The following is a 55401-nucleotide window of genomic DNA, read 5'->3' on the forward strand; positions in this document are numbered from 1 at the left end:
TACGCGGCGGGCGTTTCGATCGGCTGCCGCCGACCGAGTCACTTTTCTTTTGCTGGCCCAAAAGATCCCACGGGACTAGCTTCGCGTCGAAAGTAACCCAAAGAAAATGGCCTGATAACGCCCGCAGCATCGTGTTGGGATAAGCCCGAACGTTTGAGGCGCGTCGTTGTGGGACAACCTCCGAGGGTACACAGCGGGTACTGCAAAGCGCTGCGCAACGCGCCCGAATCGCTGAGGACTTAAGGCGGGGCCTCGCTGCGCATCGGCTTTAGCCCCGCACATTGCGAACTGGGTACCGGGCCTGGCGGTTGTCTGTGGGAGCGCACCCTGTGCGCGACCGTCACGCTGCGGTGTGCCGCTCCGTAGGCTTGTCGCGCACAGGGTGCGCTCCCACAGTTTTTTTCTCCCTCTCCCTTTTGGGGAGAGCTCTGGGGTGAGGGGGGCTCGTGGCGGCGTTGCAATCGAAGCCGTTTATCAGGCTTGGGCTTTTGCCGATATTTTCTGGTCTTGACCTCAATTTGCCCTGCGCCAAAGCCCCATGCGTGGCAGACTTGCTGCATCGCCACATGCGTCCCTTTCCATGCCTGTCGCTCCGATCGTGTTGCCTCCTTTGCCACGCCTGCCTGCGGCGGTGCCGCGTTCGGGTGTGTCGGCGGATGCGCGGCGGGCGCTGCGGCAGCTGCTGGGTGATGTGGATCGCGCGCTGGCGACGGCGTTTCGCGATGGTGCGGATGCGGCGGCGCTGGCCCAGCGGCGCGGGGAGTCGGTGCAGCGGATCGTGGTGCATGTGTGGTCGGCCTGCCTCGGCGACGTGAGCGATGCTGCGTTGTTTGCGGTTGGCGGGTTTGGCCGCGGCTTGCTGTTTCCGCATTCGGACGTCGATCTGCTGGCGCTGGTCGGGCCGTCCGAACCGGCACGACTGCGCGCGCTGGAGCAGTGCTTCGCTACCCTGTGGGACATCGGCCTGAAAGTAGGTCACGCGGTGCGCGATCTGCCGCAATGCCGCGTACTTGCCCAGCAAGACGCCAGCGTGTTCACCAGCCTGCTCGATGCGCGCCGGCTGGTCGGTGATCCCTCGATGGAGGAAGGGCTCAAGGCGATCGTCAACGATCCTGCCTTGTGGCCGCCGGCCGAGTATCTCGCGGTGCGCCTGGCCGAGCGCGATGCACGCCACGCGCGCTACAACGACACGGCGTACAACCTGGAACCCAATCTGAAGGATGGCCCCGGTGGCTTGCGCACGCTCGATGCGTTGCGCTGGCTTGGGCGTCGTCTCGCGCATGCGGACGACTTCGACGACATGGTTGAAGAAGGCCTGCTCGATCCCGCTGAAAAGGACACGCTGGAACAATCCGAGGCCACGCTGCGTCGCTATCGCTACGCGCTGCATCTGGAAGCGGGTCGTGCCGAGGAACGCCTGCTGTTCGACTATCAGCGTGCCTTGGCGGCGCGGCTGGGTTTCCAGGACGAGCACGAGAAGAACCTCGGCGTTGAACAGTTCATGCAGGGCTACTATCGCGCCGCCAGTCAGGTGGAGCGTCTGGGCGTGCAGATTGCCGAGCGCTTCGAGGAAATGCTGGAACCGCTCGCGCCGCCGCAAGCGGTAGGCGAGGATTTCGTGCGCTACGGCAAGCGACTTGCCGTGCGCGATCCGGACCTGTTCATGCGTCGGCCGGCAGCGCTGGTCGATGCATTCATCGCGCGATTGGGCGAGCCGGGCATCACCGGCTTCACCGCCGACACCATGCGTCGCATGCATCAGGCATCGGCCGCGCTGGATCGCGAGCTCGCCGACGATCCGGAGGTGCTGGCAGCGTTCCTGCGCCTGCTGCGCCTGGGGGCGCCGGCGGTCGAGGCGATGTGGCGGATGAATCGCCATGGTCTGCTGGCGGCGATTCTTCCGGCCTTTGGCAAAGTCTTTGGGCGCATGCAGTACGACCTGTTCCACGTCTACACCGTCGACGAACACACGCTGCGCGTGCTGCGCAATATGGCGCGGTTTGCCGACGCGGATGCGGTGAACGATTTCCCCATCGCCTGCAAGATCTGGCCAGGTTTGCCCAAGCCGGAACTGATGCTGCTGGCGGGGCTGTTCCACGACATTGCCAAGGGGCGCGGTGGCGATCATTCGGTGCTTGGCGAAGAGGAAGCGCTGGCCTTCGGTCGACGACTGGGTTTGCCGGAGGACGATACGCAGCTCATCGCATGGCTGGTGCGCTGGCATCTGTTGATGAGCACCACGGCGCAGCGACAGGACATTACCGATCCCGACGTCGTGCATCGTTTTGCCGAGACGGTGGACACGCCCGAGCGGCTGGACTATCTCTACCTGCTGACCATCGCCGACATCATTGGCACCAGCCCCAAGTTGTGGAATGGCTGGAAGGATCGTCTGCTGGCGGATCTCTATACATCTACGCGCTACGCGCTGCGCAGCGAAGACGAGCTGCCGTCCGATGCCGCCGCGCGTGTGCGCGCCTGCAGCGAGCAGGCCCTGGCGCTGCTGGAACAGGAAGGCTTTACGGCGGACGCCTGCCAGCGTGTATGGCGCGGCTTCCCGGAATCGAGCTTCCTGCGCCACCGACCCGAACAGATTGCCTGGCAGACCTCGGCGATCCTGCGCGCCAAGGGCGCAACGCCGCTGGTCGAGGTGCATCCGAAATCCGTGCGTGGCACCACCGAGTTGTTCGTTTACGTACCCGATCGCGATGGCTTGTTTGCCGCCGTCACGGCCATGCTCGATCGCCTGCATCTATCCGTGATGGAGGCGCGCATTCTCAGCTCGCCCACCGGCATGGCGCTGGATACCTTCCTGTTGCTCGAAGCGGACACGCAGCAGCCGGCCACGCCGGAGCGTGCCGACGAGCTCAAGCAGCGCCTGCATCGCGCCTTGTCGCAGCCGGGTCATGTGCACCAGCCGTCGCGCCGCAGCATGTCGCGGCACCTGAAGCATTTCCAGGCGGCGCCGAAGATTGCCTTCAGCACCGTCAACGGCCGCACACGCCTGGCCCTGGTGTGCAGCGATCGCCCCGGCCTGCTCGCGGCGGTGGCGCAGGGCATGATGGATGCCGGTGTGCGCGTGCACGACGCGCGCATTGCCACCTTCGGCGAGCGCGTGGAGGATTTTTTCCTTATCACCGACCGTCACGACGCGCCCTTGAGCATCGAGTTGCAGGATCGATTGCTGCATGCCTTGCTCGAACGGCTCGGGCCCGCCAAGGAAAAACGCGCCTGAGGCGGCGACGTGGCATCGACTCGCGGCGCACGCCTTTTCTTGTCAGAATCGCTTGTCCCTTGCGGCACCTTGCGTTGCCGCTCACTCCCGACCCCTTTGCCGTGACTGCCATGCAACCCATTGAAACCCTGATCAACGACGCCTTCGAACGCCGCAACGAACTGACCCAGGCCGAGATCGACACCCATCTGCGTCCCGCCGTGGAGCAGGTCATCGACCTGCTGGAAGCGGGCGAGCGCCGCGTCGCCGAGCCCGATGGCCATGGCGGCTGGACGGTCAATCAGTGGATCAAGAAAGGCGTGCTGCTGTATTTCCGCATCAACGGCAATCGAGTGGTCGATGGTGGCCCGGCCATGGCCTTCGACAAGGTGCCGCTGCGCTTTGCGCATGGCAACGATCAGGAATTGGAAGGGCTGGGCGCGCGCGTGGTGCCTGGCGCGTTGGTGCGTCGTGGCGCCCACGTGGCGAAGGACGCGGTACTGATGCCGAGCTACGTGAATATCGGCGCCTATGTCGGCGCCGGCAGCATGGTCGACACCTGGGCCACGGTCGGTTCGTGCGCGCAGATTGGCGCCGGCGTGCATCTATCCGGCGGCGTAGGCATCGGTGGCGTGCTGGAACCACTGCAGGCCAATCCGACCATCATCGAAGACAACTGCTTCATTGGCGCGCGTTCGGAAGTGGTCGAAGGCGTGATCGTGGAGAAGGGCAGCGTGATCGGCATGGGCGTGTTCCTCGGCCAGTCCACGCGCATCTACAACCGCGCCACCGGTGAAGTGAGCTACGGCCGCGTGCCGGCCGGCAGCGTGGTGGTGGCAGGCAGCCTGCCGGCGAAGGATGGTTCGCACAGCTTGTACGCCGCCATCATCGTCAAGCAGGTGGACGAGAAGACGCGCAGCAAGACCGGCATCAACGAGCTGCTGCGGAGCGCCGAATGAGCGTGACCCTGTATGGCCTTAGCACCTGCGATACCTGCCGCAAGGCGCGCAACTGGCTCGATCGCTTCGAGGTGGCATACACCTTCGTCGATTACCGCGCCCATCCGGTGCCGGCGGCCACGCTCAAAAGCTGGGCGCAGCAGCTCGGCGGCTGGGAGAAACTGGTGAACAAGGCGTCTACCACCTGGCGCACGCTGCTGCCGCAGCGCAAGAATCCCAGCAGCGATCCGGAGTGGACGCTGCTGCTCAAGGAATATCCCGCGCTTGTGCGCCGTCCGGTGGTGCTGCAGGAAGACGGTTCGGTCAGCGTGGGGTTCACCGACAACGGCTTCAAGAAACTGTTCGGGCGCTGAGGTCGCGATCGCCATGGTGGTGCGCCTGTCACGGATCCTGCTGCTCGCCGCCATCGCGCTCTGGCTCAGCCTGGTGGCGTTCGGCAACCTCACCGATTACGGCAGCAATTGGCCGTTCGTACGGCATGTGCTGGCGATGGACACGATCTTCCCAGGCGCGGGCATCCATTACCGCGCCATCACCTCGCCGCTGTTGCAGCACCTTGCCTACGGCCTGATCATCGCCACGGAAACGCTGGCCGCCGCGCTGTGCTGGCTGGGCGTGTGGCGGCTGTGGCGTACGCGCGCGGCGCCGGCTGTGGTATTCCATCGCGCCAAGCGTATGAGTGTGCTCGGCCTCACCATCGGCATCATGTTGTGGCTGGGCGGCTTCATCGCCGTGGGCGGCGAATGGTTCGGCATGTGGATGTCCACGCAGTGGAATGGACTGGAGAGCGCGTTCCGCTTCGTGGCGGTGTTGCTGCTGGCGCTGGTCTATCTGGGGCAGCGCGATGGCGAGCTCGACGAATGAGTCACATGGAGGCGGCATGACAGCCCGTCGCGCACGGCACTACCGTAGCAATCTTCGGATCGAGCGTGACAATGCGGCGCTGTATGAGCATCTGTCCGAGCTAGCCTCCGACCAGCGTCTGCGGCGGGCCTATCGACGGATTGCCGACGGCGAACGAGCCAACGCAACGTTCTGGGAAGAACAGCTCAAACACATGGGCGTCGAAGTGCCGCCGGTGCGGCTCGGCGTTCGCGTCAAGGTGCTGACCTGGTTTGCGCGACGCTTCGGCACTGAGTTTGTGATGCCCACGGTGGTACGGCTCGAACACGCCGATCATCTGCCGACTCCGGTCGACCGCGAAGGACACCGCGACCATTTCCTTGAGCCACACACGCCGTCGATGCGCAGCGGCCGTCATCGCACGCAAAGCGGAAACACTTTGCGCGCGGCCGTGCTGGGCGCGAACGATGGACTCGTTTCCAACGGCAGTCTGGTGATGGGCATGGCGGGCGCAGCCGCCGGCAACCACGCGATCCTGCTCGCCGGTTTCGCCGGGCTGGTGGCCGGTGCATGTTCGATGGCGCTGGGCGAATGGCTGTCGGTCAACAGTTCGCGCGAGTTCTATCAGGCGCAGATCGCGGCGCGCGCCGAGCGTCTCGCCGTATCGCCGGAAGACGGCAAGCGCAGCCTCGCCAGCCTCTATCGCCAGAAGGGCATGGACGCGAAAACGGCGGACGAACTGGCCGAACAGATCGCCGAACGTCCGCGCAATGCGCTCGATACCCTGGTGCGCGAAGACCTCGGCATCGATCCGGACGAACTCGGTGGCTCGGCATACGGCGCAGCCATTTCCTCGTTCTGCCTGTTCGCCCTGGGTGCGCTGTTTCCGGTGGCACCCTACCTGTTTCTGAAAGACCATACGGCCTTCGTCGCCAGCATCGCCTCGACCATCGTGGGGCTGGTGCTGATCGGCATGGGCACGGCGCTGTTCACCGGGCGGAGCATGGTGTTTTCCATTGCCAGGCAGTTTGGTATCACGTTGGCGGCCGCCGGCATCACCTATGTGGTAGGTCATGCCTTGGGAACGGTGTTGGCGGGCTAAGTGGCACAGTAGTTCACGGTTTGCATGATTTGAGGCAAAGCATGTCCAAGGTTCTCGATTTAGCCGTTGATCTCATCCGCCGCCCTTCGGTGACGCCGCACGATGCCGGCTGCCAGGCAGTGATCGGCGAACGCCTGGAGGCTGCAGGCTTCCAGGTGCAGCACCTGCGCTTTGGCGAAGTCGACAATCTGTGGGCTACGCATGGCAAGGGCGGTCCGCTGCTGATGTTCCTGGGCCACACCGATGTGGTGCCTACCGGACCGGTCGAGGGATGGGCGAGCGATCCGTTTGAGCCGGCGATACGCGATGGCCTTCTATACGGCCGTGGCGCGGCGGATATGAAAGGTTCGGTGGCGGCGATGGTGGTGGCGCTGGAAGCCTTCGTGGCCTCGCATCCCGCTCACAGCGGTCGAGTTGGTTTGCTGTTGACCAGCGACGAGGAAGGGCCGACCAATCTCGACGGCGTGCGTCGCGTGGCCGAGCATTTTCGTGCCACGGGCGAGCGCGTCGACTGGTGCGTGGTGGGTGAGCCGTCGTCGAAACAGCAGCTCGGCGACCTGATACGCGTGGGGCGCCGCGGTTCGCTTTCCGGCACGCTGGTCGTGCGTGGCATCCAGGGGCATGTGGCTTACCCGGAGAAGGCGCGCAATCCCATCCATGCGTTTGCTCCCGCACTGGCAGCACTGGCGGCGGAGCGTTGGGACGAAGGCAACCGGGACTTCCCGCCTACTTCGTTCCAGGTATCCAACCTCAATGCGGGTACGGGCGCCAACAACGTGATCCCCGGCACGCTCACGGCCTTGATCAACTTCCGCTACAGCACAGCCAGTCGCGCCGCGGATCTGCGCACGCGCACCGAAGCCATCCTCGACAAGCACGGCGTGGATTGGCAGATCGAATGGTCGCTGTCGGGCGAACCGTTTCTCACGCCGCCGGGCGGCGCGGTGCGCGATGCGGTGATTTCGGTATGCCGTGAGTTGTGTGGCATCGCACCGGAGGAGAGCACGGGCGGCGGTACCTCCGATGGCCGCTTCATTGCGCCGCTGGGCGCCGAAGTAGTGGAGCTGGGGCCGGTGAACGCCACCATTCACAAGGTGGACGAATGCGTGTCGGTGGCTGATCTGGAGAAGCTGCCGTCGCTCTACGAGGCGATCTGCGAACGCCTCTTGCGTTGACCCTGGCTTCCAGCATGGCGCATTGAAAAAGCCGCCCTGAGGCGACTTTTTCGCGTTTAAGACTTGGTGGGCACCAGTGTCAGCGTGTGCTGGTCAGGCCCCGGCAGCAACGGTGTCGGCCGACCGTTGACCCAATCCTCCTCGCCTGCACCGTGATACGGCGACAGCGGGTTGTCGCTCTGGCCGCCGGGCATGTGGAGGATGCTCTGCGCTTCATGGCCGGGCATGGCATCGAGACGCTCGGAGGCGCCAAAGCCGGGCGAGACGACCCGCGGCATATTGTGATCGCCAGCCACAGGCTCGTCGGGCATGTCCAGGTAGCGGCCGAGGAAGCCGGGCAGGGCGCGCGACAGCGGATGGCGGATGGCCGTTCGGTTGTATTCGCCCCAGGTGCGCGCCGCCAGGCCGCCGGGCTGCTTACCAAGCTCGTCGACCACGTCGTGCGCAGCGGCGTTGAGCAGGGCGTTCCAGTTGTCGTAGGCCGGATCGAGCAGGTTGGCGGGACGGTCGCGCAGCAGGGTCCACACGGCTGCCTCGGTGTCGACCAGACCGGGCCAGGCGAAGTCCTCGTGCCTGGCCTTCACCTGGGCGACGAACGGCGCCAGCACTTTTTCCTTCACCTTGTCGCGGAACGCGCGCACCAGGCGATAGTCGACGCTGTCCGTCGCGGCGCGGCCCGCCCAGCTGGCCGTGAGCTGGCGCAGCTGTTCCAGCCCGGGGTCATGCGTGCCCGCCAGCGTGTCCTGCAGCAGACGCTGCCAGCGCGTGAGCAACACGGCGCGGTTGTCCAGTTGCACATCGAGCATATTGCCCGGGGTGAAGCTGTTGCGCGCACGCAGGTCGTCGCGGATCTGCTGCGCACGCGCGCCCAGGTCGTGGCCGCCGTTGCCAAGCAGTTCGAGTTCGGCGCCGTCGACGGTGCGGTTGTTGGCGGTCCACAGGCGGCCATCGGCGGGATCTTCAACGCGCGGATACTGCGAGGCCTCGGCGCAGCCCAGCCAGCCCGTATCGGCGTTCGACCAGTCGGCAGGGAGTTGCGCATCGTAGCCCTTGCGCAGCGGAATGCAGGTGCCGGTGACGGTCCAGCCGATATGGCCGGCGCTGTCGCCCACCAGCAGGTTCTGCGGCGGCATGCCCATGCCGGGGGCGAGATCGAGCGCGGCATGCGCACTGTCGATGTGCTCCAGCTGCATCACGCCCAGGTTGTAGCCGCGCGGACGATCGCCGATCCAGGCCAGCGCCAGCGGCGTGCCGTCGATGTCCTTGCCCATGACCGGACCCCAGCGCGTCGCTTCCACTTTCAGCGTCTGGTCGGGCGCGTCCTTGATATGGATGACTTCGTCGTGGGTTTCGAGCGCGGCCCAGCCTTCGGGCACCTTGTAGCGCGTGGCGTCGTTGGGATCGCGCTGCACGCGCACCCAGTCCGCCCAGTCGCCGTAGCTGTTGGTGAAACCCCAGGCCACCTGGCCGTTCGAGCCGACCACCAGCGCGGGCGTACCCGGCAGCGACACGCCGTTGGCATCGCGCTGGCCGCCCGGCGCCGTGGCATCGGGATAGCGCAGGCGCACGCGGTACCAGATATTGGGCACGCGCAGCGTCAGATGCATGTCGTTTGCCACGATGGCGGCGCCCGATTCGGTGAGGCTGCCTGCGACGGCGAAGTTGTTGCTGCCCGGTCGCGCGGCATCCAGCGCGGGGAGCAAGGCGGCGGTCAGAGCCGTCTTGTCGCCGGTGGTGGACGGTGCGGCCTTGCGCAGGTCGAACACGTCCGCGCCGGGAATCACCGGCGGATGCGAGAGGTCACCCTGCAATGGTGCTTCCCAATCCGGATCGGGCGACAGCAGGAAATCGGCTACTGGCGCGGGCAAGGCATCGCGCAGCTCGGCCATGTGCAATTCGCGATCGTTGCGGCCGTCGCCATTGAGATCCAGATACATCGCGGCAATCACCAGAAAGCTGTCCTCTGGGCGCCAAGCCTGCGGCTTCGCGTTGAGCAGCAGGTATTCCCACGGCTTGACGTGCAGGTGCGCGAGGCCGGCGTTCACGCCGGCGGCATACAGATCCAGCGTGCGCTTCTGCTCGGGCGGCAACGCGGCATAGGCGGCCTGCGCCACGCTGCGCAGGCGATGGCGACGATGATTGAGGTCGGTATCGAGCGCCTTGGCGCCCACCAGTTCCGACAGCTCGCCTGCGGGCAGGCGACGCATCAGATCCATCGCGAAAAACCGCTCCTGTCCGTGCACATAACCCATGGCATAGGTGACGTCGTCACGACTCTTGCCTTGCAGCGTAGTGGTGCCGAGCGCATCGCGCGTGATGGCCACGGCGTCGCCCAAGCCGTTGATCTGCACCTCCCCGTCGAGTTGCGCGCGGCTGCCGGCCAGCAGGAACCAGGCGGCGATGAAGACGCCCAGTGCCAGCACCAACAAGGTGCCAAGCAGGTAACGGAGCCAGCGGAAACGGCGGGGTTGATTCATGGCGCGAGTGACTCGATGCGTTGGAAGAAAACCGCCAGCGTGCGCGGTCAGGGCGTGGTTGACGAGAACACCGCGAAAATGCCGGCATACGGCTTCACCATGAACGTGGGCGCGCCGGCATAGCCTTCACCTTCCACGTAGAACTGCGAAATGGTGCCGTCCAGGTAAAGCGCATCGCGGCAGCCGAGTTCTTCCTTGAACAGCCGCGCGAAGGTATGGAAATTCACCGGCGCCTCGCTCACCGCAAACACCACGTGGTGCGGCGTTTTTGCGCACACGCCGCTACGCCACTTGAGGCTGTTGGAGTCGTCGATGAACTGCTCGTTGAGCTTGCCGTCGATCACCAGCATGGGGCCGGACTGGCTGGCCCATTGCGCGGGCTTGCCGGCCGCCTTGAACGCCGCGCTGGTCTGCACGGCAGCGTGGCCGTCGGCATAGATGGCGAACACGCCATTGGGCAGCAACGAGAAATTGCCCGATGCCGGGTTGCCGTGCGCGAGGTTCAACGGCACGGCGGTCTTGCCGTTCTCCACATACAGGCCCAGTGGCGCAAACTGGCGGTCGTAGATGCCGGCGTTGGCGGCAAACAGCATGCGGCGGCTGTGCGTCATGCCCCATTGGCGCAGCGCGTTGATGGTGCCGAACGGCTCGCCGCTTTCCGGGTCCTTCCAGTGCAGGCTCAGCGATTCGCGTTTCAGGTCGATACTGACTACGCGGAAGTTCTGGTTGTCGAACACCGTCTCCCTGCTGGCCACGGCCTGCGCCTGGCGATCGCAGCCGGCCACCAGCGCCAGTGCCAGCAGCAGCCAGCACAGTGAGGGGCGCAGACGGGATGACGGACAGCCTGGAGCGGTGGACATGTCCTGATGGTCGCCGCCCGGGCCGGGCCGGCGCAAGCCCATGCAGATGCATCGGCAGAAATTTTGTCGCAGCGATTGCCTGACGGGTGGGCGACTGCCCGCACGAATCGAGCAGCGGCAACGGGTGCGTGACTATACTGGCTGCTTTCCTCCCCAGCACTGCAGCGTACCGATGCCTTACACCCCCATCGTGGCGACCCTCGGCTATGTGTTGTCGCCGGATCGTCGGCAAGTCCTGATGATTCACCGCAATTCGCGCCCGGACGACATGCACCTGGGCAAGTACAACGGCCTGGGCGGCAAGATGGAGCCGGGCGAAGACATTGCTGCCTGCATGCACCGCGAAATCCTCGAAGAGGCCGGCATCACCTGTGAGTCGATGTCGCTGCGCGGCACGCTCAATTGGCCGGGCTTTGGCAAGCAGGGTGAGGATTGGCTGGGCTTTATCTTCATCATCGATGGATTCAGCGGGACGCCGCTGACTTCTAATCCCGAGGGCACGCTGGAGTGGGTGGCGGTGGACCGGCTGATGGAACTGCCGATGTGGGAGGGGGATCGCCATTTCCTGCCGCTGGTGTTTGACGAGGATCCTCGGCCGTTTCATGGGGTGATGCCGTACAAGGATGGCCGCATGCAGTCGTGGTCGTACTCGCGGTTTTGATTGGGGTGGTGATCGTGCGCATCGGGTAGCGCCAACGCCCGCTTTCGTTGTGCGGGTCTTTTGTAGGGGCGCACTTGTGCGCGACCAGCCGACGGAGCGGTACACCGCAGCTCTGCGGTCGCGCACAAGTGCGCTCCTACAAGGAGGGCGCAGGTCCGTGGATGGCGGATCAATCTTGCCGGTCGGCTCGTCTGTGGGAGCGGCGGACGGAAAGAGAGATGCCGAAGGCGATGCAAAGCGAGGCCCTGCTTTAAGTCCTCAGCGATTCGGGCGCGTTGCGCAGCGCTTTGAACTACCCGCTGTGTACCCTCGGAGGTTGTCCCATCAGACGCACCTCAACCGCTCGGGCTTATCCCAACACGATGCTGCGGGCGTTTTAGGCCATTCTCTTTGGGTTACTTTCGACGCGAAGCTAGTCCCGTGGGATCTCTTGGGCCAGCAAGAGAAAAGTGACTCGAGCGGCGGCAGCCGTTCGAAACGCCCGCCGCGTCCCACAGGGACTAGCTTTGCGTCGTAGGCGGCACCCTGGCCGCAAGGTGACAATCAGAAGCCAAGGATCTGAATGGTCAGCCATGCGACGGTTGAAAAGCGCCTCCGGCCCACGCCGGGATGACGATTCCTTTCGCGCCGCGCGTCAGTAAGCGGCACAACAACCCACCCTCACCCCATCCGCCTCACCGCCACCACCGCATTCAACCCCCCAAACGCAAACGAATTGCTGATCGCCGCATTCACCTTGCGCTCGCGCGCCACATTCGGCACATAGTCCAGATCGCAGGCGGGATCAGGTTCGAGGTAATTGATGGTGGGCGCCACGATGCCATCGTGGATCGCGCCGATGGCGGCGATCAATTCCAGTGCACCGCCCGCGCCCAGCGCATGGCCATGCATGGACTTGGTGGATGACACCAGCATTTCGCGCGCATGCGCGCCGAACACGCGATGGATGGCGCGCGTCTCGGTGCTGTCGTTGGCCACCGTGCCGGTGCCATGGGCGTTGACGTAGTCGACGTCTTCGGGCGCCAGGCCGCCATCGCGCAGCGCCATGCTCATTGCGGCGGCGGCGCCGATGTCCGATGGTGCGGCGATATCGCCGGCGTCCGAACTCATGCCGGTGCCGGCCAGCTCGCAGATGATTTCCGCGCCGCGTTTCTGCGCCGACTCCAGCGTCTCGATCACATACATCGCCGCACCTTCGCCCAGCACCAGGCCGCGGCGGCCCTTGCTGAAGGGGCGGCAGGTATCGGGGGCGAGCACGCGCATGGCTTCCCAGGCGCGCAGTGTGCCGAGCGTGATGCAGGCCTCGGTGCCACCGACCACGGCCGCATCGACGATGCCGGATCGGATCATCATCGCCGCCTGCGCAAACGCATGGTTGGAAGATGCACACGCGCTCGCCACCACGAATGCCGGGCCGGTGATGCCGTGCACCATGCTCACCTGGCTGGCGGGCGCGTTCATCATCATGCGTACGATGCTTAGCGGGTGGAAGCGGCCCTGGTGTTCGCCATACAGGCGTTCATAGAGATCGTCGCGGGTGGTCTCGCCACCGGCACCGGTGCCGATGACGACGGCCGCGCGCGAGCCGACTTCGCCCTCGAAGCTTATGCCCGACTGGCGGATCGCTTCGTTGGCTGCGATCAACGCGTATTCGCTGAACGTATCGAGCAGCGCGCGACGGCCTTCGTCAAAAAAGTTGGCGGGGTCGTAATTCGCCACTTCGGCCGCGATGCCGCCATTGCGCAGCTGGCCCACTTCGATGTGGTGGATCGGGCCGATGCCGGACCGACCCTCAGTCATCGCCTTCCACACGGAAGGTGCGTCGTGGCCGAGCGCGCAGATCGCGCCCATGCCGGTTATCACGATGCGGCGCATGAATTATTCGCTGGTCTTCTGGGCGAGCTGGCGCTCGATGGCTTCCACTAGCTGTCCGACGGTGCCGCCGTCGAAGTCGGTGTCTTCGTTGGGCAGGTTGATGTTGAAGTGTTCTTCGATATCAAAGATCACTTCGATGGCATCCAGTGAGGCGATACCCAGGTCCTTCAGGGTGGACTCCGGCTTGATCGTGTCGAGCTCGATCTTGGCCTGCTTGGCGATGATGTCGAAGGTTTCCTGCTGAACGTTGCTCATGTGTGCTTTCCTGGGGTCCATGGCGCCGGGTCACACGGCATCCGCCGGATGCCGTTTCACAAGCCTGACGAACCGCCAGGACAAAGTCCAGAACGCCACCGCATGGAACGGCTGTCCTCATGCTCCGCCGGGTTGCCTTTCACCAGCCTTTTAAGCGGGAAATCGTGGGCAGGGCGGGGCGGGAGTCGTATCCTATGGCCTTGTGACTCGTGGGACTGTCGCGTGCGGTACCTCAATCAGCTCGAGCCGGACGCACTGGTCGCCCGGTTCGCCGAACATCCCCCCATCGATTTCAGTGTGATGCAGGTCGCGGACACGCCGGCCTTCGTAGCGCCGTTCGACCTGCTCACCACCGCCGATGACGAGGCCCGCGCCAAGGTGACCGGCGCGCCCGGCTATCGCTGGTGGGGGCGTCTGCTGCGCTGGCGCACGGCCTTCGTGGGAACCACGGTGTCCGAATATGCGCTGTTTCCGCGCGATGCCCAGCCCGATGCACTGGCTAAGGCCTTGCGCGACCAGCTGGGTCGGCGCCAGCGCCTGATGATCGTGAAGGACATACCGCAGGCCTCGCCCTTGTTCGACGCCGCCACGGGCGACTGGTGCAAGCGTTTCGCCGATGCCTGCGACGCCGCCGGTTTCATCCTGCTGGAAGGGCAGGCGCTGGCTTATGTGACCATCGATTTCCAGGGCGAGGACGATTACCTCGCCCGCCTGTCGTCGAGTCGACGCAAAGACATCCGCCGCAAACTGCGCAAGCGCGATGATGTGGCGGTGACTTCGCTGCCATGCGGGGATGCGGCGTTCATCGATGACACGCTGATTGACGCCTATTACGCGCTTTACGAAAACGTCTACGCGCAGAGTGAAGTCCATTTCGACAAGCTCAGCCGCGAGTTTTTCGCCGCCGTGTTGCGCGATGCCACCAATGGCGGCGTGGTGTTTGTCTATCGCCACCAGGACGAGATGATCGGCTGGAATCTGTGCTTTGTGGTGGAGGGCAAGCTGATCGACAAGTACGTGGGTTTTGCCTATCCGCAGGCGCGGGAGCAGAACCTGTATTTCACCAGCTGGTTCCACAATCTCGCTTACGCTCGCGAACACCATCTCACCCACTATGTGGCAGGCTGGACCGATCCGCAGATCAAGGCCTATCTGGGTGCACAATTCACCCTGACGCGGCACGCGATCTATCTGCGCAATCCGCTGCTGCGGCTGGCCGCGCGCCGCTTAGGCAAATTCTTCGAGAGCGATAGCCAATGGGCAGCGCATGAACCGGCGTGAACCACTGATCCTGGATTTCGACAGTTCGGTCGGGCAGATCCCGGGCGCGACTACGCTGGCGCTCACCGACTGGCAGGAAGCGATCCGCTTTGGCTGCACGCTGCGCACGTTTCACCGGCTGCGCGACTATCTCGACACGCGTCTGCCGGAAAACTACGGCACCGTGCTGATGGGCTCGGGCGACTATCACCATCTCACCTGGCCGCTGGTGCAGCGTCAGCGCGCCCGCGGTCCGTTCCAGCTGGTGGTGTTCGACAACCATCCGGACAATATGCGTTTCCCCTGGGGCATCCATTGCGGATCGTGGGTGCGTCGGGTGGCCATGCTGCCGTTCGTCACGCACGTGCACGTGGTGGGGATTACCTCCGGCGACATCGGCGCCAGGCACGCCTGGGAAAACTATTTGCGTCCGCTGCAGGCCGGCAAGCTCAGTTATTGGTGCATGGACGTGAACGTGGACTGGGCGGCGAAGCTTGGGCTCAGCGATGCCTTCCATCGCTTCGATGATCCCGACGCGCTGACCTGCGCGTTCGTGCAGCAATTGAAGCAGGCACCGCAGCCCACGTATCTGTCCATCGACAAGGATGCGTTCAGCGTCGATACGGCGCGCACCAACTGGGACCAGGGCCTGCTGGAAGAATCGCACGCCATGGCGATCATCGAAGCGCTGCGTGGACGCATCGTGGCCAGCGACATCAACGGCGAAGTCTCGGCTTATCAGTACCGCACGTGGTGGAAGCGCTTGTTGAGCGGCATGGATGGCCAGGAGCCGGTGCCGCAGGCCGAGCTGGATGCCTGGCAGGCGCAGCAGCGGGCGTTCAATGCGCGACTGTTGGTAGCCATCGCCGAAAGCAGCGTGTAAAGCATTGGATTGAAGATCGGCGCCGCATTCACGCCGGCACGGCGTTGAACGGGCAAGGATGCCGCAGGCGTATCGAGAGCCGGCTCGTTCCGGCAACGTTCGAGGCGATGCCATCGTATGACCGAGCACTTTCCCGCCAGTCGTCGCGCGTTGATCTTTCTTGGCGTCACCTTCGCCATCACCTGGTTGGCCTGGGGCGCACTGGTCGCGCTGGCGCAGGCGCAGGCCACCAGCTATGGCACATGGCCCTTCATGACCTTGTATGTGCTGGGCGGCTTGGGCCCGACCATTGCCGCCTATGTCGCCGTGTGGTGCACGCGCCATGAATCGCCGCTGCGCGAGTTCAATCAGCGGGTTTTGCGTTGGCGGGTGCGGCCCGTGTGGTATCTGGTGGCGCTGGGTTTACCGGTCGCGCTGGGCTTGTTCGCGATCGGCGTCGCCGTGGCCTTGAAGCCCGCGCTGGCGTCGCTCGTCAGCATTCGATCGTGGTATCAGTTTCCGCTCTACCTGCTGCTGACCATCATCGGCGGCGGCCTGGAGGAGCTGGGCTGGCGGGGCATCACGCAGGAGGAGTGGGCACGGACCATCGGTGCCGCTCGTGCGGCCCTGCTGATCGGGCCGATCTGGGCGGTTTGGCATCTGCCGCTGTTCTTCCTGCCGGGCGTGGCGCAATACCACGCGGGCTTCGCGCTGTTCCTGGTGGGTGTGATGGGCAATGCGCTGCTGTTTGGCTGGCTATACACCCGCACGCGCAGCATTTTGTTGTGCGTGTTGATGCACGCCGCGTCCAATGCGGCGGTGATGATGGGGGTGAGCATTCCTTCCGGCATGGGCATGTCGGTGGTTGGTCCGTGCCTGAGCCTTGGTGTGGGTGCGCTGTTGTTTCTGTCCACGGGACAGCGATTGGAAAGTCATGAACGACCGACGCGTTGAACGTGGTGTTCAGGCCGTCGCGCGTTCCAGCTCGACGCAAATGGCTTCAAACGTCGCGTCATCCAGCCAGGGGCTGTTGGTGATGGTGAGCGAGCGCGCGGCAAAGGCACGCGCATTGGGCAGCTCGGCATCGGCGACGATGTCGCGCAGGTAGCCGTAGTCGGGCAGGGCGTGGATAAAAAGCCGGCTGACGCCGAGGCCGGCCGTCCACAGCGTCTTCAGCGCCGCATCGCGCCTGGCCTGGTCGGGCAAGGTGAGCAGCAGGAAGGGCCACACGCCTTGCTGGCCCTGCGCATCGTCGAACACGGTAATGCCGGGTATGCGCCGCAGACGTTCCACCCGACGCAAGGCCTGTATGCGCGTGGCATCGAGAAAGGCCGGAAGTCGGGGCAGCGCACGCGCACCCACCGACTGCCGCCAGTCGCTCACGGTGTGCATCGGAATATCGGGGCCAAAATCGTCGCCGACCGCTGCCACCGGGTCGTTGGCCGCCAATGCTTTTCGCAATGGACGTCCATACGCCCAAGCCAACAGCGACGGGCGATAGGCCAACGCGTAGCCGATCAGTTCGAGCGCACGCTGCCAGTCCATTTTTGTGTCGGCGTGAATATTGGCCTGGTGGCTGGCAGCAAACGCCGCGCGCAAGACAGGATCGCGCGTCAACAGCAGGCCGCCTTCGAACAGGGTGAGTCCCTTGCCGACGGCGAGGCTGAAGAAGCCGGCATCGCCCAGCAGGCCGACGCTGAGGCCGTTCTGCTTTGCGCCCAGCGCCTGCGCGGCGTCTTCCAGTACGTAGGCGCCCACGCGATGGGCTACGTCGAGCACCGCATTGACGTCGGCTACGCGACCGGCCAGATGCGTCGGCACGATGGCCAGCGTCTTGGCGCTGCCCAATGCGCAAAGCTGGGCGACATCCATATCGAAGTGATTCGGCGCGAGGTCGCACAGGCGCAGCTTGAGGCCTGCACGATGAATGGCCAGCGCCACCAGCGGACACGTCCACGCGGGGACGATCACTTCGTCGCGCTGCGGACGCAGGCCATGCATGGCCTTGAGCGCCACCACCATGGCCGCCGTGCCCGAGCATTCGAGCTGCAGCTGTTCGACGCCCAGCCACGCAGCGACCTGGTCCGCGAACGGCGCACGGCCCGGCCACAGATCGCTCAGCTGTAGCGGCAGGCCGGCGGTGGGCGGTAGCTCGCGGGACATGGGGGATGTCTGGTCAGTCGCCGGCCACGACGCCGAGCGCGCCCTTCGCTTCGGTCGGCGCATCGCCTTCCGGATGCGCGCCACTTTCCGCGAACGCCAGGCAGATGATGCCGGCCACGATGGCGACGGCGCCGATGATGCGAGAGGCGGTCAGCGGCTCATGGAACAGCCACACGGAGAACAGCATCACGCTCACCACTTCCAGGTGCGTGACGGCGAACGCAGGGCCGATCGGCGCGTGCTTGAGCAGGGTCATCCAGGTGAAGAAGTTGCCGACGTAGCCGATCACCGCGACATAGATCCACGGATGGCCAAACACACGCAAGATCCACGCCCAGTTCGCCTCGGGCGGAAACGCATGGTCGCCGGCGTATTTGAAACTCAGCTGCACCAGCGTGTCGAACAACACCAGGATGGTGAAGCCGATGGCGTAGAAACGGGCTAGCTTCATCGACATTTCTCAGCCTCCGGCCATGCCGACAATGGCTACGCCCGCGGTCACCAGCAGCATGCCGGTCACGCGTAGCGGCGTCAGCTTTTCTTTGAACAGGATCCGGCCGGCGATCATCACCACCACGATGTTGATCGAACCCAGCAGCACGCCTTCGGACAAATCGACCAGCGACAGGAAGGCGATCCAGACCAGGAATTCGGCCACGTAGGAGAGCACGCCGATCCAGATCCACGGACGCGCCGCCATGTACTTCCAACGCGCAACGCCATCACCGGCTCGCGGATCGCCGGCCGCTGCCTTGAAGGACAGCTGGCCGACGGTATCGAGCGTGACGTTGAGCAGCCACAACGCGACAACCAGGGGACTCATGGCGAGTCCTCAGGCCGCAGCGCGCGCGACGGGTTCGTAGGTGGCGGCGATCTGGCGGAAGAACTCCGCCGAGCGGTCGGTCAGCAGGCGACGTTCCCGGTCCACCGTGATCATGTGGTAGCTGTCCTTGAGCCACAGCGTCTCCACCGGGCCGGACACGCCGCGCTGCACGAGATAGGCGTTCTCGATGCTGGCGATGTCGTCTTCGGTGGCGTGGGCGATCAGGCAGGGCGCCGCCACCTTGGGCAGGTCGCGCTTTACCACCGCAGCCATGTTGTACATCTCGCCCAGCGACGGCCACGGGTTGCCGGGCAGGCCGGCGGCGGCACTGTCGCCGCTCAGCATGGCGCTGCTGATCTGCGCGCGCAGGCGCTCGTCGCGGATGCCGTACGGTTCACCCTCGTGCACCATGCGGTGTTTGCCGATGCCCAGGCGGTGCAGCAGGGGCAGCAGGAAGGAGAACTTGCCGATCCACGGAATGGCCCAGCCGTCATAGCGGAAGGTGGCGCCGTAGACGCCCACGCCCTTGACCCATTCCGGACGCTCGGCGGCCAGCTTGAGCGCCAGCACGGCGCCCATCGACAGGCCGGCCACGAACAGGTGATCCACCTCGTGGCGGAACTTGTCGGCGGCAGCTTCCACGCTGGCGTACCAGTCGCGCCAGCCGGTCTTCAGCAGGTCGTCGACGTCGCCGCAATGACCGGCCAGCTGCATGCCATACACCGTGTAACCGGCGCGATTGAGGCCCTTGCCGAGCAGGCGCATCTCGGTCGGGGTGCCGGTCAGGCCATGAATGAGCAGCACACCGCTGCGACCGCCTTCATAGCGGAACTCGACGTCTTGAATCACTGGGGAGCTCCGCAGCAGCCAATCGGGGAAGTCCGGGGCATGCGCCACGCGGAAAGATGACAGTAAATCATGGGGTCAGTCTGACCACCGACCCTTTCCAAGAACTTTCGACCCCGGCGGCCCCAGGCGGGGCCGGATGCGAGTCCAGGCAGGGCCTGCCGGCGCTCAGCGGCCGAAGTGGCCCTGGGTGCCGCCCACGGAGATGCTCATGCCGCCGGTCGGGTGTTCGCAGCTGCCGAAGGCCTGGCTGAGCGTGACGCCGCCGCCGGTGTAGTTGCCGCTGAAGTGGTTGCCGGCAACCACGCCCGTGGTGACCGAGCCATGCACCTGCGGCTGGTTGTAGGTGGCGTCGTCGCAGGTCACGGCCGGCGCAACGCCGACGGCCGCCTGGGTGTCGCCCATCGCGCCGCTGGTGTCGCCGTAATAGGTCCCCGGCGGATCCTTGGTGTAGCTGCCGTTCTGGTTGGCGGCCTGCGCGGTGGCGTTGCCGTTGGACTTGGTCGCCTGGCCCGTGCTGTTGGCCACCGTGGTGGCCGGCGGTGGCGGCGGTGCCGCGCTGGCGCTGGCGGCGGGAAGATTGGCCGGCAGCTTCAGGTTCAGCGACTGGTCGGCGCTCTGTGCCCAGGCCGTTGCCGCCAGCAGGCTGGCGGCGGCGAAAACGGTGGTGCGGACGATCTTCATGGAAAAACTCCGGGGACGTGAGGCCTATAACGCGCCACCGTCGCCGGTGTGGACACGTCCCCCTTTGGACGACGCGTGGCGACGGGAGTTCCCGCCGCCACGCGGGGTTGCTCAGGGCTTGTACGGCGTAAAGCTGCCGATCGCCTTCAACTGCGGATCGATCGCCTTGGGGTCGCCGACCAGGATGATGCTCTGTTTCTCCGGCGCAAAGTACTTGCGCCCCATCGCCTGCACCTGCTCGGCGGTGACCTTGCCGGTGTCGGTGACGTACGTGGTCATGAATGAGGGCGGCATGCCGCTCACCCAATAGCGCGCCAGCGTATTGGCCAGGGCCGACTGGATCTGGTTGCGCAGCAGGTAGATGCCCGCGATGAGGCGCTTGGCGCGCATCAGTTCTTCCGGGCTGGCCGGCTCGGTGCCCATGCCTTGGTAGAGCCTGGACAGTTCGCCCAGCGTGGCGCCGGTGACTTCGTTGCGCACATCCACCACGGCGAGCGTGTTGCCGCCGTTGCGGCGCACGTCCAGCGTGGAATAGGGGCTGTACGAATAACCCTTGTCCTCGCGGATGTCCTGCGTGATGCGGCTGCTGAAGCCGCCGCCGAGCACGGTGTTGGCCACGGTGAGCGGGATGAAGTCCGCATCGCGCAGGGGGACCGTGGGCTGGCCAAAGCGGATATTGGTCTGCACCGCGCCAGCACGCGCCACCAGCAACTTTTGCGCGGGCACATCGGTGGGCACCTGGGCCACATTGGCGGGCGCGGGTCCTTGTGCCTTCCAGCTGCCGAACTGCTGCTCGACCGTCTTGAGCACCTCGTCCGCATCGACCTTGCCGACCACCACCAGCAGCGCGCGCTCCGGCCGCATGCGTTGATCGTGCAACGCGTGCAGCGATTCGGACGTGACGGCCTGGATGCTTGCCTCGGTGAGTTCGTCGCGCGCATACGGGTGATCGCCGTATACCGCGTGATTGAACGCGCGCATCGACTGCCAGTCCGGGTCGGCTTCGTTCACCTTCAGCGACTGCAGCGCATTGGTCTTCTCCAGTGCGACTTCCTTGGCGGGGAAGCTGGGATGCAGCGCCGTGTCGGCGACCAGTTCGAGCAGTTCGTCCGAGTGACTTGCCAGCGCGCTGGCGCTGACGCCGATGGAATCGCGTCCCGCGCTTGCACCGTAGTCGCCGCCGATGGCTTGCAGCTTTTCGGCGATCTGCCTGGAACTGAGTTTGTCGGTACCTTCGTTGAACAAGGCGGCCATCAGCTCGGCCTGGGCAGGATGTTTCGCATCGTCGTACGACGTGCCGCCCAGCACCGCCAGCTGCACGTTCACCTTGGGCAAGCCGTTGCGCGGAATCACCCACACGGTGAGGCCATTGGGCAGGGTGCGCTGCGTGATCTGCGGAACGGGCAGCGGTCGCTCGGGACCGTAGGGCGGCAGTTCCCTGGGCATGGGCGCTTCGGTCGCATGCGCGGCCATGGCGAAGCCGAGGGCGGCAGCGAGCAGGGATGCTTTCAGAGTCGTCGTGATCATGACCTTCGCTCTCCTCAGTGCTTGGCCGGCTTGGCGCCGGCATCCTTGGCATGGGCCGTCACCGGGCGGCGGATGATCACGCTGCGATTGGCGTCCGTGAGATAGGTCTGCGCCACGCGGCGTACGTCGTCGGACGTCACCTGGTTGATCCAGCCGGGCACTTGATTCACCACGTTGGCATCGCCCCACAGCGTTTGCAGTTTGGCCAGCGTGTCGGCGCGGGAGAGGAAATCCTCCATGCCGCCGTACCAGTCCGAGAGCATCTTGGTTTTCACGCGCGCCAGCGTGGCGTCGTCGACACCGTCGTGGGCGACCTTGGCGATTTCCTCGTTGAGCGCAGCCAGCACCTGGTCGGGCTGGGCGTTGGGCTTGTAGATGGCAAACAGGCCGAACAAAGTGGGGCCCGCGTAATCGGTGCCGCTGCCCAGCGCGAAGTTCACGCCACCCTGGATTTGCAGCAGTTGTTCGCGTCCCTTCACCAGGCCCTGGTAGAAGCGCGAAGCGTCATCGCCCACCAGCAGTTGGGCCAGCACCAGCATCGGCATCTGGTCCTTGCTGCCGCGATCGGGTGCTTTCCAGCCGACGGCAATCGCCGGCGCCTTCGCCAACGCGTCGGTCTGTTCGAGGTGCCGACCTTTGTTGTTCAGCGGTTCGGAAACGTCGGTGCCGGCCGGGAGTGGCCGGGCCGGAATCGCGCCGAAATATTTCTGCGCCAGCGCGAAGGCCTGCTCGGGCGTGACGTCGCCGGAGATGCCGAGCACCGCATTGGCGGGCTGGTAGAAGGTGTCGTGAAAAGCCTTTACGTCGGCGATGCTGGCGTGGTCGAGATCCTCGAACGAGCCGTAACCGTCGTGCTTGTTGGCCCATTTGTCGAAGGCCAGCGCGTCCAGGTCGGTCCAGAAGAACAAACCATAAGGCTGGTTCTTCACGTTGACGCGGATTTCTTCCTTCACCACGTTGCGCTGGTTGTCGAGATTCTTTTCGCTGAAATCCAGCGTCTTCATGCGGTCCGCTTCAATCCACAGCAGTGGTTCCAGGGCGGAGATGGGCGCGGAGGCAATGTAGTTGGTGTAGTCGGCGCGGGTGGATCCGTTGAAGACGCCACCGCCGCCCTGGATCACCCGATCGAACGTGCCCTTGGGTGCATTGGGCGTGCCTTCGAACATCAGGTGTTCGAACAGATGCGCAAAGCCGGTGCGGTTCTGCGGCTCCAGCCGCATGCCCACGTGGTAGACCGTGCTGATGCCTACGGTGGGGGAGCTGTGATCTTCGGAAACGACAACGGTGAGGCCGTTGTCCAGTTTCTTCACGGCCACCGGCACCTGCCAGTGGTCGGTATCCGCGGCGTGAGCCGTTACTGCGAACAACAGGCCGGCGATGAGCGCCGGCAGTCGTGACGTGCGCATGGACCATCCTTGTGCTGCGGCGGGAGCACATTGGATACGGCGCAGGCGGGGCATCCGTCAACAGGAAGGATGGTCTAGGGCCGGCAAACAACACTGTGGGAGCGCACCCTGTGCGCGACGGGGGCCTGAGGCAGGCCAGTCGCGCACAGGGTGCGCTCCCACAGGGGTATGGAAGGAAGGGATGGAAGGGCTGGATCAGCCCGTCGTCTCGATCCGCTCCACCCGGCGCAGGCCCTGCGGCAGCAGGCCGCCGCGGGTGGCGCGGTTGCCGCCGTACTCGACCAGGTTCGACCATTTCAGCGTGAGCTTGCGCTGGCCGGCATAGAGCGTCACTTCGCCCTTGCCTTCAGTGACCACGGCGACGCCGACGACCTTCACGCCTGCACTCAGCTTGGCCTTGGGCACGTCGATCAGCTTGTTGCCCTTGCCCTTGTCGAGCTCCGGCAACTCGGCCACCGAGAACATCAGCAAGTGGCCTTCGGTGGTGACGACGACGATGCGGTCGCGTGCCGGATCGGCGCTGACCTGCGGCGCCAGCACCTTGGCGCCATCGCCCAGCGTGATGATCTGCTTGCCCGCCTTGTTGCGGCCGGTGAGCGCCTCGAAGCGCGTCACGAAGCCGTAGCCGTGGTCGGTGGCCAGGATCAGGCGCGTGTCGTTGTCGCCGGCGGCAAGTGCGTCAAAGCTGGCGCCCGAGGGCGGACTGAAGCGGCCGGTGACCGGCTCGCCGTTGCCGCGCGCCGAGGGCAGCGTGTGCGCTGCCATGGAATAGCTGCGGCCGGTGGAGTCGATCACCGCGACCTGCTGCGTGGTGCGCGCCTTGACCGTGGCGAGCAGGCTGTCGCCTTCGCGATAGTTGAGGCCGTCCGCATCGACGTCGTGGCCCTTGGCGGCGCGGATCCAGCCCTTGGCGCTGAGCACCACGGTGACCGGTTCGCTGGCGACCAGCGCGCTTTCATCGAGCGCCTGCGCGGCATTGCGCTGCACCAGCGGCGAGCGGCGGTCGTCGCCGAACTTGGCGGCGTCGGCGCGCAATTCTTCCTTGATCAGGCCCTTGAGCTTGGCCGGCGATTTCAGCAGCACGTTGATGCGTGCGCGTTCTTCCTCGAGCTGATCGCGCTCGGCATTGATCTTCATTTCCTCGAGGCGCGCCAGCTGGCGCAGCTTGGTCTCGAGGATGTAGTCAGTCTGTTCGTCGCTGAGGCCGAAGCGCGCCATCAGCACGGGCTTGGGCTCGTCCTCGGTGCGGACGATGCGGATCACTTCGTCCAGGTTGAGGTAGGCGATGCGCAAACCTTCCAACAGGTGCAGGCGACGCTCCACCTTGGCCAGGCGATGGTTGAGGCGGCGGGTCACCGTATCGGTGCGGAAATGCAGCCACTCACTGAGGATCCGCTTGAGATCCTTCACCTGCGGACGGCCGTCCAGACCGATCATGTTGAGGTTGATGCGGAAGCTCTTCTCCATGTCCGTGGTGGCGAACAGGTGCTGCATCACCTCGGCGGCGTCGATGCGGTTGGAGCGCGGCACCACCACCAGGCGGATCGGGTTCTCATGATCGGATTCGTCGCGCAGGTCTTCGACCATCGGCAGCTTCTTCGCGCGCATCTGCGCGGCGATCTGCTCGAGGATCTTGGACGGGCTCACCTGATGCGGCAGCGCGGTGATGACGATGTTGCCTTCGTCCAGGTGGTACACGGCGCGCGCGCGCACCGAGCCGACGCCGTTCTGGTACATCGCCAGCAGTTCGTTGCGCGGCGTGATGATTTCCGCTTCGGTCGGATAGTCCGGACCCTGGATGTGCTCGCACAGGTCGGCGACGGTGGCGTCCGGATCATCCAGCAGACGGATGCATGCGCTCACTACTTCGCGCAGGTTGTGCGGCGGAATATCGGTGGCCATGCCCACGGCGATGCCCATCGATCCGTTGAGCAGCACATGCGGCACGCGCGAGGGCAGCCAGCTGGGTTCTTCCAGCGTGCCGTCGAAGTTGGGCACCCAATCCACCGTGCCCTGGCCAAGTTCGCCCAGCAAGGCCTCGGCGATCGGGCTCAGGCGCGACTCGGTGTAGCGCATGGCAGCGAAGCTTTTCGGATCGTCCGGCGAGCCGAAGTTGCCCTGGCCGTCGACCAGCGGGTAGCGGTACGAGAACGGCTGGGCCATCAGCACCATCGCCTCGTAGCACGAGGTGTCGCCGTGCGGATGGAACTTGCCGATCACGTCGCCGATGGTGCGCGCGGACTTCTTGGGCTTGGAGGAGGCGGCCAGGCCGAGCTCGCTCATGGCATAGACGATGCGGCGCTGCACCGGCTTCAGGCCGTCGCCCACGAAGGGCAGGGCGCGGTCCAGCACCACGTACATGGAATAGTCGAGGTAAGCCCGCTCGGCGTATTCCTTGAGCGGGATCTGTTCGAAATTGGCTTGCAAATTCATGGGTTTGCGTCGTTGGGCTGCGCGCAGAGGGCGCGCTTAACCGGACGATGGTGCCAGAAAGGGGGACCGGCCGGCGAGGGGTGATGGCGCCAGCCCTGTGGGAGCGCACCCTGTGCGCGACAGGCGGCGGAGCGGTGAAGCCGGGTGGTTGGGGCGCGAAAGCCGACCATTGAGGATGGGTGGGGCGTGGCAGTCGCGCACAGGGTGCGCTCCCACAGGAGAGGCGGTCTGGGCCTGCTTTTAGTTCTGGATACGGGTGGTCTTCACACCCAGCTTGCGCAACTGCTCCTGCAAGCTGTCAGGCCCTGCCAGGTGGCCAGCACCCACGGCGACAAAACTCACCCCCGGCTGCTGCATGCGCTCAGCGATGGTCTTGGCCCAGGCCTGGTTACGCTCGACGATCAGCGTTTGGTAGAGCATCGGGCTGTCCTTGCGCAGGTCTTCGTCCTCGATCTTGGCGATCGCGTCGGTGTCGCCGTTGCGCCAGGCATCGATCAGCTCGTGCAGCTTGACCGGGCCGTCGGCCACGTCCTTGAAGGACTGGCGCAGGAATTCCAGCTGCATCGCCTCGGGCAGGTCAGCCAGCATGCGGATCTGCTTTTCCGCGGTTTCCAGCCCGTCGATGGGTTTGCCGGCCTGCTGCATGCGTGTCTTGAGCAGTTTGTCCACGCCTTGGTTCGGGTCGAGTCCGGCCTGCATTAGTGGCGCCATGGTGAGCTCGAGCGCAGCCAGCCACGGGCGCATTCGTTCCAGCACGGCGATACCGCCGGGCAGCTTGGCTGCTTCTGCGGCCTTCTCCAGTTCGCCGCGATCCTTCTCGTCGAGTTTGCTGGACAGCGATTCGCTCAGGTCGACGCCGTGCTGCATCAGCAGAGCCTGCATGGACGCCGAATCGTCGTCGACCACCTCGATGCTCAGGCGCTGGCTCTCGTCCAGCGCCTTGTCCAAGGCGGGCGACTGCCAGTTGGTGTCCGAGGGCAGCAGGTGCACGGTGCCGAAGAGGTAGACCGTGGCGTGCTCGTTCTTGGCCACCCACAGGCCGGGCTGGGCCACCGCGACTGTGACGAGCAACAGGTTGAGGGCCAGGGCGGCCGCGTATCGACGAAACAGTTTCAAGGGGAAATCCCGGATCAGGAGCGGACCACGTGTCGTAGCGGGCCATGACCATCCGGCCCGCTGATATGCGCACTATCGTGCTCGAAGTGGCTTGCTGCAAGCATTCTCAGCGCGGCACACGGTATCCGCCAGGCACGCCGTGCGGGCTGAGGGTGAGCTGCCACAGCTGGTCGCGGCGGCTGCGGAACACGGCGGCCGAGACGGACAGGTAGAAGCGCCACATGCGGCGGAAGCGATCGTCGTAGTTGGCGGCCAGCTGCGGCCACGCCGCATCGAAGTTGGCCCGCCACGCCGACAACGTGAGGTCGTAGTCGCTGCCGAAGTTGTGCCAGTCCTCCACCACGAACAGATTCTGCAGCGCCTCGGCCACCTGGCTGGCGGCGGGGATCATCGAGTTGGGGAAGATGTATTTCTCGATCCACGGGTCCGGCCGGCTGGGCGAACCGTTGCTGCCGATGGAATGCAGCACGAACAGGCCGTCGTCGTGCAGGCAGCGTCGCGCGATCTCGAAATAGGTGCGGTAGTTGAGCGCGCCCACGTGTTCGAACATGCCGATCGAAAAGACCGCGTCGAACGGTTCGTTGATCTCGCGATAATCCTGCAGGCGGATATCGATCGGCAGGCCTTTGCACAGCTCACGCGCGTATGCCGCCTGTTCCTTGGAAACGGTGACGCCCACGCCCTGTACGCCGTAGCGTTCGGCGGCAAACTTCAGCGCCTCGCCCCAGCCGCAGCCGATGTCCAGCACGCGCTGCCCGGGTTGCAGGCGCAGCTTGCGGCAGATCAGGTCGAGCTTGGCTTCCTGCGCATCATCGAGATTGTTCGCCTGCGCCCAGTAGCCGCACGAATACACCAGCCGCTTGCCGAGCATGGCCTGGAACAAATCGTTGCCCAGGTCGTAATGCACGCGGCCAATATCGAACGCATGGTCGCCGCGCTGCAGGTTGACGAAACGCGCCTTGAGATGCGCGAGCAGCGTGTCCAGCGACTTCAGCTCGGTGTCCAGCTGCGCGCCGAGTACCCGGGTGAACAGGCCGGGCAGGTCTTCGCTGTCCCACCAGCCGTCCATATAGCTTTCGCCAAGGCCCAGCGATCCGTGCGAAAACACGCGTGCGTAGAGCCGTTCGTCGTGCACCCGCATGTCGGTAGGGCGCGAACCATCGAGAAGAATGCCGGCGTGTTCGAGCAACCTGGCGGCGCGTACCTTCAATGAATCCTGACTCATGCGGTCCTCGTATGCCATGGTGACGAGAAGGGCAGGATGGCGCCGCCTGATCAGCGGGAGTGCGGCGTCCTGCCTAGTATCCCAAAGCTTGCAGGAGCAATTGCAAAGACTGCGTCGACGCCGCTTTCGCGAACCGTTTGCAGCAGCGCCTGCGATTGCGCCTCGCTGAGCAGGAATTCCACTTTGATGGCGAGATCGTCGGTCAGTTCGAAGAACTGTTCTTCGCGCAACACGCCGTGCCTGCCGAAGCCGCAGATGGCGCGAAACGCCGAACCGCCGCCGACGCCGTGGCTGCGGGCGTGCTCGAGCAACCACTCATAGACCAGTTTGCCGTCGTGGCGCGCCCGCGTGTGGGTATAAAAACTGAGCTGGACGCCTTGTTGTGTCGTTTCCATGGGGCCTCCTAGCGCAATACAGCGCGGGTGATGGCGATACCTGCCACGGTCAGTGCGATCGAGCCGACCAGGTGCAGGGCCAGATGGCCACCGAACCACAGGTATTGCTCACGCAGCAGCAGGGTGGTCGATTCGGCCGAGAAGGTGGAAAACGTGGTCAGTCCACCCAGGAAGCCGGTGGCGACGAACAGGCGAAGTTCGGGCGGCAGGGTCTGGAAGTGATCGAACACGCCCAGCACCACGCCCATCAACAGGCCGCCGACCAGGTTGGCGGCCAGGGTACCCAGGGGCACGGTGGGGAACAGGGGGTTGAACATGACGCCGAGCATCCAGCGCAGCCAGCAACCCAGCACGCCTCCCACGCCGACGGCGAGAAAACCGGTAAAGCCCACGTTGTCGTCTCCTTCTGAAGAACTTCGGAAGGACTCCCCGGAAACAGGCACGCGCCTGCGCCCCGGGAAAATCCGGCGGTGCAGGCATCATCAACCCGAAGGTGGTTCGCCGCGGCACATGGCCTGGGCGGGAGGCATGCCATCTCCCTGTGCCATTTATCCTAGCCCATGATCCCTCGAACGTCATGGCTCAGCCGCGCAGAGGGCACCGCTATACTCATCGCTCCTCGCCAGCATGCCACGCCCATGACCCCCATCCCGCGCCCTGTCCGGCGCAGCCTGCCGTTGCTGCTGGCGGGCTTGTCGATGATCGGCCCGTTTTCGATCGACGCCGTCTTCCCGGCGTTTCCGCTGATCGGCGCGCGCTTTGGCGTGGACAGCACCGGCTTGCAGCAGATGATCAGCATGTACCTGATCACCTATGCCGTGATGAGCCTGTTTCATGGCGCGATCTCCGATGCGATCGGGCGCAAGCCGGTGATCGTCGTCGGCATGCTGGTGTATGCGCTGGCCTCCGCGGGCGCTGCGGTGTCGACCTCCTACGTGATGCTGCTTAGCTGTCGTGCGCTGCAGGGCGCGTGTGCCGGTGCCGGCCTGGTGGTGGGCCGCGCGATCGTGCGCGACAGCCTGGAAGGGCCGGCGGCGCAGCAGATGATGTCGCGCGTGATGATGATCTTCAGCATCGCCCCGGTGATCGCGCCGATCGTGGGCGCGCAGTTGCTGTTCCTCAACGGCTGGCACGGCATCTTCTGGGTGCTGATGGGATTCACCCTGGTGTTGGCGGCGGCTTTGGCGCTGTTTCTCGATGAAACTCATCCCGTCGCGGCGCGCACGTCGTTTCGCGCGGGCACGCTGGTGCGTGGCTACATCAATTTCGGCAAGGACCGGCCGTTCTGGCCGCTGCTGATTTCCTGTTCGGTGAATTTTGCCGGTTTGTTTTTGTACATATCCTCGGCGCCGCACATCATTCGCGACCTGCTGCATCTGTCCGCGCAGGGTTTCCCGTGGCTGTTCCTGCCGACGGTGGCGGGCCTGATGGCCGGCGCATGGATGTCCGGACGCCTCGCCCATCGCCGCAGCGCGGCGTATACGGTCAACCTCGGCTACGGCTCGATGTTGCTCGCGTGCGCGCTGCATCTGTTGATTGCGCTGGTCACCACCGAGCCGGTATTGCCCTGGTCGATGCTGCCGCTGGTCTTGCATGGCATCGGCGTGCAGCTGGCGTTTCCCACGCTCACGCTGTTATTGCTGGACCGCTTTCCGCATCGACGTGGCGGCGCTTCATCGGTGCAGGCGTTCGGCAGCCTGCTGATGTGCGCGGTGGTCGCCGGCGTGCTGTCGCCGCTGCTATCGGGCCATATGGTGTATCTGGCGCTGGGTGCCAGCGCGCTGACCGTGACCGGCTGGCTTGCCTGGCGCTGGTACCGGCATCTGACCAGTCAGCCGCGCGTGCCGCATACCAGCGCAGCCGAGGTCGAGGTGGAGATGCAGACGGAAATCACCGAGCCGCGATAACCGGTGGAAGACGCGGCGCGGGCCCGAGCCCGCGCCTGCCTGCTCAATGTTCGTTGACCTGCAGCTTTTCCAGCAGCAAATTGAGCTTGCCCTTCATCGCATCTTCGGGGCGCGGGCCGTCTACGCCGTAGAACGCGGTGTACAGCACATCCGGCTTGGTCTCGCCGCTGGTCTTGGTGCCGCCCACGGTACCGATGTAGGTCATGTCGTTTTCGCTGTACGGCACGCCGTCGTCCGGATGATCGCGATGGACGATCTTGCCCCAGTGGTTGCGGAAGCTGTCGTCCAGGTCGTCGGTGGGGGCGACATGACGGTTCACCATCACATGCTCGGCGTTCTCCACGTTGGACTTCACTTCTACCTTGGAGACATCCCACACCGTCTTGCCGTGATCCTGGAAGTAGGACATGCCCAGCACGAGCTGGCTGTCCGGGTCGATCTTCTGCAGCGACGGCGTATAGGCAAAACCCAGGCGCTTGGACTGGTACTTGAAGTCGTCGCCATAGTCGAAGCGGATGGCGATGTCGGAGAGCACGCTGGGCAACAACTCGGTATTGGCCAGGAATTCCTTCCATTGCGCCAGCGTGCCGCTATAGGACACGTCGACGAAGTTGGCCAGCTGGGTCAGGTCGGCCATGTCTTCGTGTTCGGTGCGGTTCTCGGTGACCCGGCCCATCGCCGCGTAACCATCAGGCACCGGCAGCAGGAAGACGATCACCAGCTGGTTGTCGTACGCCATCTGCCATTCGCGTATCTGCCAGCGGCGCTGGTAGGCGTCGGTGTAGCTGCGTTGCAGCGACGGCGCGCCCAGCGAGGTGATCTTCACCAGCTCGGAGCCCACGCGTCGCTGCATCGGCGCGCCTTTCAGCAGGAGGTCCATGAACAGCTTGGAATCGCCATACAACTGCTTGCTGGTCACGTCGTCGGGCTTGCGCAGGTGAAACATCACCTGCTGACCCACCAGCGCACGGCTGATGAAACCGTTGTGGGGCAGCTGGGCCTTGTTCTCGTTCGCCCGGGCGCTGACCCAGTTGCCGTTGCTGTTGCGGTGTAGCAGGGTCGGAAAGGCGCTCAGATCGGAATTGACGTGCAACAGCCGGTTGGCGCCCTGGCCATTGGGGAACATGGTGGCGGCGTTCTCGGTGAGCAGATCGTGCAGTTTCTGGTCGACGTCGGCGTTGTGCAGCTTCTGGTAGGTCGCGCTGAAGTCCGCAAAACTCTTGGGCAGCGGGAACTGCGCCTTGAACGGTCCAGTGTGTTTGTCCTCGATCACGTCCAGCTGATAGCTCTCGCGCGTATCGATCTGGCCGAGGTTGGCGGGCGCCTTCAGCACCAGGTCGATCGGCAGCGCGTAATTGAGGTTTTCGTCGGGCGACTTCATCACCACCACGCCGATGACCTTGCCGTCCTTGTCCAGCAGCGGGCCGCCGCTATTGCCGGGCGAGGCGGCGGCAGAGAAGCGCAGCCACTTCCAGCGGCCGTCCTGCTCCTCGGGTGTCTGCGAGGTGTAGAGACCGTCGCGTATCACGATGCCGGTACCCAGTGCATTGCCTACGGCGTAAACCGCTTCATTCATGGCCGGCTGCGTGTTCACCGCCAGCGGCGTCACCTTGGGCGGATCCTTCAGCGAAAACTCCACAAAGTCTTCGTGCAGCGAGTAACGCGTGATCTTGTCGATCGCATAGACATGGCCGCCGGCATCGCGCACGGCAGGTTCGCCCATCAGGCTGTCGATGCCCATCGCGAGCACGTGGCCGGCGGTGACGTAGCGGTTCTCGCCAATCGTAAAGGCGGTGCCGACCGAGTAGTACTTGTCAGTGCGCTGCTGGTAGGGGAGCTGGTCGAACGGCAGCGGCTTCTCATAACTCAGGGGGTCGTTCACCGGTTTGGGAATGACCACTTCGAACGTGGCGCCCTGCACCTGGGGCAGCACGGCCGGATCCAGGGTGGCCGCATGCAGCGACGGCAACGCCAGGCACGCAAGCGCGGCCAGCCACGCGGCGGGACGCCATGCGTGTGACCGTTTCCAGGTGAGCGCGTGCGGTGCACGGGTTGCCGGCTGATCCATGTGCTGCCTCGTTTGGTGATCGGCGCGCTCTGGTGACGCCATCCCCGGGTGCCAAACCCGTTGTTCGCTGAGTTTATCCAACGCCCCACGCGTTGGAACGGTGTACGCCGTAAGACATATCGATGACTTCCCGCCCTGGCGGTGCAGCAGCGTTTTCGCGGCAGAATGACCGCGGCGGTTTAAGCTGCCGTTCGTCGATGCGGAGTTGCCGATGTCTGTTCCTCCCGCTGCCAGCACGGTGCACTTGCCCCAGGGATCATGGGGCACGGTGCTGGACGGACTGTGTGCGCTGTTTCCCCGTATCGAAAGAAGCGTATGGCAGGATCGCTTCGCCCGCGGCCGCGTGCTCGACGAGACGGGTCTGCCGCTGGATGTCGACGCGCCGTATCGCGTGGGGCTGTGCGTGCGATATTTCCGCGAAGTGCCGCAAGAAATGCCGATCCCCTTTCACGAAACCCTGTTGCATGTCGACGCGCACCTGGTGGTGGTGGACAAGCCGCACTTTCTGCCGGTCACGCCGGCGGGCGGTTTCGTCGACCAAACGGTGCTGGCGCGGTTGAGGCGCACCCTGGGCAACGCCGATCTGGTGCCGCTGCATCGTATCGACCGCCATACCGCCGGGCTGGTGATGTTCTCGGCCGATCCGGCCAGTCGCGATGCCTATCAGGCACTGTTTCGCCAACGCCGGATCAGCAAGCGCTACGAGGCCTGGGCGGCGGCACTGCCCGGGTTGTCATTTCCTCATGTGCGGAAATCCCGTATCGCAGCAGGTGAGCCGTTCTTCCGCATGCACGAGGTGGCGGGCGAGCCCAACAGCGAAACGGTCATCGACGTGCTTGAACGGCGCCCGGAGCACTGGCGTTATGCGCTGGAGCCGGTCACCGGCAAGAAGCATCAGCTGCGCGTGCACATGGCCGCGCTGGGCGCGCCCATCCTGTACGACCCGTTTTATCCGGACCTGCCCGAGCAGCAAGCCGACGACCACGCGCGGCCCTTGCAGCTGCTGGCCCGCCGGCTGCACTTCGTCGATCCCATCAGCGGCATGCCGCGGGAGTTCGTCAGCGAGCTGGAGCTGCTCGCGCCTGAATGACGGAGCGCGTCGGTTGGTAACATAGGGCGCCCACCCAAGGACCCGCCTGTCCGATGCCCGTCTCTTTCTCTCCCGCAGCCCAGGACGCGGCGCTGGAGGCCCTGTTTGTGCCCCTGGAAACGGGCGAACTGGCGCAGCCGGCCGATGGCCGCGTGCTGTTCCTGCGTGCCCGCGACGGCTTTCGGCTGCGCGAGATGGCGCGCAAGTCGTGGGTATGTGAGCAAAGTTTCAAGCCGTTCGCCGAGGCCTTGGCGCGCAGCGGTCTCACCGTGGCGGCGCCGGGCGGGGCGGAACGCTATCCGCTGGTGCTGGTGCTGCCGCCGCGCCAGCGCGACGAGGCCCGCGCCTTGTTCGCGCAGGCCGTGCGTCGCGCCACGGACGGCGGCGTGGTGCTTGCCGCCGTTCCCAATGCCGAGGGCGCCAAGTCGGCCGAGGGTGATCTGGCCAGTGTGGCCGGGCCGCTCAGCCAGCTGTCCAAGCACAAGTGCCGCGTGTTCTGGACCCGGCCGCTGGGCTCGCAGGTGAACCTCGATCTGCTGGAGAGCTGGACATCGCTGGACGCGCCGCGCCTCAACGACGCCGGCTTCGTCAGCCGCCCCGGACTGTTTGCCTGGGATCGCGTGGATGCTGCCTCCGCCTTGCTGGCTTCGCATCTTCCCGCCGATCTGGCGGGTAGCGTCGCGGATCTGGGCGCCGGCTATGGCTATCTGTCGACCCAGCTGTTGGTGCGCTGTCCCGCCGTGTCGTCCGTCGATCTGTTCGAAGCGGAGGCGCGCGCGCTTGAACCCGCGCGGCAGAATCTGGAGCGTGCACAACAGGACAGCGCCCGCGATGTGACATGGGCCGCCCACTGGCACGACGTCACCCAGGGATTGCCGCGGCGCTACGACGCCATTGTGAGCAACCCGCCGTTTCATCAAGGCCGCGCCGATCTCCCCGAGCTGGGTCGCGCCTTCATCGATACCGCCGCCAACGCCTTGCTGCCGCATGGCCGCTTCTGGCTGGTGGCCAATCGCCATCTTCCCTATGAGGCCACTCTGGCCGCACGTTTCAATGAGGTACGCACCGTGGTGACGCAGGACGGATTCAAAGTGATCGAAGCACGCGGAGTGCGCGCATGAAACTGGTCAAGCTGATTGCCAACCTCGGCTATGGCAGCCGCAAAGAAGTCACGGCGATGTTTCGCGAGGGACGCATCACCGATAGCGACGGCGACGTGCTCTACGCCGACGACAAGCTGCCCCACGAACACATCCGCATCGACGACGAGCCGCTCGATCCGCCGGCCGGCCTGGTGTTGATGATGAACAAGCCACTGGGCGCCACCTGCTCACGCAAGGACATCGGGCGTGTGGTGTACGACCTGTTGCCGCCGCGCTATCGCGTGCGCGATCCAGCGTTGTCCACGGTGGGACGTCTTGATCGCGAGACCTCGGGCCTGCTGCTGTTCACCGACGACGGCGCCTTGCTGCACCGGATCATTTCACCCAAGGCGCAGGTGGCCAAAGTGTACGAGGCGACGTTGGCCTCCGATCTGCGCGGCGACGAAGCTGCGCTTTTCGCCAGCGGCACGATGATGCTCGAATCGGAAAACGAACCGCTGGAACCGGCCAGGCTCGACGTGCTGGCGCCGCGCCTCGCGCGCGTCACGCTGACCGAAGGTCGCTATCACCAGGCCAGGCGCATGTTTGCCGCGGTGGGCAATCACGTGGAGACCTTGACGAGAGTGTCCGTGGGCGCACTCACGCTGGACGGACTGCCGCCCGGCGAATGGCGCGCGCTTGAAGATCACGAGATCGCGCGCATCTTTGAAGCACCATCAGGTGCTTGATGCGCGCGGAGCGTTGCGTGGTTTTCAGCCGAACGGAGTCTGGCGACGTCGAGCGAGTTCGTCCTCGCGGCGAGAGTGCGCGCCCGGTTGCCAGGACACCAGCTGAAAATTGCTGCGGTCCTGATCGTTGTGGTGGCGGACGTCCTGCGTGTCCCGATGATTGAGCATCCCTGCTACTAGCTGCATTCCGCGCTCTAACGCAGAACGGGCGAGAAGCATGTGCATGTCGTAGCTCCGGACCACCCCTGCGTGGCCGTTCAGGCTACATATAAGCAGCTTCACACGCGATACACAAATGCCAATAGGCCATGAAAAACGTCTTAAGTCCAACGCAAGCAAGCGTCATATTCTTCACAAAGGTGAATAGCGCAATGATCTGCGATTTTCCCGCTCAAGCACCGATTTCCATGGCGCGGAACCGCGCTTCCCTTCGCGTCTTTTGCACGATCACGCCATGACTCATTTGAGCTTCGACAACGCCTTTGTGCGCGACCTGCCGGGCGACCCTGAACAAGGCTCCCGGCAGCGTCAGGTGCTGGGCGCTTTGTACTCCCGACTGGCGCCCACCCCGGTGGCCTCGCCGCGCGTCGTGGCGTGGTCGCCGGAGATGGCGCAGGCCCTGGGCCTGGACGCCGCCGACCTGGAAAGCCCCGAGCTGGCGCAGGTGTTGGGCGGCAATGCCTTGCTGGAGGGCATGCAGCCGTTCTCGGCCAATTACGGCGGGCATCAGTTCGGCGTGTGGGCGGATCAGCTGGGCGACGGGCGCGCGATTTCGTTGGGCGAAGTACTCACGCGTGATGGCCAGCGCTGGGAGCTGCAGCTGAAAGGGGCGGGACCGACCCCGTTTTCGCGCGGCGCGGACGGACGCGCGGTGCTGCGCTCATCGATCCGCGAGTTTCTCTGCAGCGAGTCGATGCATCACCTGGGCGTACCAACCACCCGCGCACTCAGCCTGGTGGTGACCGGCGACATGGTGGTGCGCGACATGTTCTACGACGGACATCCGCAGCAGGAGCCGGGTGCCATCGTGTGCCGCGTCGCGCCATCGTTCATACGCTTCGGCAATTTCGAATTGCCGGCGGCGCGCGGCGACGTTGCGCTGTTGCGACAGCTGGTCGATTTCACCATCGCACGTGATTTCCCCGAATGCCGGGGCGAGGGCGAGGCGTTGTATGCGCAGTGGTTTGCGCAGATCTGCGAACGCACCGCGCTGATGGTCAGTCATTGGATGCGCGTGGGCTTCGTGCACGGCGTGATGAACACGGACAACATGTCCATCCTTGGACTGACCATCGACTACGGCCCGTATGGCTGGATCGACAACTTCGATCCGGAGTGGACGCCCAACACCACCGATGCCGGTCGTCGCCGCTATCGATTTGGCCAGCAGCCCAATGTCGCGTGGTGGAATCTCAGTCGTCTCGCCATGGCGCTGGCGCCGCTGTTCAGCGGTACCGAGCCCTTGCAGGCGGGACTGGATCGCTATGCCGCCGTGTACGCGCAGGCCGATCGCGACATGATCGCGGCCAAGCTGGGTCTTTCAGCCTGTGACGACAGCGACGTGGAGCTGATGCGCGAGTTGTATACGCTGCTGACCGAGGCGGAAGTGGACATGACGCTGTTCTTCCGTGCTCTGGCGGACGTCGATCCGGCACAGCCGTCAATGGCGCCGTTGCATGATGCGTTTTACGACGAAGCCAAGCGGCAGGCATTCGAGCCTGCGTTCCAGGTGTGGCTAAACAGCTATGCGGCACGCGCGCGCCGCGACGCTCTTTCAGCAGGGCCGCGCCGGTTGCGCATGCACGCCGCCAATCCGCGTTACGTGCTGCGCAACTATCTCGCGCAGGAAGCGATCGACCTGGCCATGCAAGGCGACTACAGCGGCATCCACGAACTGCTCGAGGTGATGCGCCATCCCTACGACGAGCAGCCCGGTCGTGAACGCTACGCGCAGAAGCGGCCCGCCTGGGCGATGCACAAGGCGGGCTGCTCGATGCTGTCGTGCAGTTCGTAAGTCTTTAGCGCAGCGCGTTGGCGAGGAACTGGCGCAGCTGCATGCCATTGAGCGCACCGGCCTGGCGCGCCACTTCACGGCCATTGCGCAGCACCAGCAGGGTGGGAATGCTGCGGATGCCGAAGCGCTGAGCCAGGGCCGGTTGCGCCTCGGTATCCACCTTGGCCAGCCGCAGCTGCGGTTCCAGGCTGTTGGCGGCCTCGGCGAACACCGGCGCAAAACTCACGCACGGGCCGCACCAGGGTGCCCAGAAATCGATCACCACCGGCAGGTCGCCACGGGTCGCCACGGCGTCGAAGTTGTTGGCGTCTAGCGCCATCGGCCTGCCTTCGAACAGCGGCTGCTTGCAGCGTCCACAGACGGGATGCTGGCCGAGGCGATCCTCGGGCACGCGATTGAGAGCCGCGCAGTGGGGGCAGGGAACAGTCAGCGGAGTGGACATGGCAGGCCTCGATGGCCAAAACTCGATGCAGCATCAGATGGTGTCCACCGACGCGGTAAACAAGGAGCCCTGGCGTGCGCAAGCGTGAAGGCCGGAACACGGCAGCTCGCCGGCTCGTCTTGCTGGCAGGCGCGCTATGGACGCTGCCCAACAGTGTGCTGGGCCTGCTCGCCGGCCTTGCCTGCGTGCCATGGGGCGCCCGGCCTCAGTGGCGCCGCCGTGAATGTGCCTTGGCGTTTCGGCGGATGCCGCATCGGGGCAGCGGCGGGGCGCTGACCCTGGGCAATGTGATTCTGTATTCGTGCGACGAGCTCGACACGCCGTGTTTCACCTATGCGCATCGCGCGGGCCATCGCCAGGAGCCGTGTATTTCGCTGGCGGACCACGAGCGGGCCCATGTCTACCAGTACATGGTGCTGGGGCCGTTGTTCCTGCCCTTGTACGCCTTGTGCGGCGGCATCAGTGTGCGCAATCGCTTTGAGCGTGCCGCCGATCGCTACGCGCAGCAGCGTGCCGGCTGGTGGCCGTGGTCCTCAGCGCGAATAGTCGCGTGACCGACGCGTCAGAAGTCCGGACAGATAGCCCATCACGCTGGCCGGCTTGAGCACCAGGCCGTACAGCACGGCGTAGCCAAGCAAGCCGAATGGGTTGCGCCGCACGGTCAGTCCGAGGTCGCGGAACATGCGCGCCTGCACGGCGTAGATGACCCCATGGGCGAGCAAGGCCGCGGGCAGGACGAAAGCCAGCATCGCGGCAGCCAGGCCATAGATGCCCATGCAGGCCAGCAGTACGGCGGGCAACACCGCGATGGTGTAGACCAGATCCATATAGGGAAACAGCAGGTTCCACCAGATCAGGAAAGTGCTCAGGCGACGACGGAACAGCAGGGAGCCGTGCGCCTTGAAAGCTTCCATGAGGCCGCGCGACCACCGGCCGCGTTGCTGCAGGAACGGTGTGAGCGACGCGGGTACGCGGGCGAATGCGATGGCGTCTTCGCAATAGCCGACGCGATGATGGTCTTTCAAGAAAGCCCAGGTCAGCACGGTGTCTTCGCCCGCGCCCGCCGGCCAGCCGCCGATCACCCGAAGGATGTCGGTGCGGTACAGCGAAAACGCGGCTGGCGCGACGAGCGTGCCCTGAAACAGACTTTGCAGACGCTTGTTGGCAGCGATGCCCTGGAAGTAATCCCACTCCTGCATGCGCGTCACCAGGCTTTGCCGTGAATTGCGCACGAGTACCGCGCCCGCCACCGCCGCTGTGTTCGGCGGATCGCTCATGTAACGCGTCACCAGTCGACGCAAGGCCTGGGGATGCAGGTGCGCATCCGCCGCCAGCGTCACCGTAACGGGGTAGGACGCCAGCCGCAGACCCGCATTGAGCGCATTGGCCTGGCCACCGGTGGATTTGAGGTCGAGCACTTCCAGCCACGGATAGGACTCGCCGCGCAGCCGCTCAAGCGTGGCATCGGTGGAACCATCGTTGATCACCATCACTTCGATGGGCGCGGGATAGCGTTGCATCGCAATGCTGGCCAGCGTGCCGAGTATCGTGTCCTGCGCGTTGTGCGCGGCGATCAGGATCGTCACGCTGGGAAAGTCGCTGTCGGCGAAGTGCGAGCGTGGCGGCCGCCGGTCGAGCAGCAAGCCCACGGCGAGAAAGGTGTTCATGAAGGCGGGCAGTACCGCGATGCCGAGCACCAGCAGATGCGCCATCAGCTGCTGGCCGGACGTTTGGAATTCGCCCAGCCAGTGCTGCGCCGTGGCATAGGCAAACGCGGCCCAGCTGAGCGAGACGGCAAGGGCGAGCACAAACTTCAGTCCAACCGGCATGTAGCGACGTCGATGCAGCTGACCGTCGTTCGCCGCAGCCAGAGGCAAGCGGACCGTGACGGAGAACGGTCGTCGCCTTGACCAGACGGGTGCGTTGACGCTCATGGCTAAGTCCGCTGCTGCGGCATTGCGCTTGCAGGTCACGGATGAAGCGTCCCACCTCAGGGGCTGAGCGCAACTCCGCAGGCCCGAACACGCATGCCTGGATGAACCGACGGCGTCCTGCCCAAACTCCGTTCCTTGCTGGAATCAGGGGCAAGAGTCATGCCACACGCGCTGTGTGGCAATTGCGCCATAACGTCGGGAAACACCGGCGTTCCGGGCTGATCCGCACAGCGACGGCCAGGCAGGGACCGACGTGCGCTGACACAAACCGACGCGCGAGGGCGGCCGGCTTGGTCAGCACAGGGAGCGGCATCAGGCGGCTTGTTTGCCCGACTCAGGATGCGGTTTCGGCGCCGGTTTGCTGTTGCCATGACCCGACGGCGGCCGGTTGCCACCCTGGTTCGGCGGCGGGTGACCGTCCTGATTGGGCGGCGGGCGATGGCCTTGCGGCGGTGTGCCCCCCGGCGGCCTGGTCTGGCCCGGCGGATGCGTACCCGGATTCTGCGGCGGCCGGTTGTTCGACGGCGGCCGGTGTCCCTGATTCGGCGGCGGCCGGTTGCCCTGCGGCTTGCCCTGCGGCGGCGGTCGGTTGCCCTGCGGCGGCGGACGATGGCCACCGTTCGGCGGCGGACGATACCCGCCATTGGGCGGTCGATAACCATGCGCCGGCGGACGCGAACCCGGATGCCAGCCCGGCGGACGCGGCGGCGGACGCGGCGCATATGGACGGCTATACCAGTAATCGCGATTCCGATAGAACGGTCGATTGGTGTAGTACGAGCCCCAATACGCGCCGATCGAAAACGCGACGATGGGAATGCCGATGCGCGCGCCGTAATCGGCCACATAGACCGGCTGGCTCTGATAGGTGTACTGCACGAAGGTCGCAGGCACCCAGCCGCGCAAGCCCTGTGTGATCACATCGCACCAGCCCCAGCCTTGCGTGCACCCTTGAATGGCTACGGCCGTGCCCGGTGGGAGCTGCGCAATGGTGGGATAGCCGGCGTCCGGACCCGCATAAAGGTCGGCATACGTCGTCACCACGCCGTTCAAACCCTGCGCAAAAGCGGCAGGGGTGGCCAAGCCGAACAGCAACAGCACGGACCAGACTAGCCGCTTCATGAGTGCCTCTCCTGGATATACGACCCGATGAGACTGCGTCTTCCGCGAAGGACGCGTCAACAACGCGTCAGCTTTGCTGATCGTGAGTTCGTGCGTTCAGCGCGCGGTGCGGCGAGCATGGTGTTCAGGCTTGGACGAGCGATTCGCGATACGCGCGTCGCACCATCTCGTGGAAATGATGCACGGCATTCTCTCTCAGCGGATTGAGCCGGCCCGCTTCGTACGAGCCCGATGCAAGACCGCGCTGCACGTCCTCGCAAATGGTCACGTCCTCATCCTGCACTTCGTCGCTGAACTCCACATCGCGTGCGCGACGCGCATGCGCGGCATCGCTGTCATCGGCTGGATAGTAGAAATCAAATTCCACCCGGCAGCGATCCACGCCCAGCGGCAATACGCGATTGGTCTGCAAACGCGAAGGCAGGATGTTGAGCATGGTGTTGGGATGGATGCAGTAATACAGCGCTTCGCCGCTGCCGTACAGGTCGCCGGCGCTTTCCAGCGGGCTGTACTGGAACGAATACCACGGCGCCGTTTCGGTGATGTAGCTGCGATAGTCGAGCAGGCTGTTGAGGCCGGGATGGATGTGCGGCACGTGGTAACCCTCGAGGTAGTTGTCCACGTAGACCTTCCAGTTGCACGCCACCTCGTAGCTGGCGCGGTGATGGAACACGTAGTCTTCCAGCGCACGCGCCGGCCCCAGCCGTTCGTCGATGCCGGCGACCAGCTCCGCAAACGGCGGCGCCTCGCCAAGGGCGACAAACACCAAGCCCTGCCATACCTGCACGCGCACTTCGGGGAGGCGGATATCGGAGGGATTGAAGTCCTGCGTGCGGCCCATCTCCGGCGCGCCGCGTAGCACGCCGTCGAGCCCGTAGGTCCAGCCGTGATAACGGCAACGCAGCGCCTTCGCGCCCTTGCCATCGCAACTGGCGATCGGTCCTGCCCGATGGCGGCAGACGTTGTGGAAGGCGCGGATCACGCCGTCTTCGCCGCGCACCACGATCAACGGCAGGCCGGCAATCTCGGTCACCACGTGATCGCCCACTTCGGGCACCTGCGAGCGGTGGCAGACCAGCTGCCAGCTGCGCGCAAAGATGGCGCGTGCATCCAGCGCCAGCATGCGCGGGTCGGTGTAGAAGCGCGCGGGCAGGGTCAGCGCAACCTCGAGGGGTTGCGGTGCCAGAACGGATTCGTCGAACAGATCGCGCATGGACATCACATCGGCAGCGGTTTGCCCGAGTATCGGCCCGCACACGCCCCCGTGGAAGAGGGCGGGCCGCTTCAGGCGCTCGCCAGCTGCTGTTGCACGTCGTTGATGGAGTTGCGGATGCGCTGGCTGAAGATCGAATCCTCGTGGTGGATCAGCACCAGTTGCTCGGTCGCACGCGTCATCGCCACGTAGAGCAGGCGTGCCTCTTCCGCCTCGTTCTTGCCGGGTTTGGGCAGCGAGCCCAGGCCGGGGATGATCACCAAGGGAAATTCCAGGCCCTTGCTGGAATGCATGGTCACCAGCTTCACGGTGTCGTCCACCACGAACAGCGAGCTCTTGCCATTGCCCTCGGCGAGCTGGCTGGCAATACCGGCACGCTGCAGCGCTTCCTGCAGCTTTTCGCCTTCCCAGCTGTTGCGGAAGATCACCGCCATGTCCGACAGCGGGCGACCCGCACCCAGCTCATCGCGCAGCCGCTGGATGATCGCCGGCAGCTGATCCTCCTGGCGCTCCACGCGGATCAGCTCGGGCAGGGCACCGCGACGCCCGGCGCTTTCCGGTGCGATCAGCGGCACTCCGTCGTCATCGTCGCTGCGGCCCAGCAGCAGTTCGTTGGCGAAGCCGCGCGCCACCGAGAGGATTTCCAGCGTGTTGCGGTAGTTGAGCTTGAGGATGGTGGTGCGGCCCTGTGCCTGCACGCCCAGGCTTTTCCAGCTGAGCTTCTTGCGATTGGCCTGGCCGTAGATGTTCTGCGCGTCGTCGTACAACACCAGCAGCGAATTGGTGTTGGGATCGATCATCTGCACGATGAGCTTGTACCACTCGGGCTCGAAATCATGGCCTTCGTCGATCAGCACCGCGCCGTACTGGAAGCGCGGAATCTGCCCGCTGTCCACGCCCGCGATGACGGCCGGCGGCAACGCTTCGGCGAAATGCGGGCCGTCTTCGGGCAGGGGCACGTGGTAGGCCGTCAGCATGCTGCGGCACCACTTGTGGAAGTTGTAGACCTGCACCTTGTCGCTGAGGCCGCGTTCGCCCATCAGTTGTTCAAGGCGCTCGGCCAGCGTTTTGTTGTAGCACAGCACCAGGATCGGCTTGGACAGCGCACGCGCCAGTTCCATCGCGCGAAAGCCCAGGATCATGGTCTTGCCCGAGCCGGCCACGCCGTGAATGATGCGGTGCTCGTCGCCCAGCGAGCGGGCCAGCAGCTCCTGCTGCGCGTCCATCACCTTGATCAGATCCGGAATCGCCAGCTTGGTCGAGCTGCTGCTGGCGGAGGCGAACAGGCCGAACTGGCCCTCGCCGGGCTCCACGCGGATTTCCGGGAACAGATGCCAGCGCACGCGATCGATCTGCGGCAGCGTGAGCGCGGTGGGGAAGACCTGCGGAAACATCGCCCACAGGCGCTCCTGGAACGCTTCGGACTCCACCGATTCGTACATCTCGTCCTGGCAGATCACCAGATGGGCGGGGATCACCGCTTCGAGCTGTCCGGCCTCGAACTGCTTGCGGCTGATATTGGCCAGCACCACGCCGTAGCCCCACGGCATCAGCAACTTGCCCTCGTAGGTGTGGCCGGGCGGATGGCGCAGCGCCGGGTCCTGCGCCAGCACTTTGTAGATTTCGTTGGCGCCGTCGCGCGCCTGCATCAGCGGGTTGTGTTCCTTCACGCTGCTGGTGCCGGTGATCAGCGTGAACAGGGTGCGGTCGGCCTGCTGGATGGTGCCTGGCTTCCAGTCCTTCACTTCGAGCACCAGCAGGCCGCGGCGCGGATGGAACACGATGAAATCGGGGCGGCGTTGCCTGGGGCCGATCGCCACGTCGTACCACAGCAGGTAGTCGTCCTCGAGCTTCTGCTCCAGGCGTTCGGAGAAGCGCTTCTCGCCGCTGGTCATCTGCGGCAGGCTGCTGTTGCGGGAGGGGATGAGCGTCGCCAATGAGAGCCTGCCTCGTGCCGTGCCTTTGTACGCGCCATGCGTTCAGGTCCGGCGACGTTAGCGGATCGGTGGGGCGTGTCAATCTCGCGGGCCCGGGCGACGCCCTGCTGGGCTTGGATTTTCACCAAGACGACCACGTGCAGGGGGCATAGTGTCCGGGCTGCCTGTCCTGCCCTGGGAGCCCCCGATGAATACCACCAAGCCACCCGTCATCAAGGAAATGTTTCCCTATCTGCGCGTGCGCAACGCCGAGGCCGCGTTGGCGTACTACCAGGAAGTATTCGGTGCGACCCTCAAGATGCGTCTGGACGAGCCCGGCACCGGCCGCATCGGGCATGCCGAACTGGCCATGGGTCCTTCGGTGCTGATGCTGTCGGACGAATACCCCGAGCATGGCATCGTCGGTCCGCAGAGCATCGGCGGGACCAGCGTGTCGATCCATCTGCATGTCGACAATGCCGATGCGGTACTCGCGCGCGCCGTCGAAAAAGGCGGCTATCTGGTCAGGCCGGCCACGGATTTCTTCTACGGCGAACGCGGCGGCACCGTGCGCGATCCCTTCGGTCACGAGTGGCTGGTAGGCCACGAGATCGAGCAGGTGAGCGCCGAAGAAATGCAGCGGCGCTACGACGCCGCGATGGAGCAGGGTTGAATCAGCGCCAGTGTTGCAGCGTGTCGGTGGGCACGCCGACACGCATGCACGCATGGCTGCCTATGCCGTCATGCAGCGCCATGCGAAAGACCGGCGCCACCGACCACAGAGCCCGTGCAGCCAGTCGCGATTGCGCGCGCTGCAGCGGCGTGCGCTCCAGCAAGGTGTCGGCCCACGGCGGCAGCAAAGCGGCGCCTGCCTGCAGAAAGACATCACGCGACAATCCCGCCACCGGTACCGGCAGGCGCACGCGATACAACACATCGAGCACGGCACGCGAGCGTTCGGTGAAACGAAGATCAGGGCGTACGCGCCGGAAATAAGCGGTGATCTGCGCTTCCGATGCCGGCACGTCGCGCGCGCCCAGCGCCTCGGCGATGCGACGCACCTCGTCGTAGTAGCGGTCGGCCGCGCCTGCCGGCATCGCGATATGGCTATAGCGCCGATAGCCCTGCAGGAAACTATAGGCCTCAGTGACATGCACCCAGGTCAGCAGATGCGGATCGTCGGCCGCATAGGGTCGCCCATCTTCCGCCGTACCCTTTACCTGCGAGTGAATGTGCCTGACGCGTTCGATCAAGGCCTGTGCCTGGTCGGCCGGCGCATACGTCGTACCGCTGACGAATGACGTCGTGCGACGCAGGCGGCCGATCAGGTCGTCGCGGAAGTTCGAGTGATCCCATACACCGGCGAGCGCCAGCGGATGCAAGGTCTGCAGCATCAGCGCCGCAAGACCGCCGGCGAGCATGCCCGGAAAATCCGAATGCACACGCCAGGTGGCACTGTCGGGGCCAAAAAGCCCGGGATCGCCTATCGGATGATCGTAGTCCACATGGCCGCCGCCACCGCGAGGAAATGCGCTCAGCACCCAGCGTCGGATGGGCTCGCGGGCGGGGCGGGTAAGGAGATTCCAAGGTGACGACATGCTGACCAGTGTAATGCTTGGTTTCACATGCATCCTTTGCACACTCGAAAATCCTGTGTTATCTCTATCGACCATGACCTCCCACTCCGCCCGCCAGTATTTTTGGTATTACGGCTATCCGATGCCGCTGGCGGAGGGTTGGTCTCGACTGTCGTAACGACAAGACACCATTCCAAAAAAAGGCCGCCAGCCACCACTGGCGGCCTTTTTCATGGTCGCGAGTGGAACCTCCCAGGAGATCCCCGTGAACCCTTCCACCGACGATTTACGTATCCGCGCCATCACGCCGCTCACCGCGCCGGCCGAAGTGATGCGCGACTGCGCCGCGAGCGTGCATGCCGCGCATACCGTGAGCGCCTCGCGCGAGGCGCTGCATCGCATCCTTGTCGGCGAGGATGACCGGCTGGCCGTGGTGATCGGCCCGTGTTCGATTCATGACACCAAGGCTGCGCTGGAATACGCCGGGCGGCTTGCGGAACAGCGCAAGCGGCATGCAGGCGAGCTGGAAATCGTAATGCGCGTGTACTTCGAAAAGCCGCGCACCACGGTGGGCTGGAAAGGTCTGATCAACGATCCCGATCTCGATGGCAGTTTCCGCATCGACAAGGGCTTGCGACTGGCGCGCGGTCTCTTGCGCGACATCAACGAACTGGGCGTGCCGGCCGGCTGCGAATTCCTCGACATGATTACGCCGCAGTACATCGCCGATCTGGTGGCGTGGGGTGCGATCGGCGCGCGCACCACCGAAAGCCAGGTGCATCGCGAGCTGGCCTCGGGACTGTCGTGCCCGGTGGGTTTCAAGAACGGCACCGATGGCAATGTGAAGATCGCCGTTGACGCGGTAAGCGCCGCATCGCAACCGCACCATTTCATGGCCGTGACAAAGGAAGGCCACACCGCCATCGCTGCCACCACCGGCAACGAGGACTGTCACGTGATCCTGCGCGGCGGCAAGACGCCCAACTACGACGCCGCAAGCGTAGACGCGGCGTGTGCGGCCATCGTCAAGGGCGGCCAGCCGGCGCGGGTGATGGTCGACGCCAGCCATGCCAACAGCCTCAAGCTGCCGGAGAACCAGCCCCGCGTGATCGACGATCTTGCGACGCAGCTTTCTTCCGGCGAGCAGCGCATCGTCGGCGTGATGGTCGAAAGCCATCTCGTGGGCGGTCGCCAGGATCTGATCCAGGGCCAGCCGCTGCGTTACGGCCAGAGCATCACCGATGGCTGCATCGACTGGGAGGCCTCGCTGCAAGTGCTCGATCGTCTCGCCCAGGCCGTACGCGCTCGGCGCACTGCACTGGCGGCGACGCCGCGGCCAGTGCGCGCGAGTTGCGCGGGTTGACGTGCGCGACGGACCTCAGCTGGTGAGTTGGGCGTCGAGATTGATCGTCGCCTTGAGCACCTTCGACACGGGGCAGCCTTCCTTGGTGGCCTTGGCGATCTTGCCGAAGGTGGCGGCATCGATGCCGTCCACTTTCGCGCGGCAGGTGAGATCGACCGTGGTGATGGAAAACCCGTCGCCATCCTTGTCCAGCGTCACCACCGCCTTGGTCTCGATATGCGTGGCCGCATGGCCGGCCTGTTCCAGGCCCAGCGCCAACGCCATCGTGTAGCAGCCGGCATGAGCCGCACCGAGCAATTCTTCGGGATTGGTGCCCGGTCCATCCGCGAATCGCGACTGGAAGCCGTAGCGCGCTTCATGCAGCACGCCTGAGGCGGTGGAGATGGTGCCGGTACCTTCCTTGAGCCCGCCCGACCAGACGGCGGATGCGTTTCGTTTCATGTTCAGCTCCCTGGAGCAGGCGATGGTGTCCGGGAAGCTTGCCGAAAGAGTCATGCACGAAATGCGAACGCTAGCGCCCGAGGTCTTCACGCGTGGTTCGCTGCCACTTGCTTTACTCTCCGCGCCGTTCACCCCGACGAGGGCGCGTTTCATGTTCGCCGAGATCAACCACAACGCCAGGACGCACCGCTTCGAAACAAAAGTGGACGGCGTGCCCTGCGTGCTCGACTACACGCTGGAAAATGGTGTGATGACCATCACCCACACCATCGTTCCGTCAGCGGTGGGTGGTCGCGGCATCGCGTCCCATCTGGTGCGCACGGCCCTGGACATGGCGCGGGAAGAACACTGGCGGGTGGATCCCGCCTGCTCGTATTCAGAGATCTGGATGACCCGCCATCCGGAGTATCAGGACCTGCACGTCTGAACTGCGGCATTGCGCCGGGCGTCGAGAACGCGTTGCACAAGCTCTAAGATGCGCCATGCCCGCCACCGGGTCATGGAGAGAGCGTTTGCGATGAAGAGCTGGCTGAGCGCAGGAACGTGCGCATGAGCACCGCGTCCGGAAAGACCCGTCCCCGCAAGAATGGCTTCGTCCCTTTCCGCATCCTGCGCGCCCGTCCGCGCCTGATGATCTCGGGCGCCGTCGCGCTCATCGTCGGCGTGGGGCTGTGGTACTGCCTCCGGCTGACGCCTGCGGAGGCGCTGCTGCTGGGCTTTGATCTGGGCGTTGCGGTTTACCTCACGGCCCTGACCATCCTGTTCTGCCGCACGACCTCGCCCGACCTCATGCGCGGGCAGGCGCGCAAGCAGGACACCGGCCGCTGGGGCGTGCTGTGGACCTCGCTGATCCTCACCGGCTTCGTGTCGCTGGCGCTGACCACGGAAATGGGTGGCGCCAAGGGTGGCGATGCGAAAGCGCTGATCGTCGCCGCCGCCAGCATCGTGCTGTCGTGGCTGTTCTTCAACGTGATGTTCGGCATGCATTACGCGCATGGCTTCTACGGCGATTTCGGCAAGAAGCATGAAGGGCTGGATTTCCCCGGCACCGAGCAACCCGATTACTGGGACTTCATGTATTTCGCCATCGTCATCGGCATGACCTTCCAGGTCTCCGACGTGCAGATCAGCAGCCGTTACCTGCGGCGCGTGGCCTTGCTGCACAGCGTGATCGCGTTCTTCTTCAATGTGTTCATCATTGCGATCAGCGTGAATATTGCGGCCGGGTTGGCGGGGTAACACCCCTGTGGGAGCGCACCCTGTGCGCGACTGCAACGTGCCATGACTTCGCATCCTGGGCGCCAGTCGCGCACAGGGTGCGCTCCCACAAGATCAAGGCATCGCCTTAATCGCGGAAATTATCGAACTGCAGCGGCAGCTCCACGTCGGCCTTGCGCAGCACGGCCATGGCCTCCTGCAGGTCGTCGCGCTTCTTGCCCGTCACGCGCAGCTTGTCGCCGTTGATCTGTGCCTCGACCTTGAGCTTGGCCGCCTTCAGCGAGGCCACCAGCTTCTTGGCAATCGGTTGCTCGATGCCTTGCTTGACGGTGACCTTCTGGCGCGAACCGCCAAGATTCGTCTCGGCATCGCCCACGTCCAACGCGCGGATATCGATTTTGCGCGAGGTGAGGCGGCCGCGCAGGATGTCCAGCATCTGCTCAAGCTGGAACTCGCTGGGGGCCGTTTGGGTGATCACGAACTCGTCCAGCTCGAACTTCGCGTCGGTGCCCTTGAAGTCGAAACGGCTCGAGAGCTCCCGATTGGCCTGATCGACGGCATTGGTCAGTTCGTGCTTGTCGACTTCGGAAACGACGTCAAAAGAAGGCATGGTGGCGGTCCGGTCCAGGAAAAAGCCGAGTCTAAGCGATCTGGCGCATCCTGTCGGATAATGTCGGGTCAATGGATCGGGAGCAGGGCATGGCGGCGGTGCGCGCGTGAAAGTGGATGTACTGGTCATCGGCGGCGGCGCGGCCGGACTGATGTGCGCCATCGTGGCCGGCCAGCGTGGGCGCAGCGTGCTGGTGGTCGACCATGCCAACAAGGTCGGCAAGAAGATCCTCATGTCCGGCGGAGGGCGCTGCAATTTCACCAACCTGGGCGTGACGCCCCATGCTTATCTGTCTGCCAATCCGCACTTTCCCAAATCCGCCTTGGCTCGCTATACGCCGTGGGATTTCATCGCGATGGTGGAGAAACACCGCATCGCCTACCACGAGAAGGAACTGGGGCAGCTGTTCTGCGATGACTCCTCCAAGCTGATCGTGCGCATGTTGCTGGACGAGTGCGCCCAGGCCGGCGTTCGCATCGAAACCAGCTGCGGCGTGCAGCGCGTGCGCAAGACCGACGAGGGTTTCAACGTGGTCACCGCACACGGCGAAGTGCACGCGCAATCCTTGGTGATCGCCTCCGGCGGCTTGTCGATTCCCAGCATGGGGGCCACCGGTTTTGGCTACGAACTGGCGCGACAGTTCGGTCATGGGGTGTTGCCCACACGGGCCGGCCTGGTGCCGCTCACGTTGAGCGGCAAGCATCAGGAGCGCTATCAGGATCTTGCGGGCGTGGCCTTGCCATCGGTGGACGCAAGCGTGGGCAAGCGATCATTCCGCGCCGGCCTGTTGTTCACACATCGCGGCATCAGCGGGCCATCCATCCTGCAGATTTCCTCGTATTGGCAGCCCGGTGACGACCTGCGCATCAACTTGCTGCCGGAGCTCGATCTTGGCCGGTGGCTGCAGGAACAGCGCACCGCGCGTCCCGCGGCGGAGCTGAAGAATGTGCTGGGCGATGTACTGCCTCGCCGCCTCGCGCAGCGCTTGTGCGAGCTCTGGTTCGAGAGCCGGCCGATGCGGCAATACCGCGAGGCCGAACTGAGCAAGATCGGCGAACAACTGCACGACTGGCCGATGGTTGCCAGCGGCACGGAAGGTTATCGCACAGCCGAAGTAACACTGGGCGGTGTGGATACCGATGGACTTTCATCGACCACGATGCAATCGAAGCTAGTGCCGGGCCTGTACTTCATCGGCGAGGTTGTCGACGTGACCGGCTGGCTCGGCGGCTACAACTTCCAGTGGGCATGGGCTTCGGCGCACGCGGCCGGCGAAGTGGTGTGATTTCGCACAAGGTGAACATGCCGCGTGATCCACTAGGCGGATCATTCTGTGTGGAGACCATCGCATGAAAGTGGGTTTTATCGGCCTCGGTGCCATGGGCAGCGCCATGGCGAGCAACCTGATCAAGGCCGGGCACGAGGTCACCGTATGGAATCGTTCGCCGGGCCCCACCGAGCCCCTGGCGTCGCTGGGCGCCAAGGTGGTGAAGACAGCCGACCGCGCGGCGCAGGGCGAGGTGCTCTTCAGCATGCTGGCCAACGACCAGGCCGTGCGCAGTGTGTTTGTCGACGGCCGCCTGCTCGATGGCATGGACCAGGGCACGGTGCACGTGAATCACGCCACGATTTCCGTCGCCTTGGCGCGCGAACTGGCGGAGGAACACACGCAGCGTGGCCTGGATTACCTGGCCGCTCCCGTGTTCGGTCGTCCTGATGTGGCAGCAGCGGGCAAGCTCAATATCCTGGTGGCCGGCAAGCCGCACGTGATCGAGCGCGTGCGCCCCTTGCTCGAGGTCATGGGCAGTCGCATCTGGCCGCTGGGCGAGTCGCCCGAGCGGGCGAACGTGGTGAAGATCGCCGGCAATTTCATGATCGGCGCCGCCATCGAAAGCATGGCCGAAGCTTCGGCGTTGACGCGGGCGCATGGCGTGAGCGCGGCGGATTTCCTCGAGGTGATGACCAACTCGCTGTTCGCCACGCCCGCTTACCAGGGCTACGCCAGGCTCATCGCCGAATCGCGCTATACGCCGGCCGGCTTTGCTCTGCCGCTCGGCTACAAGGACATCGGCCTTGCGCTGGCAGCAGCGGATGCGACGCGCGTGCCCTTGCCGCTGGCAGGCGTGCTGCGCGACAGCCTGCTCGAGGCCTTGTCCACCGGCGACGAAGACGTCGACTGGTCGATCATGGCGCAGGTGGCAGCGCGCCGTGCGCATCTGGATGAGCGCAAGCTCTGAGCGACTGCGCCAACTAACCTTGTAGGAGCGCACTTGTGCGCGACCGCGGCGTGTTGCCATACATCAACGCCACCAACGCAGCGCTCGGTTACGACGCAGCGTGGCGGTCGCGCACAAGTGCGCTCCTACAAGGGTTCGCTCAACGCGTCTTGCGAAACTGCACCAGCCACCGATCCAGCTGATTGGCAAACGCCTGCTTGTCGCGCACATGAAACGCCGCCGGTCCGCCGGTATCGACGCCCGAGCCGCGCAACTCATCCATGAAATTGCGCATCGAAAGTCGCTGCGCAATCGTGTCCGGCGTATACAGCTCACCGCGCGGATGCACCGCAAGCGCGCCTTTTTCAATCACCAGGGCCGCCAGCGGAATATCCTGCGTCACCACCAGGTCGCCCGCGCTCACGCGCTCCACGATCTCCGCATCCGCCACATCGAAACCGCCCGGCACCTGGATGGCGCGCACGAAACGTGACGGCGGCGTGCGCAGCCATTGATTGGCGACCAGGGTCACCTGCACCTGCTCGCGTTCCGCCGCACGGAACAGCACTTCCTTGATCGGCGCAGGGCAGGCGTCGGCATCGACCCATATCTGCGGCCGCGTGCTCACTCGTGGCCGCTCCAGTGCAACGCGCCATCGATGATGGTGTTGGTGTGACCGCCGATCCAGACGGTCTTGCCGTCGATGCGCACGCAGAGGCTGGCATCGTGGCCGATCTCGCGGCCCTGGCTTACCACGTAGCCGCGCGCCAGCGGGCCGTCGGGTTCGGCATGGGCGATATAGGCGGCGATCAGGCCGTTGGCGGCGCCCGAGGCCGGGTCTTCCACCAGGCCAACGCCGGCCGGCAGCGCGCGCACCACCAGCTGATAGTCCGGGTGCGAGCTGCGCGCAAACACGCACAAGCCCATGCTGTCGGTGGCCTTGGCCAGGGCGCCGATGGCGGCGTGGTCGGGCTTCCACTGGCGCAGCGATGCTTCGTCGGCGCATTCGGCCAGCCACCAGTGGCGTCCGCCCGATACATAGGCCGGCGGCAGCGTGCCCAGATCGATGCCGGCCAGCGCGGCGTCGAGCAGCGGATGGGCGTCGCGGCCGGTTTTCTCGACAGTGGATGGCGGCGATTTCAACAGCAACTGGCGTGAGCCGTCGCTGCCTTCCACGCGGATGGGCAAGACGCCCGCACCGCATTCCTGCCACAGCACACCGTCCACCGGCTCGGCCAGGCCGCACAGCAGGACGGCGTGCGCGCTGCCGATGCTTGGATGACCGGCAAAGGGAATTTCCTTGTGCGGCGTGAAAATGCGCACACGGTAGCTGGCGCCGGGCTGGCTGGGCGGCAACAGGAAAGTGGTTTCGACCAGATTGGTCCAGCGGGCGAAGGCTTGCATGCGGGCATCGCTCCAGCCGGTGGCGTCGGTGACGACGCCCAGGTGGTTGCCGCCGCCGGGCGCGGCGGCAAAGACGTCCAGATGCAGGTAACGGATCGACATGGGGAGTGCCTGGGGCGTGGGGAAACGCTTGAAGCCGGGCATGATAGTGCGGAAAGCCGCTCTGCGCTTGGACTTTCCGGGGGCTGCAGTGTCGACAATCGCCCGCGCCGCCGCCAAGATGCGGATTCTTTGTCACCGCCTCCTGCCCGTCACGGAAGTACGCATGATCACCCTGATCATCATCGCCATCACCTCGATCGTGTCCTTCATGGCGTTCAAGAACGCCCGCCTGATGAATGATCTGATCCTGTGGCCGCCCGCCATCACCCGCAGCCGCGAATACCACCGGCTGGTGACCTACGGCCTGGTGCATGCCGATTTTGGCCACCTGCTGTTCAACATGATCACGCTGTACTTTTTCGGCCGCAGCATGGAAGGGTTTTTCACGGCGACGCTGGGCACGCTGGGTTTTGCGCTGTTCTACATCCTGGCGCTGCTGGTCTCGATCCTGCCCACCTATCTGAACAACAGGAACAACCCCAATTACCGCAGCCTTGGCGCGTCGGGCGCCGTATCGGCCGTGCTTTTTGCCTATGTTCTGCTGTCGCCGTGGTCGCGCATCATCGTATTCGTGATACCGCTGCCGGCGATCGTCTATGCCGTGCTCTACGTGGGCTACTCCATCTACATGGACCGGCGCGGGCAGGGCAACGTCAACCACAGCGCGCACCTGTGGGGCGCCGCGTTTGGCGTCGCGTTCACCGTGGTGGTTCGACCGGAAGTGATCTCGCATTTCCTGGCGGCACTCTCGCAGCCGAGGTTTTGATCACGGGCATGACTTCGAATTGCGGTTTTGCTCACCCCTGATACATGTTGTTGGTGTTACTTGTCGGTTAGTCCGGCGTGATGGGGCGTCGGGCATTCTCGACCACCGCAGGAGTGAAGACGCATGGCAACGAAGCGCAAGCCGGCCGCGAAGAAATCCTCGGCCAAGAAAGCAGCCACCCGCAAATCCACTGCCAAGAAAACCACCGCACGCAAGCGCGCCACCGTCAAGCGCGCCGTCCGCAAGACGGCAGCCAAGAAAGCGACACGCAAGACCGCCGCCAAGAAGGCAACGCGCAAGACCGTAGCGAAAAAGGCCACGCGCAAGACCGTAGCCAAGAAGGCAACCCGCAAGACGGCAGCCAAGAAGGCGGCGCGCAAATCACCCGCGCGCAAGACAGCGACACGCAAAGCCGCCGCGCGCAAATCGACGCGCAAGACCGCGACCAGGAAGGCGGCGCCGCGCAAGACCGCGGTAAAGAAGACCGCCGCCAAAAAGACCACCCGTAAACGCGCCACCGCCAAGAAGGCGGCCAAGAAAACCGCCACACGCAAGGCGGCGGCTCCCAAGCGCGCAGCACCTCGCAAGGCCGCCGCCGCACCGCGCAAGACAGCCGCCAAGACCGCACCGGCGGCGGGACGCAGTCGCACCACGTCTACGACGCGGCCACGCCGTCCCGCACGCAAGCACCTGACCCCGCAAGAGGCCGCCGAGCATATCCAGGCACTGCTTGAGGCCAAGCAGGAGCGGGTACGCCAAGGGCCAACCTGGCCAGGCGCCGATGAACACCCTGGCGGCAACAACGGCCACCTGGATACGGGCACCAGCAATGGTGGCGTTTCCAGCGAGGCGGTCTACGGGCATATCCGCCAGCCGCCCGAGCGCAGCGGCAATAACTGAACCGACGACGCAAGGTCGGTCCCCGGCATGGCTGGCAGGTAAATATCTGCCAGTCATGTCGGAAGCGTTCAGTGCGCACTTACCAGCACAGGTTCAAAGTGAGGCTGTCTTCCCCCTGAAGGCCTTACGTCATGAAACGCGTGCTTGCCGGTCTCGCCTTGGCGGTTGCCACCGCAGCGCTATCCGGTTGTTACTACGATCCTGGCTACAGCTACACACGTCCAGTCGCTACCGGCGGCGGCGACGCCTACTACGGTACCGGCGTCACCTATAGCAACGGCTACTACCCCGGTTACTACTACCCGAGCTATGGCTACTACGGTTACGGCTGCTGTTATGGCCCGGCCGTGAGCATCGGCATTGGTGGCTACTACGGCGGCTACCGCGGAGGCTATTACCGCGGCGGTGGGTACTATCGCGGCGGCGGTTATTACCGCGGCGGCAACGGCTATTACCGCGGAGGCCGAGGCAACTGGAGCGGTGGCCACGGCAATGGCGGCCACGGCGGCTGGAACGGCGGTCACGGCCACTGAAATAGCGGCACAATCGCGGCATGACGTTGCCACGCTTCGTGCCGATCATCCCCGCCATCCTCAGGCCCATCGTCACCGTGACGATGGGCTTGTTGCTTTGTGCCTGCAGCACCGTCGATTACTACGCGCACGTGGCCAAGGGCCAGAGCGAGCTGGTGATGAGCCGCCGCGACGTGCGCGAGGTGCTGCGCGATCCCTCGACCGATGCCGAAATCCGCAAGCGTCTGCAGCTGGCCCAGCAGGCGCGCCAATTTGCTACCGATCGCCTGGATCTGCCGGATAACCGCAGCTACACCAGCTACGTGAAGCTCAACCGTTCCTATGTGGTCTGGAACGTGTTCGCGACGCCGCGCTTTTCCATCTCGCCGATCCAGCACTGCTTTCCCTTTGCCGGTTGCGTGGCCTATCGCGGCTATTTTTCCAAGGACAAGGCCAAGGCTGAATCGTTGCGACTGGAGGCACAGGGCGACGACGTCTACGTGGGCGGCGTGCCGGCGTATTCCACGCTGGGCTGGTTCTCCGATCCCATCCTCAGCAGCATGATGCGCTGGGATGACGACGAGCTGGCCGGCA

Annotated in this window: 54 protein-coding genes and 1 riboswitch (1 of these 55 only partly in view); of the genes, 26 read left to right on the plus strand and 28 right to left on the minus strand. The window is 64.8% G+C overall.

The window, feature by feature from the left end; all coding sequences use genetic code 11:
- Positions 1-580: 580 nt before the first annotated feature.
- From glnD to dapE, 6 genes are read left to right on the plus strand one after another with little or no spacing between them, the layout of a single operon-like run.
- Positions 581-3235: a [protein-PII] uridylyltransferase gene (gene glnD / locus AC1DKY_RS18610; RefSeq protein ID WP_441605060.1), complete on the plus strand. Its 2655-nt coding sequence runs from the start codon at positions 581-583 to the stop codon at positions 3233-3235.
- A complete protein-coding gene (dapD, locus tag AC1DKY_RS18615; RefSeq protein ID WP_441605127.1) occupies positions 3181-4173 on the plus strand; it encodes a 2,3,4,5-tetrahydropyridine-2,6-dicarboxylate N-succinyltransferase in 993 nt (330 codons plus the stop codon). The genes glnD and dapD overlap by 55 nt, the downstream gene beginning before the upstream one ends.
- The gene (locus tag AC1DKY_RS18620; RefSeq protein ID WP_441605061.1) at positions 4170-4526 is read left to right on the plus strand and encodes a Spx/MgsR family RNA polymerase-binding regulatory protein; all 357 of its coding nucleotides are present in this window, start codon (positions 4170-4172) and stop codon (positions 4524-4526) included. The genes dapD and AC1DKY_RS18620 overlap by 4 nt, the downstream gene beginning before the upstream one ends.
- Positions 4527-4539: 13 nt before the next feature.
- Positions 4540-5037 (plus strand): DUF2165 family protein, encoded by a 498-nt coding sequence (locus AC1DKY_RS18625; protein ID WP_441605062.1) that lies wholly within the window; start codon positions 4540-4542, stop codon positions 5035-5037.
- 16 nt (positions 5038-5053) lie between these two features.
- Positions 5054-6118 (plus strand): VIT1/CCC1 transporter family protein, encoded by a 1065-nt coding sequence (locus tag AC1DKY_RS18630; RefSeq protein ID WP_441605063.1) that lies wholly within the window; start codon positions 5054-5056, stop codon positions 6116-6118.
- A gap of 41 nt (positions 6119-6159) precedes the next feature.
- Complete coding sequence (gene dapE, locus AC1DKY_RS18635; RefSeq protein ID WP_441605064.1) at positions 6160-7293, plus strand: succinyl-diaminopimelate desuccinylase; 1134 nt, start codon at positions 6160-6162, stop codon at positions 7291-7293.
- A 56-nt stretch (positions 7294-7349) separates the two neighbouring features.
- Here the strand turns inward: dapE and AC1DKY_RS18640 are convergent, their stop codons facing one another.
- On the minus strand, positions 7350-9770 hold the full coding sequence (locus AC1DKY_RS18640; protein WP_441605065.1) for a penicillin acylase family protein: 2421 nt from the start codon (positions 9768-9770) through the stop codon (positions 7350-7352).
- 47 nt (positions 9771-9817) lie between these two features.
- A complete protein-coding gene (locus AC1DKY_RS18645; RefSeq protein WP_441605066.1) occupies positions 9818-10630 on the minus strand; it encodes a phosphodiester glycosidase family protein in 813 nt (270 codons plus the stop codon).
- A gap of 172 nt (positions 10631-10802) precedes the next feature.
- Here AC1DKY_RS18645 and AC1DKY_RS18650 point away from each other — a divergent pair, with 172 nt between their 5' ends.
- Entirely contained in the window at positions 10803-11291 is a 489-nt protein-coding gene (locus AC1DKY_RS18650) for an NUDIX hydrolase (protein ID WP_441605067.1), read from the plus strand.
- Between the two features lie 660 nt (positions 11292-11951).
- Here AC1DKY_RS18650 and AC1DKY_RS18655 read toward each other — a convergent pair.
- Together AC1DKY_RS18655 and AC1DKY_RS18660 are read right to left on the minus strand one after the other, a co-directional pair.
- Positions 11952-13166, minus strand: a complete 1215-nt coding sequence (locus AC1DKY_RS18655) for a beta-ketoacyl-[acyl-carrier-protein] synthase family protein (RefSeq protein WP_441605068.1) — start codon at positions 13164-13166, stop codon at positions 11952-11954.
- Positions 13167-13169: 3 nt separating this feature from the next.
- Positions 13170-13421 carry an acyl carrier protein gene (locus AC1DKY_RS18660; protein WP_046971921.1) on the minus strand — a complete coding sequence of 84 codons (252 nt, stop codon included), beginning with the start codon at positions 13419-13421 and terminating at the stop codon, positions 13170-13172.
- A gap of 222 nt (positions 13422-13643) precedes the next feature.
- Between AC1DKY_RS18660 and AC1DKY_RS18665 the strand changes: the two genes are divergently transcribed.
- From AC1DKY_RS18665 to AC1DKY_RS18675, 3 genes are all read left to right on the plus strand, one after another.
- Complete coding sequence (locus AC1DKY_RS18665; protein WP_441605069.1) at positions 13644-14702, plus strand: GNAT family N-acetyltransferase; 1059 nt, start codon at positions 13644-13646, stop codon at positions 14700-14702.
- Entirely contained in the window at positions 14689-15564 is an 876-nt protein-coding gene (locus tag AC1DKY_RS18670; protein ID WP_441605070.1) for an arginase family protein, read from the plus strand. The genes AC1DKY_RS18665 and AC1DKY_RS18670 overlap by 14 nt, the downstream gene beginning before the upstream one ends.
- Positions 15565-15681: 117 nt before the next feature.
- Positions 15682-16497 carry a CPBP family intramembrane glutamic endopeptidase gene (locus AC1DKY_RS18675; protein ID WP_441605071.1) on the plus strand — a complete coding sequence of 272 codons (816 nt, stop codon included), beginning with the start codon at positions 15682-15684 and terminating at the stop codon, positions 16495-16497.
- Positions 16498-16506: 9 nt separating this feature from the next.
- Here the strand turns inward: AC1DKY_RS18675 and AC1DKY_RS18680 are convergent, their stop codons facing one another.
- The 12 genes from AC1DKY_RS18680 to crcB all read right to left on the minus strand — a co-directional run bounded on the left by AC1DKY_RS18680 (position 16507) and on the right by crcB (position 28553).
- A complete protein-coding gene (locus AC1DKY_RS18680; RefSeq protein ID WP_441605072.1) occupies positions 16507-17706 on the minus strand; it encodes a DegT/DnrJ/EryC1/StrS family aminotransferase in 1200 nt (399 codons plus the stop codon).
- Between the two features lie 13 nt (positions 17707-17719).
- Positions 17720-18163: a DMT family transporter gene (locus tag AC1DKY_RS18685; RefSeq protein WP_441605073.1), complete on the minus strand. Its 444-nt coding sequence runs from the start codon at positions 18161-18163 to the stop codon at positions 17720-17722.
- Positions 18164-18166: 3 nt separating this feature from the next.
- Positions 18167-18529 carry an EamA family transporter gene (locus AC1DKY_RS18690; RefSeq protein ID WP_441605074.1) on the minus strand — a complete coding sequence of 121 codons (363 nt, stop codon included), beginning with the start codon at positions 18527-18529 and terminating at the stop codon, positions 18167-18169.
- 9 nt (positions 18530-18538) lie between these two features.
- Entirely contained in the window at positions 18539-19378 is an 840-nt protein-coding gene (locus tag AC1DKY_RS18695) for an alpha/beta hydrolase (protein ID WP_441605075.1), read from the minus strand.
- Between the two features lie 165 nt (positions 19379-19543).
- Complete coding sequence (locus tag AC1DKY_RS18700) at positions 19544-20059, minus strand: hypothetical protein (RefSeq protein ID WP_441605076.1); 516 nt, start codon at positions 20057-20059, stop codon at positions 19544-19546.
- A gap of 111 nt (positions 20060-20170) precedes the next feature.
- Positions 20171-21586, minus strand: coding sequence for a M16 family metallopeptidase (locus AC1DKY_RS18705; protein ID WP_441605077.1), 1416 nt, complete (start codon positions 21584-21586; stop codon positions 20171-20173).
- Positions 21587-21600: 14 nt separating this feature from the next.
- On the minus strand, positions 21601-22992 hold the full coding sequence (locus tag AC1DKY_RS18710; protein WP_441605078.1) for a M16 family metallopeptidase: 1392 nt from the start codon (positions 22990-22992) through the stop codon (positions 21601-21603).
- A gap of 195 nt (positions 22993-23187) precedes the next feature.
- Complete coding sequence (gene parC / locus AC1DKY_RS18715) at positions 23188-25425, minus strand: DNA topoisomerase IV subunit A (protein WP_441605079.1); 2238 nt, start codon at positions 25423-25425, stop codon at positions 23188-23190.
- Between the two features lie 240 nt (positions 25426-25665).
- Positions 25666-26541: a TraB/GumN family protein gene (locus tag AC1DKY_RS18720; RefSeq protein ID WP_441605080.1), complete on the minus strand. Its 876-nt coding sequence runs from the start codon at positions 26539-26541 to the stop codon at positions 25666-25668.
- A gap of 106 nt (positions 26542-26647) precedes the next feature.
- Entirely contained in the window at positions 26648-27766 is a 1119-nt protein-coding gene (gene cfa / locus AC1DKY_RS18725; RefSeq protein ID WP_441605081.1) for a cyclopropane fatty acyl phospholipid synthase, read from the minus strand.
- Between the two features lie 50 nt (positions 27767-27816).
- Positions 27817-28161, minus strand: a complete 345-nt coding sequence (locus AC1DKY_RS18730) for a DUF190 domain-containing protein (protein ID WP_441605082.1) — start codon at positions 28159-28161, stop codon at positions 27817-27819.
- A gap of 8 nt (positions 28162-28169) precedes the next feature.
- Positions 28170-28553 carry a fluoride efflux transporter CrcB gene (gene crcB / locus AC1DKY_RS18735; protein ID WP_441605083.1) on the minus strand — a complete coding sequence of 128 codons (384 nt, stop codon included), beginning with the start codon at positions 28551-28553 and terminating at the stop codon, positions 28170-28172.
- A 74-nt stretch (positions 28554-28627) separates the two neighbouring features.
- A riboswitch (Fluoride riboswitch) is annotated at positions 28628-28709 on the minus strand.
- Positions 28710-28799: 90 nt separating this feature from the next.
- Here crcB and AC1DKY_RS18740 point away from each other — a divergent pair.
- A complete protein-coding gene (locus tag AC1DKY_RS18740) occupies positions 28800-30068 on the plus strand; it encodes a multidrug effflux MFS transporter (RefSeq protein ID WP_441605084.1) in 1269 nt (422 codons plus the stop codon).
- Between the two features lie 43 nt (positions 30069-30111).
- Here the strand turns inward: AC1DKY_RS18740 and AC1DKY_RS18745 are convergent, their stop codons facing one another.
- A complete protein-coding gene (locus AC1DKY_RS18745) occupies positions 30112-32136 on the minus strand; it encodes a S1 family peptidase (RefSeq protein ID WP_441605085.1) in 2025 nt (674 codons plus the stop codon).
- A 211-nt stretch (positions 32137-32347) separates the two neighbouring features.
- On the opposite strand from AC1DKY_RS18745, the gene AC1DKY_RS18750 reads away from it, so the two are divergent.
- From AC1DKY_RS18750 to AC1DKY_RS18760, 3 genes are read left to right on the plus strand one after another with little or no spacing between them, the layout of a single operon-like run.
- Entirely contained in the window at positions 32348-33226 is an 879-nt protein-coding gene (locus tag AC1DKY_RS18750; RefSeq protein ID WP_441605086.1) for a pseudouridine synthase, read from the plus strand.
- 53 nt (positions 33227-33279) lie between these two features.
- Positions 33280-34347, plus strand: coding sequence for a class I SAM-dependent methyltransferase (locus AC1DKY_RS18755; RefSeq protein WP_441605087.1), 1068 nt, complete (start codon positions 33280-33282; stop codon positions 34345-34347).
- The gene (locus AC1DKY_RS18760) at positions 34344-35057 is read left to right on the plus strand and encodes a pseudouridine synthase (protein ID WP_441605088.1); all 714 of its coding nucleotides are present in this window, start codon (positions 34344-34346) and stop codon (positions 35055-35057) included. Before AC1DKY_RS18755 ends, AC1DKY_RS18760 begins: the two co-directional genes overlap by 4 nt.
- 24 nt (positions 35058-35081) lie before the next feature.
- On the opposite strand, the gene AC1DKY_RS18765 is transcribed toward AC1DKY_RS18760, so the two are convergent.
- The gene (locus AC1DKY_RS18765) at positions 35082-35282 is read right to left on the minus strand and encodes a hypothetical protein (RefSeq protein ID WP_441605089.1); all 201 of its coding nucleotides are present in this window, start codon (positions 35280-35282) and stop codon (positions 35082-35084) included.
- A 229-nt stretch (positions 35283-35511) separates the two neighbouring features.
- On the opposite strand from AC1DKY_RS18765, the gene AC1DKY_RS18770 reads away from it, so the two are divergent.
- Positions 35512-37071: a protein adenylyltransferase SelO gene (locus tag AC1DKY_RS18770; protein ID WP_441605090.1), complete on the plus strand. Its 1560-nt coding sequence runs from the start codon at positions 35512-35514 to the stop codon at positions 37069-37071.
- A 4-nt stretch (positions 37072-37075) separates the two neighbouring features.
- Here the strand turns inward: AC1DKY_RS18770 and trxC are convergent, their stop codons facing one another.
- Positions 37076-37513 carry a thioredoxin TrxC gene (trxC, locus tag AC1DKY_RS18775; RefSeq protein ID WP_441605091.1) on the minus strand — a complete coding sequence of 146 codons (438 nt, stop codon included), beginning with the start codon at positions 37511-37513 and terminating at the stop codon, positions 37076-37078.
- 74 nt (positions 37514-37587) lie between these two features.
- Between trxC and AC1DKY_RS18780 the strand changes: the two genes are divergently transcribed.
- Positions 37588-38067, plus strand: coding sequence for a hypothetical protein (locus AC1DKY_RS18780; protein ID WP_441605092.1), 480 nt, complete (start codon positions 37588-37590; stop codon positions 38065-38067).
- On the opposite strand, the gene AC1DKY_RS18785 is transcribed toward AC1DKY_RS18780, so the two are convergent.
- The 4 genes from AC1DKY_RS18785 to AC1DKY_RS18800 all read right to left on the minus strand — a co-directional run bounded on the left by AC1DKY_RS18785 (position 38047) and on the right by AC1DKY_RS18800 (position 43677).
- Positions 38047-39447 (minus strand): glycosyltransferase family 2 protein, encoded by a 1401-nt coding sequence (locus AC1DKY_RS18785; protein ID WP_441605093.1) that lies wholly within the window; start codon positions 39445-39447, stop codon positions 38047-38049. The genes AC1DKY_RS18780 and AC1DKY_RS18785 overlap by 21 nt on opposite strands.
- A gap of 312 nt (positions 39448-39759) precedes the next feature.
- On the minus strand, positions 39760-40569 hold the full coding sequence (locus tag AC1DKY_RS18790; protein ID WP_441605094.1) for an SH3 domain-containing protein: 810 nt from the start codon (positions 40567-40569) through the stop codon (positions 39760-39762).
- Between the two features lie 124 nt (positions 40570-40693).
- Positions 40694-41782, minus strand: coding sequence for an aromatic ring-hydroxylating oxygenase subunit alpha (locus AC1DKY_RS18795; RefSeq protein WP_441605095.1), 1089 nt, complete (start codon positions 41780-41782; stop codon positions 40694-40696).
- A 71-nt stretch (positions 41783-41853) separates the two neighbouring features.
- Positions 41854-43677: a DEAD/DEAH box helicase gene (locus AC1DKY_RS18800; RefSeq protein WP_441605128.1), complete on the minus strand. Its 1824-nt coding sequence runs from the start codon at positions 43675-43677 to the stop codon at positions 41854-41856.
- 229 nt (positions 43678-43906) lie between these two features.
- On the opposite strand from AC1DKY_RS18800, the gene AC1DKY_RS18805 reads away from it, so the two are divergent.
- Positions 43907-44371, plus strand: coding sequence for a VOC family protein (locus AC1DKY_RS18805; RefSeq protein WP_441605096.1), 465 nt, complete (start codon positions 43907-43909; stop codon positions 44369-44371).
- 1 nt (position 44372) lies between these two features.
- Here AC1DKY_RS18805 and AC1DKY_RS18810 read toward each other — a convergent pair whose 3' ends face one another.
- Positions 44373-45296, minus strand: coding sequence for an oxygenase MpaB family protein (locus AC1DKY_RS18810; RefSeq protein ID WP_441605129.1), 924 nt, complete (start codon positions 45294-45296; stop codon positions 44373-44375).
- A 244-nt stretch (positions 45297-45540) separates the two neighbouring features.
- On the opposite strand from AC1DKY_RS18810, the gene AC1DKY_RS18815 reads away from it, so the two are divergent.
- Positions 45541-46638, plus strand: a complete 1098-nt coding sequence (locus tag AC1DKY_RS18815; RefSeq protein ID WP_441605097.1) for a 3-deoxy-7-phosphoheptulonate synthase — start codon at positions 45541-45543, stop codon at positions 46636-46638.
- 15 nt (positions 46639-46653) lie between these two features.
- Here AC1DKY_RS18815 and AC1DKY_RS18820 read toward each other — a convergent pair whose 3' ends face one another.
- Entirely contained in the window at positions 46654-47079 is a 426-nt protein-coding gene (locus tag AC1DKY_RS18820; RefSeq protein ID WP_441605098.1) for an OsmC family protein, read from the minus strand.
- Between AC1DKY_RS18820 and AC1DKY_RS18825 the strand changes: the two genes are divergently transcribed.
- A complete protein-coding gene (locus tag AC1DKY_RS18825; protein WP_441605099.1) occupies positions 47078-47506 on the plus strand; it encodes a GNAT family N-acetyltransferase in 429 nt (142 codons plus the stop codon). The two genes, AC1DKY_RS18820 and AC1DKY_RS18825, sit on opposite strands and share 2 nt — an antisense overlap.
- A gap of 122 nt (positions 47507-47628) precedes the next feature.
- Positions 47629-48318, plus strand: a complete 690-nt coding sequence (locus AC1DKY_RS18830) for a DUF1345 domain-containing protein (protein ID WP_441605100.1) — start codon at positions 47629-47631, stop codon at positions 48316-48318.
- A 106-nt stretch (positions 48319-48424) separates the two neighbouring features.
- On the opposite strand, the gene AC1DKY_RS18835 is transcribed toward AC1DKY_RS18830, so the two are convergent.
- Complete coding sequence (locus AC1DKY_RS18835; protein WP_441605101.1) at positions 48425-48907, minus strand: YajQ family cyclic di-GMP-binding protein; 483 nt, start codon at positions 48905-48907, stop codon at positions 48425-48427.
- Positions 48908-49013: 106 nt separating this feature from the next.
- Here AC1DKY_RS18835 and AC1DKY_RS18840 point away from each other — a divergent pair, with 106 nt between their 5' ends.
- Complete coding sequence (locus AC1DKY_RS18840) at positions 49014-50192, plus strand: BaiN/RdsA family NAD(P)/FAD-dependent oxidoreductase (RefSeq protein WP_441605102.1); 1179 nt, start codon at positions 49014-49016, stop codon at positions 50190-50192.
- A 64-nt stretch (positions 50193-50256) separates the two neighbouring features.
- A complete protein-coding gene (locus AC1DKY_RS18845) occupies positions 50257-51144 on the plus strand; it encodes an NAD(P)-dependent oxidoreductase (RefSeq protein ID WP_441605103.1) in 888 nt (295 codons plus the stop codon).
- A gap of 139 nt (positions 51145-51283) precedes the next feature.
- On the opposite strand, the gene AC1DKY_RS18850 is transcribed toward AC1DKY_RS18845, so the two are convergent.
- Positions 51284-51751, minus strand: a complete 468-nt coding sequence (locus AC1DKY_RS18850; RefSeq protein ID WP_441605104.1) for a YaiI/YqxD family protein — start codon at positions 51749-51751, stop codon at positions 51284-51286.
- On the minus strand, positions 51748-52629 hold the full coding sequence (locus AC1DKY_RS18855) for a PhzF family phenazine biosynthesis protein (protein ID WP_441605105.1): 882 nt from the start codon (positions 52627-52629) through the stop codon (positions 51748-51750). Before AC1DKY_RS18855 ends, AC1DKY_RS18850 begins: the two co-directional genes overlap by 4 nt.
- Before the next feature lie 163 nt (positions 52630-52792).
- Here AC1DKY_RS18855 and AC1DKY_RS18860 point away from each other — a divergent pair, with 163 nt between their 5' ends.
- The 4 genes from AC1DKY_RS18860 to AC1DKY_RS18875 all read left to right on the plus strand — a co-directional run.
- Positions 52793-53395, plus strand: coding sequence for a rhomboid family intramembrane serine protease (locus AC1DKY_RS18860; RefSeq protein ID WP_441605106.1), 603 nt, complete (start codon positions 52793-52795; stop codon positions 53393-53395).
- A gap of 123 nt (positions 53396-53518) precedes the next feature.
- Positions 53519-54295: a hypothetical protein gene (locus tag AC1DKY_RS18865; RefSeq protein WP_441605107.1), complete on the plus strand. Its 777-nt coding sequence runs from the start codon at positions 53519-53521 to the stop codon at positions 54293-54295.
- Positions 54296-54426: 131 nt separating this feature from the next.
- Positions 54427-54828 carry a hypothetical protein gene (locus AC1DKY_RS18870; RefSeq protein ID WP_441605108.1) on the plus strand — a complete coding sequence of 134 codons (402 nt, stop codon included), beginning with the start codon at positions 54427-54429 and terminating at the stop codon, positions 54826-54828.
- Positions 54829-54848: 20 nt separating this feature from the next.
- Positions 54849-55401: the 5' portion of an aminopeptidase gene (locus AC1DKY_RS18875; RefSeq protein ID WP_441605109.1), read on the plus strand. Its footprint extends 551 nt past the window's final position; only the first 553 of its 1104 coding nucleotides appear in the window; its start codon is at positions 54849-54851; the stop codon falls past the right edge of the window.

This window comes from Dyella sp. 01N448 (genome assembly GCF_056399225.1).

What these genes read in the sequence shown, in the direction of transcription:
- AC1DKY_RS18650 (WP_441605067.1), top strand. Translation starts at nt 10,803, where the DNA reads ATGCCTTACACCCCCATCGTGGCGACCCTCGGCTATGTGTTGTCGCCG.
- AC1DKY_RS18705 (WP_441605077.1), bottom strand. Translation starts at nt 21,586, where the DNA reads ATGATCACGACGACTCTGAAAGCATCCCTGCTCGCTGCCGCCCTCGGC.
- AC1DKY_RS18770 (WP_441605090.1), top strand. Translation starts at nt 35,512, where the DNA reads ATGACTCATTTGAGCTTCGACAACGCCTTTGTGCGCGACCTGCCGGGC.
- AC1DKY_RS18645 (WP_441605066.1), bottom strand. Translation starts at nt 10,630, where the DNA reads ATGTCCACCGCTCCAGGCTGTCCGTCATCCCGTCTGCGCCCCTCACTG.
- AC1DKY_RS18710 (WP_441605078.1), bottom strand. Translation starts at nt 22,992, where the DNA reads ATGCGCACGTCACGACTGCCGGCGCTCATCGCCGGCCTGTTGTTCGCA.
- AC1DKY_RS18785 (WP_441605093.1), bottom strand. Translation starts at nt 39,447, where the DNA reads ATGAGCGTCAACGCACCCGTCTGGTCAAGGCGACGACCGTTCTCCGTC.
- AC1DKY_RS18795 (WP_441605095.1), bottom strand. Translation starts at nt 41,782, where the DNA reads ATGCGCGATCTGTTCGACGAATCCGTTCTGGCACCGCAACCCCTCGAG.
- AC1DKY_RS18805 (WP_441605096.1), top strand. Translation starts at nt 43,907, where the DNA reads ATGAATACCACCAAGCCACCCGTCATCAAGGAAATGTTTCCCTATCTG.
- AC1DKY_RS18655 (WP_441605068.1), bottom strand. Translation starts at nt 13,166, where the DNA reads ATGCGCCGCATCGTGATAACCGGCATGGGCGCGATCTGCGCGCTCGGC.
- AC1DKY_RS18680 (WP_441605072.1), bottom strand. Translation starts at nt 17,706, where the DNA reads ATGTCCCGCGAGCTACCGCCCACCGCCGGCCTGCCGCTACAGCTGAGC.
- AC1DKY_RS18855 (WP_441605105.1), bottom strand. Translation starts at nt 52,629, where the DNA reads ATGTCGATCCGTTACCTGCATCTGGACGTCTTTGCCGCCGCGCCCGGC.
- parC (WP_441605079.1), bottom strand. Translation starts at nt 25,425, where the DNA reads ATGAATTTGCAAGCCAATTTCGAACAGATCCCGCTCAAGGAATACGCC.
- trxC (WP_441605091.1), bottom strand. Translation starts at nt 37,513, where the DNA reads ATGTCCACTCCGCTGACTGTTCCCTGCCCCCACTGCGCGGCTCTCAAT.
- AC1DKY_RS18860 (WP_441605106.1), top strand. Translation starts at nt 52,793, where the DNA reads ATGATCACCCTGATCATCATCGCCATCACCTCGATCGTGTCCTTCATG.
- AC1DKY_RS18835 (WP_441605101.1), bottom strand. Translation starts at nt 48,907, where the DNA reads ATGCCTTCTTTTGACGTCGTTTCCGAAGTCGACAAGCACGAACTGACC.
- AC1DKY_RS18820 (WP_441605098.1), bottom strand. Translation starts at nt 47,079, where the DNA reads ATGAAACGAAACGCATCCGCCGTCTGGTCGGGCGGGCTCAAGGAAGGT.
- AC1DKY_RS18765 (WP_441605089.1), bottom strand. Translation starts at nt 35,282, where the DNA reads ATGCACATGCTTCTCGCCCGTTCTGCGTTAGAGCGCGGAATGCAGCTA.
- AC1DKY_RS18670 (WP_441605070.1), top strand. Translation starts at nt 14,689, where the DNA reads ATGAACCGGCGTGAACCACTGATCCTGGATTTCGACAGTTCGGTCGGG.
- AC1DKY_RS18825 (WP_441605099.1), top strand. Translation starts at nt 47,078, where the DNA reads ATGTTCAGCTCCCTGGAGCAGGCGATGGTGTCCGGGAAGCTTGCCGAA.
- AC1DKY_RS18685 (WP_441605073.1), bottom strand. Translation starts at nt 18,163, where the DNA reads ATGTCGATGAAGCTAGCCCGTTTCTACGCCATCGGCTTCACCATCCTG.
- AC1DKY_RS18700 (WP_441605076.1), bottom strand. Translation starts at nt 20,059, where the DNA reads ATGAAGATCGTCCGCACCACCGTTTTCGCCGCCGCCAGCCTGCTGGCG.
- AC1DKY_RS18730 (WP_441605082.1), bottom strand. Translation starts at nt 28,161, where the DNA reads ATGGAAACGACACAACAAGGCGTCCAGCTCAGTTTTTATACCCACACG.
- AC1DKY_RS18640 (WP_441605065.1), bottom strand. Translation starts at nt 9,770, where the DNA reads ATGAATCAACCCCGCCGTTTCCGCTGGCTCCGTTACCTGCTTGGCACC.
- AC1DKY_RS18660 (WP_046971921.1), bottom strand. Translation starts at nt 13,421, where the DNA reads ATGAGCAACGTTCAGCAGGAAACCTTCGACATCATCGCCAAGCAGGCC.
- AC1DKY_RS18870 (WP_441605108.1), top strand. Translation starts at nt 54,427, where the DNA reads ATGAAACGCGTGCTTGCCGGTCTCGCCTTGGCGGTTGCCACCGCAGCG.
- AC1DKY_RS18790 (WP_441605094.1), bottom strand. Translation starts at nt 40,569, where the DNA reads ATGAAGCGGCTAGTCTGGTCCGTGCTGTTGCTGTTCGGCTTGGCCACC.
- AC1DKY_RS18625 (WP_441605062.1), top strand. Translation starts at nt 4,540, where the DNA reads ATGGTGGTGCGCCTGTCACGGATCCTGCTGCTCGCCGCCATCGCGCTC.
- AC1DKY_RS18845 (WP_441605103.1), top strand. Translation starts at nt 50,257, where the DNA reads ATGAAAGTGGGTTTTATCGGCCTCGGTGCCATGGGCAGCGCCATGGCG.
- AC1DKY_RS18630 (WP_441605063.1), top strand. Translation starts at nt 5,054, where the DNA reads ATGACAGCCCGTCGCGCACGGCACTACCGTAGCAATCTTCGGATCGAG.
- AC1DKY_RS18800 (WP_441605128.1), bottom strand. Translation starts at nt 43,677, where the DNA reads ATGACCAGCGGCGAGAAGCGCTTCTCCGAACGCCTGGAGCAGAAGCTC.
- AC1DKY_RS18810 (WP_441605129.1), bottom strand. Translation starts at nt 45,296, where the DNA reads ATGTCGTCACCTTGGAATCTCCTTACCCGCCCCGCCCGCGAGCCCATC.
- AC1DKY_RS18755 (WP_441605087.1), top strand. Translation starts at nt 33,280, where the DNA reads ATGCCCGTCTCTTTCTCTCCCGCAGCCCAGGACGCGGCGCTGGAGGCC.
- AC1DKY_RS18745 (WP_441605085.1), bottom strand. Translation starts at nt 32,136, where the DNA reads ATGGATCAGCCGGCAACCCGTGCACCGCACGCGCTCACCTGGAAACGG.
- AC1DKY_RS18760 (WP_441605088.1), top strand. Translation starts at nt 34,344, where the DNA reads ATGAAACTGGTCAAGCTGATTGCCAACCTCGGCTATGGCAGCCGCAAA.
- AC1DKY_RS18830 (WP_441605100.1), top strand. Translation starts at nt 47,629, where the DNA reads ATGAGCACCGCGTCCGGAAAGACCCGTCCCCGCAAGAATGGCTTCGTC.
- AC1DKY_RS18690 (WP_441605074.1), bottom strand. Translation starts at nt 18,529, where the DNA reads ATGAGTCCCCTGGTTGTCGCGTTGTGGCTGCTCAACGTCACGCTCGAT.
- AC1DKY_RS18620 (WP_441605061.1), top strand. Translation starts at nt 4,170, where the DNA reads ATGAGCGTGACCCTGTATGGCCTTAGCACCTGCGATACCTGCCGCAAG.
- glnD (WP_441605060.1), top strand. Translation starts at nt 581, where the DNA reads ATGCCTGTCGCTCCGATCGTGTTGCCTCCTTTGCCACGCCTGCCTGCG.
- AC1DKY_RS18740 (WP_441605084.1), top strand. Translation starts at nt 28,800, where the DNA reads ATGACCCCCATCCCGCGCCCTGTCCGGCGCAGCCTGCCGTTGCTGCTG.
- AC1DKY_RS18865 (WP_441605107.1), top strand. Translation starts at nt 53,519, where the DNA reads ATGGCAACGAAGCGCAAGCCGGCCGCGAAGAAATCCTCGGCCAAGAAA.
- dapE (WP_441605064.1), top strand. Translation starts at nt 6,160, where the DNA reads ATGTCCAAGGTTCTCGATTTAGCCGTTGATCTCATCCGCCGCCCTTCG.
- cfa (WP_441605081.1), bottom strand. Translation starts at nt 27,766, where the DNA reads ATGAGTCAGGATTCATTGAAGGTACGCGCCGCCAGGTTGCTCGAACAC.
- AC1DKY_RS18750 (WP_441605086.1), top strand. Translation starts at nt 32,348, where the DNA reads ATGTCTGTTCCTCCCGCTGCCAGCACGGTGCACTTGCCCCAGGGATCA.
- AC1DKY_RS18675 (WP_441605071.1), top strand. Translation starts at nt 15,682, where the DNA reads ATGACCGAGCACTTTCCCGCCAGTCGTCGCGCGTTGATCTTTCTTGGC.